At 66.8% G+C, this 56,951-nt stretch carries 54 protein-coding genes and 1 tRNA gene (2 of these 55 cut by a window edge); 41 read left to right on the top strand and 14 right to left on the bottom strand.

The annotated features are described in order from the left end of the window. The 6 genes from DC347_RS17605 to DC347_RS17580 all read left to right on the top strand — a co-directional run. Positions 1–118 carry the final stretch of an NlpC/P60 family protein gene (locus tag DC347_RS17605; RefSeq protein ID WP_109863859.1) on the top strand. Its footprint begins 650 nt before the window's first position, so the window shows 118 of its 768 coding nt (coding positions 651–768); the start codon falls outside the window, past its left edge; it ends in the stop codon at positions 116–118. Positions 119–385: 267 nt separating this feature from the next. Then, positions 386–886, top strand: a complete 501-nt coding sequence (locus DC347_RS17600; protein ID WP_018762155.1) for an HNH endonuclease — start codon at positions 386–388, stop codon at positions 884–886. Positions 887–928: 42 nt separating this feature from the next. Then, complete coding sequence (locus DC347_RS17595) at positions 929–1,933, top strand: NTP transferase domain-containing protein (RefSeq protein ID WP_240617839.1); 1,005 nt, start codon at positions 929–931, stop codon at positions 1,931–1,933. Continuing rightward, positions 1,930–3,381: a molybdopterin molybdotransferase MoeA gene (locus DC347_RS17590; protein ID WP_109863857.1), complete on the top strand. Its 1,452-nt coding sequence runs from the start codon at positions 1,930–1,932 to the stop codon at positions 3,379–3,381. The genes DC347_RS17595 and DC347_RS17590 overlap by 4 nt, the downstream gene beginning before the upstream one ends. Before the next feature lie 50 nt (positions 3,382–3,431). Next, on the top strand, positions 3,432–4,316 hold the full coding sequence (fdhD, locus tag DC347_RS17585) for a formate dehydrogenase accessory sulfurtransferase FdhD (protein WP_026264696.1): 885 nt from the start codon (positions 3,432–3,434) through the stop codon (positions 4,314–4,316). A 98-nt stretch (positions 4,317–4,414) separates the two neighbouring features. Further along, positions 4,415–7,447: a glycoside hydrolase family 38 C-terminal domain-containing protein gene (locus DC347_RS17580; RefSeq protein WP_109863856.1), complete on the top strand. Its 3,033-nt coding sequence runs from the start codon at positions 4,415–4,417 to the stop codon at positions 7,445–7,447. Between the two features lie 210 nt (positions 7,448–7,657). On the opposite strand, the gene DC347_RS17575 is transcribed toward DC347_RS17580, so the two are convergent. Together DC347_RS17575 and DC347_RS17570 are read right to left on the bottom strand one after the other, a co-directional pair. Continuing rightward, complete coding sequence (locus tag DC347_RS17575) at positions 7,658–8,392, bottom strand: hypothetical protein (protein WP_109863855.1); 735 nt, start codon at positions 8,390–8,392, stop codon at positions 7,658–7,660. Beyond that, on the bottom strand, positions 8,389–9,120 hold the full coding sequence (locus DC347_RS17570) for a hypothetical protein (RefSeq protein ID WP_109863854.1): 732 nt from the start codon (positions 9,118–9,120) through the stop codon (positions 8,389–8,391). Before DC347_RS17570 ends, DC347_RS17575 begins: the two co-directional genes overlap by 4 nt. A 252-nt stretch (positions 9,121–9,372) precedes the next feature. On the opposite strand from DC347_RS17570, the gene DC347_RS17565 reads away from it, so the two are divergent. Continuing rightward, on the top strand, positions 9,373–11,034 hold the full coding sequence (locus DC347_RS17565; RefSeq protein WP_018762162.1) for an ABC-F family ATP-binding cassette domain-containing protein: 1,662 nt from the start codon (positions 9,373–9,375) through the stop codon (positions 11,032–11,034). Positions 11,035–11,036: 2 nt separating this feature from the next. After that, positions 11,037–12,950, top strand: a complete 1,914-nt coding sequence (locus tag DC347_RS17560) for an ABC transporter ATP-binding protein (RefSeq protein ID WP_018762163.1) — start codon at positions 11,037–11,039, stop codon at positions 12,948–12,950. Here the strand turns inward: DC347_RS17560 and DC347_RS17555 are convergent. The 3 genes from DC347_RS17555 to DC347_RS17545 all read right to left on the bottom strand — a co-directional run bounded on the left by DC347_RS17555 (position 12,947) and on the right by DC347_RS17545 (position 13,925). Further along, positions 12,947–13,369, bottom strand: coding sequence for an NUDIX domain-containing protein (locus DC347_RS17555; RefSeq protein WP_109863853.1), 423 nt, complete (start codon positions 13,367–13,369; stop codon positions 12,947–12,949). The genes DC347_RS17560 and DC347_RS17555 overlap by 4 nt on opposite strands. Next, a complete protein-coding gene (locus DC347_RS17550; protein WP_206073958.1) occupies positions 13,366–13,851 on the bottom strand; it encodes a DUF6314 family protein in 486 nt (161 codons plus the stop codon). The genes DC347_RS17555 and DC347_RS17550 overlap by 4 nt, the downstream gene beginning before the upstream one ends. A 1-nt stretch (position 13,852) precedes the next feature. Further along, positions 13,853–13,925 (bottom strand) — tRNA-Arg (locus DC347_RS17545). Between the two features lie 82 nt (positions 13,926–14,007). Here DC347_RS17545 and DC347_RS17540 point away from each other — a divergent pair. Continuing rightward, the gene (locus DC347_RS17540) at positions 14,008–14,778 is read left to right on the top strand and encodes a DUF998 domain-containing protein (protein ID WP_109863852.1); all 771 of its coding nucleotides are present in this window, start codon (positions 14,008–14,010) and stop codon (positions 14,776–14,778) included. Here the strand turns inward: DC347_RS17540 and DC347_RS17535 are convergent. Continuing rightward, complete coding sequence (locus tag DC347_RS17535) at positions 14,775–15,401, bottom strand: hypothetical protein (protein WP_109863851.1); 627 nt, start codon at positions 15,399–15,401, stop codon at positions 14,775–14,777. The two genes, DC347_RS17540 and DC347_RS17535, sit on opposite strands and share 4 nt — an antisense overlap. A 32-nt stretch (positions 15,402–15,433) precedes the next feature. Between DC347_RS17535 and DC347_RS17530 the strand changes: the two genes are divergently transcribed. Beyond that, positions 15,434–16,264 carry an inositol monophosphatase family protein gene (locus DC347_RS17530; RefSeq protein ID WP_109863850.1) on the top strand — a complete coding sequence of 277 codons (831 nt, stop codon included), beginning with the start codon at positions 15,434–15,436 and terminating at the stop codon, positions 16,262–16,264. Between the two features lie 77 nt (positions 16,265–16,341). Beyond that, positions 16,342–18,834 carry a DNA helicase PcrA gene (gene pcrA / locus DC347_RS17525; RefSeq protein ID WP_109863849.1) on the top strand — a complete coding sequence of 831 codons (2,493 nt, stop codon included), beginning with the start codon at positions 16,342–16,344 and terminating at the stop codon, positions 18,832–18,834. Between the two features lie 57 nt (positions 18,835–18,891). Here pcrA and DC347_RS17520 read toward each other — a convergent pair whose 3' ends face one another. Further along, positions 18,892–19,473, bottom strand: a complete 582-nt coding sequence (locus tag DC347_RS17520) for a TetR/AcrR family transcriptional regulator (RefSeq protein ID WP_240617838.1) — start codon at positions 19,471–19,473, stop codon at positions 18,892–18,894. Positions 19,474–19,594: 121 nt separating this feature from the next. Here DC347_RS17520 and DC347_RS17515 point away from each other — a divergent pair, with 121 nt between their 5' ends. The 17 genes from DC347_RS17515 (at position 19,595) to DC347_RS17435 (ending at position 36,442) form a co-directional block, all read left to right on the top strand. Beyond that, the gene (locus DC347_RS17515) at positions 19,595–20,272 is read left to right on the top strand and encodes an NADPH-dependent F420 reductase (protein WP_109863847.1); all 678 of its coding nucleotides are present in this window, start codon (positions 19,595–19,597) and stop codon (positions 20,270–20,272) included. Beyond that, positions 20,244–21,287, top strand: a complete 1,044-nt coding sequence (locus DC347_RS17510; RefSeq protein ID WP_206073959.1) for an alcohol dehydrogenase catalytic domain-containing protein — start codon at positions 20,244–20,246, stop codon at positions 21,285–21,287. The genes DC347_RS17515 and DC347_RS17510 overlap by 29 nt, the downstream gene beginning before the upstream one ends. 51 nt (positions 21,288–21,338) lie before the next feature. Next, the gene (locus DC347_RS17505) at positions 21,339–21,887 is read left to right on the top strand and encodes an NAD(P)H-dependent oxidoreductase (RefSeq protein ID WP_018762173.1); all 549 of its coding nucleotides are present in this window, start codon (positions 21,339–21,341) and stop codon (positions 21,885–21,887) included. Between the two features lie 30 nt (positions 21,888–21,917). Further along, positions 21,918–22,625 (top strand): hypothetical protein, encoded by a 708-nt coding sequence (locus tag DC347_RS17500; RefSeq protein ID WP_231369879.1) that lies wholly within the window; start codon positions 21,918–21,920, stop codon positions 22,623–22,625. 224 nt (positions 22,626–22,849) lie between these two features. Continuing rightward, on the top strand, positions 22,850–24,019 hold the full coding sequence (gene sucC, locus DC347_RS17495; RefSeq protein WP_018762175.1) for an ADP-forming succinate--CoA ligase subunit beta: 1,170 nt from the start codon (positions 22,850–22,852) through the stop codon (positions 24,017–24,019). 10 nt (positions 24,020–24,029) lie between these two features. Next, entirely contained in the window at positions 24,030–24,932 is a 903-nt protein-coding gene (gene sucD, locus DC347_RS17490) for a succinate--CoA ligase subunit alpha (protein WP_018762176.1), read from the top strand. Positions 24,933–25,105: 173 nt separating this feature from the next. Beyond that, a complete protein-coding gene (locus DC347_RS17485) occupies positions 25,106–25,837 on the top strand; it encodes a FadR/GntR family transcriptional regulator (RefSeq protein ID WP_109863845.1) in 732 nt (243 codons plus the stop codon). 215 nt (positions 25,838–26,052) lie between these two features. Beyond that, positions 26,053–27,402 carry an MFS transporter gene (locus DC347_RS17480; RefSeq protein ID WP_109863844.1) on the top strand — a complete coding sequence of 450 codons (1,350 nt, stop codon included), beginning with the start codon at positions 26,053–26,055 and terminating at the stop codon, positions 27,400–27,402. A gap of 9 nt (positions 27,403–27,411) precedes the next feature. Beyond that, entirely contained in the window at positions 27,412–28,188 is a 777-nt protein-coding gene (locus tag DC347_RS17475) for an SDR family NAD(P)-dependent oxidoreductase (RefSeq protein WP_109863843.1), read from the top strand. A 118-nt stretch (positions 28,189–28,306) separates the two neighbouring features. Further along, positions 28,307–28,996, top strand: a complete 690-nt coding sequence (locus DC347_RS17470; protein WP_109863842.1) for a GntR family transcriptional regulator — start codon at positions 28,307–28,309, stop codon at positions 28,994–28,996. Positions 28,997–29,137: 141 nt separating this feature from the next. Continuing rightward, positions 29,138–30,136, top strand: a complete 999-nt coding sequence (locus DC347_RS17465) for a sugar phosphate isomerase/epimerase (RefSeq protein ID WP_109863841.1) — start codon at positions 29,138–29,140, stop codon at positions 30,134–30,136. Between the two features lie 42 nt (positions 30,137–30,178). Beyond that, complete coding sequence (locus DC347_RS17460) at positions 30,179–31,900, top strand: dihydroxyacetone kinase family protein (protein ID WP_109863840.1); 1,722 nt, start codon at positions 30,179–30,181, stop codon at positions 31,898–31,900. Positions 31,901–31,912: 12 nt separating this feature from the next. Continuing rightward, positions 31,913–32,407 (top strand): ribose-5-phosphate isomerase, encoded by a 495-nt coding sequence (locus tag DC347_RS17455; RefSeq protein WP_018762183.1) that lies wholly within the window; start codon positions 31,913–31,915, stop codon positions 32,405–32,407. Further along, on the top strand, positions 32,404–33,357 hold the full coding sequence (locus DC347_RS17450) for a 3-hydroxyacyl-CoA dehydrogenase family protein (protein WP_109863839.1): 954 nt from the start codon (positions 32,404–32,406) through the stop codon (positions 33,355–33,357). Before DC347_RS17455 ends, DC347_RS17450 begins: the two co-directional genes overlap by 4 nt. Positions 33,358–33,385: 28 nt before the next feature. Then, entirely contained in the window at positions 33,386–34,153 is a 768-nt protein-coding gene (locus tag DC347_RS17445; RefSeq protein WP_109863838.1) for an SDR family NAD(P)-dependent oxidoreductase, read from the top strand. A 97-nt stretch (positions 34,154–34,250) separates the two neighbouring features. Next, positions 34,251–35,597: an MFS transporter gene (locus DC347_RS17440; RefSeq protein WP_109863837.1), complete on the top strand. Its 1,347-nt coding sequence runs from the start codon at positions 34,251–34,253 to the stop codon at positions 35,595–35,597. 29 nt (positions 35,598–35,626) lie between these two features. After that, the gene (locus DC347_RS17435) at positions 35,627–36,442 is read left to right on the top strand and encodes a triose-phosphate isomerase family protein (protein ID WP_109863836.1); all 816 of its coding nucleotides are present in this window, start codon (positions 35,627–35,629) and stop codon (positions 36,440–36,442) included. Here the strand turns inward: DC347_RS17435 and DC347_RS17430 are convergent. Then, complete coding sequence (locus tag DC347_RS17430; RefSeq protein WP_018762188.1) at positions 36,394–36,882, bottom strand: SRPBCC family protein; 489 nt, start codon at positions 36,880–36,882, stop codon at positions 36,394–36,396. The two genes, DC347_RS17435 and DC347_RS17430, sit on opposite strands and share 49 nt — an antisense overlap. After that, positions 36,879–37,259 (bottom strand): helix-turn-helix transcriptional regulator, encoded by a 381-nt coding sequence (locus DC347_RS17425; protein ID WP_240617841.1) that lies wholly within the window; start codon positions 37,257–37,259, stop codon positions 36,879–36,881. Before DC347_RS17425 ends, DC347_RS17430 begins: the two co-directional genes overlap by 4 nt. A 142-nt stretch (positions 37,260–37,401) precedes the next feature. Between DC347_RS17425 and DC347_RS17420 the strand changes: the two genes are divergently transcribed. From DC347_RS17420 to DC347_RS17385, 8 genes are all read left to right on the top strand, one after another. Beyond that, the gene (locus DC347_RS17420; protein ID WP_109863835.1) at positions 37,402–37,806 is read left to right on the top strand and encodes a tautomerase family protein; all 405 of its coding nucleotides are present in this window, start codon (positions 37,402–37,404) and stop codon (positions 37,804–37,806) included. A gap of 186 nt (positions 37,807–37,992) precedes the next feature. After that, positions 37,993–39,012: a 5-dehydro-2-deoxygluconokinase gene (gene iolC / locus DC347_RS17415; RefSeq protein WP_109863834.1), complete on the top strand. Its 1,020-nt coding sequence runs from the start codon at positions 37,993–37,995 to the stop codon at positions 39,010–39,012. An 11-nt stretch (positions 39,013–39,023) separates the two neighbouring features. Next, complete coding sequence (locus DC347_RS17410; RefSeq protein ID WP_165838064.1) at positions 39,024–39,944, top strand: deoxyribose-phosphate aldolase; 921 nt, start codon at positions 39,024–39,026, stop codon at positions 39,942–39,944. 5 nt (positions 39,945–39,949) lie between these two features. Then, positions 39,950–41,923 (top strand): 3D-(3,5/4)-trihydroxycyclohexane-1,2-dione acylhydrolase (decyclizing), encoded by a 1,974-nt coding sequence (iolD, locus tag DC347_RS17405; protein WP_206073957.1) that lies wholly within the window; start codon positions 39,950–39,952, stop codon positions 41,921–41,923. 30 nt (positions 41,924–41,953) lie between these two features. Continuing rightward, positions 41,954–43,468: a CoA-acylating methylmalonate-semialdehyde dehydrogenase gene (locus DC347_RS17400; protein WP_109863831.1), complete on the top strand. Its 1,515-nt coding sequence runs from the start codon at positions 41,954–41,956 to the stop codon at positions 43,466–43,468. 71 nt (positions 43,469–43,539) lie between these two features. After that, on the top strand, positions 43,540–44,451 hold the full coding sequence (locus DC347_RS17395) for a sugar phosphate isomerase/epimerase (RefSeq protein WP_018762195.1): 912 nt from the start codon (positions 43,540–43,542) through the stop codon (positions 44,449–44,451). Between the two features lie 57 nt (positions 44,452–44,508). Then, on the top strand, positions 44,509–45,522 hold the full coding sequence (locus DC347_RS17390) for a Gfo/Idh/MocA family protein (RefSeq protein ID WP_109863830.1): 1,014 nt from the start codon (positions 44,509–44,511) through the stop codon (positions 45,520–45,522). A gap of 76 nt (positions 45,523–45,598) precedes the next feature. Continuing rightward, positions 45,599–47,056, top strand: coding sequence for a sugar porter family MFS transporter (locus DC347_RS17385; protein WP_109863829.1), 1,458 nt, complete (start codon positions 45,599–45,601; stop codon positions 47,054–47,056). A gap of 63 nt (positions 47,057–47,119) precedes the next feature. On the opposite strand, the gene DC347_RS17380 is transcribed toward DC347_RS17385, so the two are convergent. Beyond that, a complete protein-coding gene (locus DC347_RS17380) occupies positions 47,120–47,569 on the bottom strand; it encodes a MarR family winged helix-turn-helix transcriptional regulator (RefSeq protein WP_018762198.1) in 450 nt (149 codons plus the stop codon). A 172-nt stretch (positions 47,570–47,741) separates the two neighbouring features. On the opposite strand from DC347_RS17380, the gene DC347_RS17375 reads away from it, so the two are divergent. Continuing rightward, positions 47,742–48,944, top strand: coding sequence for an MFS transporter (locus DC347_RS17375; protein WP_018762199.1), 1,203 nt, complete (start codon positions 47,742–47,744; stop codon positions 48,942–48,944). A 36-nt stretch (positions 48,945–48,980) separates the two neighbouring features. On the opposite strand, the gene iolB is transcribed toward DC347_RS17375, so the two are convergent. Together iolB and DC347_RS17365 are read right to left on the bottom strand one after the other, a co-directional pair. Next, positions 48,981–49,874 (bottom strand): 5-deoxy-glucuronate isomerase, encoded by an 894-nt coding sequence (gene iolB, locus DC347_RS17370; protein WP_109863828.1) that lies wholly within the window; start codon positions 49,872–49,874, stop codon positions 48,981–48,983. A gap of 17 nt (positions 49,875–49,891) precedes the next feature. Then, positions 49,892–50,632 carry a GntR family transcriptional regulator gene (locus tag DC347_RS17365; RefSeq protein WP_018762201.1) on the bottom strand — a complete coding sequence of 247 codons (741 nt, stop codon included), beginning with the start codon at positions 50,630–50,632 and terminating at the stop codon, positions 49,892–49,894. A 257-nt stretch (positions 50,633–50,889) separates the two neighbouring features. Between DC347_RS17365 and DC347_RS17360 the strand changes: the two genes are divergently transcribed. Beyond that, complete coding sequence (locus tag DC347_RS17360; protein ID WP_109863827.1) at positions 50,890–52,026, top strand: LOG family protein; 1,137 nt, start codon at positions 50,890–50,892, stop codon at positions 52,024–52,026. A gap of 41 nt (positions 52,027–52,067) precedes the next feature. Here the strand turns inward: DC347_RS17360 and DC347_RS17355 are convergent, their stop codons facing one another. After that, the gene (locus DC347_RS17355; RefSeq protein ID WP_109863826.1) at positions 52,068–53,210 is read right to left on the bottom strand and encodes a VIT1/CCC1 transporter family protein; all 1,143 of its coding nucleotides are present in this window, start codon (positions 53,208–53,210) and stop codon (positions 52,068–52,070) included. Positions 53,211–53,475: 265 nt separating this feature from the next. On the opposite strand from DC347_RS17355, the gene DC347_RS17350 reads away from it, so the two are divergent. Then, positions 53,476–53,703, top strand: a complete 228-nt coding sequence (locus DC347_RS17350; RefSeq protein WP_018762204.1) for a hypothetical protein — start codon at positions 53,476–53,478, stop codon at positions 53,701–53,703. Between the two features lie 77 nt (positions 53,704–53,780). Here the strand turns inward: DC347_RS17350 and DC347_RS17345 are convergent, their stop codons facing one another. Beyond that, positions 53,781–55,301, bottom strand: a complete 1,521-nt coding sequence (locus DC347_RS17345; protein WP_018762205.1) for a sodium:solute symporter — start codon at positions 55,299–55,301, stop codon at positions 53,781–53,783. Between the two features lie 275 nt (positions 55,302–55,576). Here DC347_RS17345 and DC347_RS17340 point away from each other — a divergent pair, with 275 nt between their 5' ends. Both DC347_RS17340 and speB read left to right on the top strand, forming a co-directional pair. Beyond that, positions 55,577–56,152: a cupin domain-containing protein gene (locus DC347_RS17340; protein ID WP_109863825.1), complete on the top strand. Its 576-nt coding sequence runs from the start codon at positions 55,577–55,579 to the stop codon at positions 56,150–56,152. Positions 56,153–56,265: 113 nt separating this feature from the next. After that, positions 56,266–56,951: the 5' portion of an agmatinase gene (speB, locus tag DC347_RS17335; protein ID WP_109863824.1), read on the top strand. The gene runs 379 nt beyond the window's last position; only the first 686 of its 1,065 coding nucleotides appear in the window; its start codon is at positions 56,266–56,268; its stop codon lies off the right edge, out of view.

Below are 56,951 nucleotides of genomic sequence, written 5' to 3'. Positions count from 1 at the left end.
CCACATCGCCGTCTACGCCGGAAACGGGATGGCCGTCCACGGCGGCTTCAACGGCAACGACACCGTTGTGTTCAGCGCCAACGTTGGCTCCGGACCGGTCTTCATCCACGTTCGGTAACCACTGCCGCCCGCCGCACGCGGCGCCGCATAAGATGTGCCCGGAAGGACCCCTGCCCTTGAGGCGGGGGTCTTTTCCCGTTTAACTCCCGCCATTCTGCGTGCATCCCGGCTCCCGCCACCGGGGTGGGGATCCGGCCTCCGCGTATCCGATTACCTGATATTGCAATTCTCTGTTTACTCTTGTGATGTCGATCCATAGCCCGGACATGCCGAGGGCAGCCGGCCCTCGTGCCCCTGACGGGTGCGGCCGTGAAGAGGTACGTGCATGCGCACTCTCGTTCTGAATGCTGGATATGAACCGCTGGCGGTTATCACCTTCCGCCGGGCGCTGGTGCTTGTGCTCACAGGCAAGGCGAGCGTGGTGGCCGAGGGGGATGATCCCGTGGTGGGCCCCACTGACGTCCTGGGCCGCCCGTCCGTGATCCTCCTCAACCGCTACATCCGCCCGCGGTACAACCACTCAACGGCCGTCAGCCGCCGTGGTGTGCTTCGACGTGACGGGCACAAGTGTGCATATTGCGGAAAGGCAGCGCACACAATCGACCATGTCCACCCAAAATCGCGGGGCGGAGCCGATTCCTGGGAGAATCTCGTGGCTGCCTGCCTGCGGTGCAACAACGTCAAGGGTGACCATACCCCCGGCGAGATGGGATGGACCCTGCGCTTCGTGCCGGAGCCGCCGCACGGAACCATCTGGCAGATCAAGGAACTGGAGAAGCCAACCCCCGCCTGGGATCCATTCCTGCTTCCCGAGCGCGCCGCCTGACAAGCGGCTTCCAGGCCGGTTGCTGTTCGCTAGGCTGGGTGGGTGCAAACGGACCCGTTGATCTTTGACGCCCTGATCCTGGCGGGCGGCCGGTCATCACGGCTGGGTGGAGTACCCAAGCAATCGTTGGTCCTCCGGGGAAGAACCCTCCTGGCATGGACCCTTGACGCCGCTGCCGGTGCCCGCCGTACGGTTGTTGTGGGCGACGTTTCCGCCGGCGGCCCTCCGTCCCGCGGGGCTGCCGATGAGGCCGGGCCCGCCCAGGCCCTGCCGCCAGGCGTCCTGTCCTGCCGGGAGGAGCCGAAGTTTGCCGGTCCTGCCGCCGGGATCTCAGCCGGCCTAGATGCCCTTGCCACCTCTGGGGGAGGGGCGCCCTTCACTCTGGTTCTCGCCTGCGACATGCCGCTGGCAGCCCGGGCGGTGGCGATGCTCCGGGACGCGGTGGCAGCTGCGGGCGATGGCCGGGGCGCCGTGGCCCGCTCTGCCGACGGCAGGGAACAGCCGCTGGCAGCCATATATAACACTGATGAGTTAAAAAGATCGTGCGGTGAGTTGTCCCGCCGGGACGCCCTGGTCAACGGCTCCGTGAGGTCGCTCCTTGCTAATCTGGACGTGCAGCTTGTCACAGTCCCGGCCGGGTCCACTGCCGACGTGGATACGTGGGGTGATGCTGCCACGCTGGGGATCGCCGCCGGGAGCCAGCGTGAAGACTTTGACCAAAACGTGCGGAGCCAACGTGGGAGGCAAGTCGTGAAAAGCCAGGACGAGACGCTGGAGGAATGGTGCAGGGCCCTGCTCCAGGCATACAAGCTGGAGGACGTCCAGGTGGACGTGAACGCAGTGCTGTCCCTTGCCGGCGTCGCAGCCCACGCCGTGGTCCGGCCGGCTGCTCCACTCACCACGTTCATCGCAGGATTCGCCGCGGGGCTGGCTGCCGCACCGGGCAGGGAAATGGACACGGCGTCCATGGAAGCGGCGATGGCCGTGGCTCGGTCCCTGGCTGCCGACTACGAGAATGAAGCTGCCGCCGGGACCCCCGGCGAATGACGGCAGAACCCCGCGACTGGCCGGAGGTCCCACCTGCCGACGAGCCCGAAGCACCACAGGGGACCGCCGGGCACGAAACACCTGGACCGGAAACCACGGAACCGGAGGCTGAAACCAGCGGGCACCACCTGGCGCACACCTGGGAAGAAGCCCGGCAGGCTGCGTTCGATGCGGCCACCCCGATCCCGGCAGGGCCGGTGCCGCTGCGCATGGCCCTCGGCCGCAGGCTCGACCAGGACATTCTGGCACTCCAGGACATGCCGCACTATGCGTCCTCAGCCATGGACGGCTGGGCGGTCAACGGCAGCGGCCCCTGGATTCCGGTGGACCCCGGGAACCGCCTTGCCCCGCACCAAGCAAGCATCATCGTTACGGGAGGCCTGATCCCGGCCGGAGGCAAAGCGGTCCTGAGGACCGAGAATGCGGTCCTGGCCACGGACGACGAGGGACTCCCGCTGCTGATGGCCGGAGGAAAGGCGCGCCCGGGGGAACCTCGCGCCGGTGAGCACATCAGGAAAGCGGGCGAAGAGGCCCTGGAAGGGGACGTCCTGGTCAAAGCCGGCGTGGACCTCAACCCCGCACACCTGGCACTGGCCGCACTGGCCGGACACGATGAACTCCAGGTTCAGGGAAAGCCCGTGGTGCGCCTCGTCCTGACAGGCTCCGAGGTGGTGGACTCAGGAACCCCCGATCCGGGCAAGGTGCGGGATACCTTTGGGCCCCAGCTGCAGGACGTCGTAGCGATGCTGGGTGGCATACCGGGCGGCCAGCAGCGAATCGGCGACTCCTACGAGGAATGGCTTGCGGCGCTCGAAGACGTTGTGCCGGAGGTGCCGGACGCGCCGGACCTGCCGGCCGACGTCGTCATTACCACCGGAGGAACCGGGCGCTCCGGGACCGACCACTTCCGCCGGGCCGTGGCTGAACTTGGCGGCCGGCTGGTCATCGACGGCGTGGCCATGCGTCCGGGGCACCCCGCCGTCCTTGCCGAACTTCCGGACGGCCGCTTTGTCCTGGGCCTCCCGGGCAACCCGCTCGCGGCCATGATGGCATTGTCCACTGTGGGCGCACCACTCCTCGCAGCGCTGGGCCACGCCGCCATGCCCGCCGTCCAGGAGGTGCCGTGCGGCACCATGATCGAACCGGACCCGGGGCGCACCCGGCTGATGCCGTTCCGGCTGCTGTACGGCATGGCGTCGCCGGCCCAGCACACAGGACCGGGAATGATGCGGGGACTGGCTGCCGCCGACGGCGTCCTGGTGGTACCGCCGCACGGCGTGCAACTGGGGGAGCCGGTGCCGGCCTTCGCACTGCCCTGGGGGCCGCCCCTCCCGCCGCCCGCGGACGCGGCGGCCAAGGCCAAGCCCCGAACCGCCGGACGGACCGGGCAGCCCAAGGGCAAGCCCGCACCCAGCGGCCCCGTGGACTGGAGCGCGCTGCTGGACTGAGCCGGGCGCCGAAAGTGCCATGATGGAGTCATGACGAGGCAGGCTGGAACATGGGACGCGTAACCCAGCGCCGAAAGGTGCACAAATTCGTACTGGATGGATCGCCGGGCGCCCTGGAGTACCCGGTCCGCCACCGCGAAGACGTCCTCGCGGTGGAGGAGCCGCTGGAAATCCGGCTCGGCAGGCTTTCCTACTCGGTGACCATGCGGACTCCCGGGGACGACTTTGACCTCGTGGCCGGATTCCTGGTGTCCGAGGGCGTCATCTGGGCTCCGGAGCAACTGGTATCGCTGCGATTCTGTGCCGGCGAGGACGAGGACGGCGTCCAGACGTTCAACGTGGTGGAGGCCCAGCTGCGGCCCGACGTCGAGGTTCCGGATACCGGGCGTAAGGTCTACACCTCAAGCTCCTGCGGCATCTGCGGAACCGACTCCATCGATGCGGTCCAAAAGTCCTCGCACTTCAGCCCGCAGTCGGATCCGCTGAGAGTCGATGCGGAGGTCCTGGCGTCGCTGCCCGGGCTGCTGCGGAAATCCCAGCGCCTCTTTGACGATACCGGCGGAGTGCATGCCGCGGGCCTCTTCAGGATTGGGGACGACGGCGAGCCGCGCCTCCTGTGCCTGCGCGAGGACGTGGGGCGGCACAACGCCGTGGACAAGGTGGTGGGGTGGGCGTTGCGCGAAGGCCTCCTGCCGCTGACCGGCACCGTCCTGCAGGTGTCCGGACGGGCGTCCTTCGAACTGGTGCAGAAGGCATCCCTCGCCGGGATACCTGTCCTGGCCGCCGTCAGCGCACCGTCGAGCCTTGCCGTGGAGCTCGCAGAGGCCAATGGGCTGACCGTGGCGGGCTTCAGCCGGGGCTCGAGCTTCAACGTCTACTCCGGTGAAACCCGGATCCTGCGACCGGAAGCCGCCGTCCCGCAGGCTCAGGGGTGAACTCCCGGCTCGAGGGGTTGGATGCCGTGAAGCCAACGGGTAGATTTGTCCATCGAATGGATACCATGATCCAGTTCCAAGCTTAAAGAGGACCCATATTGCATGACGACCGCAGGATCACGGAAGTCCGCCTGGCAAGGTTTGTGCGCGAGCGCATCACCCCGGCCGTCTACAGCAGGACGGTTCCGCTTGCCCTGAGCAGCTGGGAAGTTCCCGGCGAGCCGGTCCCCGCGCTGGAAGCGATGCGGCAGCAGTTCCAGCCGCAGGAACACGGCGCGCCCTGGGGCAGGCCGTGGGGCACCACCTGGCTGCGGCTTCAGGGCGAGGTGCCGGAATCGTGGGGCGGCGGCCCGGACACCACCGTGGAGGTGGTGGTTGACCTCGGGTTCACCACGGAGGCGCCCGGATTCCAGTGCGAGGGGATTGCCTGGCGTCCAGACGGGTCCATCATCAAGGCGATCTCGCCCCGCAACCAGTACATCCCGCTGAAGCTCCTGGGCAGCGGCATGGCCGTGGACTTCTACGTGGAGGCCGCCGCGAACCCGGACATGGCGCAGGGCTGGACCTTCGCGGCCACTCCGCTGGGCGACAAGGCAACGGCCGGAAGAGCGCCGCAGTACCGGCTCGGGACCATCGCCATCGCCGAGCTGAACCAGTGCGTGTGGGAACTCCAGCAGGACATCTGGACCCTGTCCGGCCTGATGGAACAGCTGCCTTTGGAGCTGCCGCGCCGCCACGAGATCCTCAGGGCGCTGGAACGCATGATGGACGTGATGGACCCGGACAACGTCGCCGGGACTGCGGCGGCAGGGCGTGAGGCCCTCGCCGAGGTCATGCGCCGGCCGGCGTATGCCTCCGCCCACCATTTGGTGGCCACCGGGCACGCGCACATTGACTCGGCGTGGCTCTGGCCCGTCCGCGAAACCATCCGCAAGTGCGCCAGGACGTTCTCCAACGTCGTGGCCCTGATGGACGAAAACCCGGACTTTGTCTTCTCCTGTTCCTCGGCGCAGCAGCTGGCCTGGATCAAGGAGTACTACCCGGAATTGTTCGGGCGGATCCGCGAGAAGGTGCGCGCCGGCCAGTTCGTCCCGGTCGGCGGCATGTGGGTGGAATCGGATACCAACATGCCCGGCGGTGAGGCGATGGCCCGGCAGTTCGTGGAGGGCAAGGGCTTCTTCCTTTCCGAGTTCGGCATCGAGTGCAGGGAAGCCTGGCTGCCGGACTCGTTCGGGTACAGCGCGGCGCTTCCCCAGATCGTCAAAGCGGCCGGCAGCCGCTGGTTCCTCACGCAGAAGATCTCCTGGAACCAGACCAACAGGATGCCCCACCACACCTTCAACTGGGAGGGGATCGACGGCACCCGGCTCTTCACTCATTTCCCGCCGGTGGACACCTATAACTCGGACCTCAGCGGCCGCGACCTGGCCCACGCAGAACGCAACTACCGGGACCACGGACGCGGCACCGTGTCCCTGGTGCCGTTTGGCTACGGCGACGGCGGCGGCGGCCCCACGCGGGAGATGCTGGCTGCCGCGGCCCGCACCCGGGACCTTGAAGGGTCGCCCACGGTGCGGATCGGGTCGGCGGAGAGCTTCTTCCGGCAGGCCGAGGAGGACTACCAGGGGCTGCCCGTCTGGGTGGGCGAGATGTACCTGGAACTGCACCGCGGCACCTACACCAGCCAGGCGCGCACCAAGAAAGGCAACCGGCGCAGTGAGCACCTGCTGCGCGAGGCGGAGCTGTGGTGCGCCACGGCTTCGGTCCGTACCGGCGGCGACTACGAGTACCCCGCAGCTGAACTCCGGCGGCTTTGGCACTTGGTGCTCCTGCAGCAGTTCCACGACATCCTGCCGGGCAGCTCCATTGCCTGGGTGCACCAGGATGCCGAGCGGAACTACCGGGCCATCGACACCGCCCTCGAAGCAATCATTGGCCAGGCGGCATCAGCCATGCTGGGTGCGGGCGAACAGGAGTTCCTGCTCAATGCGGCTCCGCACGCGCGGCAGGGTGTTCCGGCGCTCGCCGCGGCCACGCCCGTGGCCGCGACGGACGCCGTACAGGCCACCCGGGACGGCGACTGCTGCATCCTGGACAACGGCATCATCCGCGCAGTGGTGGACGCCGACGGGCTGCTGGTCTCCCTCCGCGACCATGCCACCGGCCGGGAGGCCATCGCCCCCGGCCAGCGCGGCAACCTGCTGGAGCTGCACCGGGACACGCCCAACGAATGGGATGCCTGGGACATCGACGAGTTCTACCGCCGGAACGTCACACCGTTGCGGCACGCGGAATCGGTCCGGCTGTCCACCGACGGGGCGGCCGCCGTCGTCGTGGTGGACCGGCTGGCAGGCACGTCGCCGCTCACGCAGCGCATCACCCTGGCGCCCGGCAGCCCTTCACTGGAAATCACCACCACCGTCGACTGGCAGGAGCGGGAGAAGCTGCTCAAGCTGGGCTTCGCCCTGGATGTGAGGGCCGATCGGTCCGCAGCGGAAACCCAGTTCGGCCATGTCTTCCGGCCCACCCACACCAACACTTCCTGGGAGGCCGCCAAGTTCGAAATCTGCGCCCACCGGTGGATCCACGTGGGCGAGCCCGGCTATGGGGTGGCAGTTTCGAACTCTTCCACGTACGGCCATGATGTGGGCAGGAGCGTCAGGGACACCGACGGGGGAACCACCACGACGGTGCGTTTGTCCCTGTTGCGGGCACCCAAGTTCCCCGACCCCGACGCCGACCGCGGCCGCCACGAATTGACCGTGTCCATCCGCCCGGGCGCCGGCATTGCGGACGCCATCGAGGAGGGATACCGGACCAACCTGGCGCCCCGGCTGGTTCGCGGTGCGGCGCCGGTGGAGCCTTTGTTCACGGTCAGCAATCCTGCGTTGGTGGTCGAAGCGGTCAAGTGTGCGCAGGACGGCTCCGGCGATGTGGTGGTGCGGCTCTATGAGTCCCTGGGCCAGCGCTCAGCCGGGCGTATCACCGCCAATTTCCCGGTTAGTGGAGTGGTGGCCACGGACCTGCTGGAGCGGGCAGGTGACGCGCCGGGAGTTGATCCGGACGGAAGCGGGGCCGTACTCAGCCTGCGGCCGTTCCAGCTGGTCACCCTGCGCTTCACCCGGCAATAGCACCTGCACGGCCGGGTACAGAGCCCTTAAACAGGCTGAGTGGGGGCGGTCCCCAACGATCCGCCACCACTCATCCCCCCAATGTGTGCGAAGGCATCTTGGACGTCCCGGCGATTCAGAATTTATCCCCGTTCAAAAGCGCCTGGTCCGCCCGCCTTCACACATTCATGATTGTGTCACACGCTAATGATTTTGTGAAAGCGGAAAAGGTCACATTTCGGTAGATGTCTTTCGGGACCCCGAATGCCGGTTGACGATCCGGGCTGTCCAGATCAGGGCCAGGCCGACGACGTAGCAGAGGACTGCCGAGTAATTGATGATGAATTCCGCCGCGCTCATCGACGGCGGGATCAAGGGAAAGAGCAGGGTCAGCGCAACGGCTGCCCCGCCCAGTGCCAGCAATCCGGCGGCAATCCGCACCAGGAGGGGCAGGCGTTCCCGCACTGCGCGCACCATCGGCGGAACCAGGGCGAGTGCAACGAACGCGGGGTACGCCCGGCCGGCGGCGCCGTAATACTCGACGAGGGTGGAGTTGCGTCCGCCCTTGGCGGAAATGGCCATCAAGCCGGCGGAGGAGCCCGACGTGTCCATCAGCAGGAACAGGGCAACCATTACGGCGGAGATGGTGAGCAGGACCATGAGCCCGGTCTTTCCCGTGATCAGCCGGTAGGCGCCGTCCGCCCCGAAGCCCCTGGAGACGCGGATGCCCAGGAAGAAGATGGCGCCGAAGACGACGAAGCGCAGCAGCAGGTTGGCCAGGTTGATTCCGCCCATCGCCTGGTCGATGACGAGGTAAGGGCCTTGGATGCTCAAGAGGATGGCAAGCGTCATCAGAGCGAAGATGCCGAACAGGGAACGGTTTTCGCCGCGGAGGGCACTGGGAATGCGTGCTGCGGCGACGAGGCCGCAAATGGCCAGCGTGCTCCACTGGAGAGTCTCGATCATCCCAGGTTCTCCCATATTTTTTCCGTTTGCGCCTGGTCATGTTCATGCCGGCGCAGCACTTTGCCCAGGGCCTGCAGCCGGTCTCCCGCGAGCACGGTGAGTTCACCGTCGGAGAGGCTGTCCAGTGCGGCCTGCCGGGCCCCCGCGGGCCAGCCGGCTTCCTCCTCGGTGACAAGTCCCGTCGCCACCAGGCCGCCCACGGGGCCCACCCCCGCCGCCACGGCGGTGGCCATGGCGAGTTCGGGGGAGAGCCGGTTGGCCGTCAGCTGGGCTGAATAGTTTTGCGGAGCCACCCCGGTGCTGGCCGACACTCGCTGCCGGACCTCGCCGTCGTCGATCGCATCAACCCAGTTCTTCACCGAAGTGGCGTGCGGGGCCGGGCCCAGGGCGGGTGCGGCACCTCCCGGGGCAGGGTCCATGGCGGACCGGGACAGGAGGGCCCGCAGGAGATCGGGCGTGGAAATCTGGCTTACCAGCTCACACTTCGTCGGCGGGTGGGGTGGGCCGGCCAGGACGCGGTAATCGTCGAAGACGGCCAGCGAAGCGACCGGATTCGCGTGATAGGCGCGGCTGATGCTGACCACGGTGTGGACGGCCACCTTTCCCCGGACCAGCTGCTGGGCGAGGGTGGTGCGCTTGATCCCGGAAACCCGGCAGACGTCCGCAGTGCTGGCATCGGGGGCGATGCTTTGCAGCCAGCGTTGAAACGCCTTGGCGGGAATGGTCATGGAAAGCCCTCTGCAGAACGTTGGTGGTGTGGATAACTTTACCGTGCCGGCCGGCCCGGACCCGTGCCGCGGATTTTGCCCGCGCCCCACATTCGTCTATAGTTGATGGTCGAGCCCGTTGGTCCGTACACCCCCCAAGTCCGGACCAGCGGGTTCTTCTATGTCCTGCAGCCCCAGCGGCGCCGCGGCCCCGTAACCGCTGCTGCGCCGGCCGCATATTGGCTGCCCGGGCAGTGGCGAAAGGACGAATCAATGACTGCAACCCTCGTTGCCAAGGATGTTTCCGGCGGCCACGGCCACCGTGTGCTCTTCTCCGGGCTTTCGCTGACGGTCGCCCCGGGCGACGTCGTCGGGGTGGTGGGAGCAAACGGCGCCGGGAAGTCCACCCTGTTGCGCCTCCTCGCCGGCGTGGACCAGCCGCAGGACGGTTCGATCAGCCTGGCCCCCGCCGACGCCTTCGTTGGCTGGCTGCCGCAGGAGCACGAACGCCTCTCCGGTGAGACCGTGGCCGGCTACATTGCCCGCCGGACCGGCTGCGCGGAAGCGACCCTGCAGATGGAAACCACCGCGGAGGGCCTGGGTTCCGGCGAACCCGGGGCCGACGATGCCTACTCACGGGCGTTCGACCGCTGGATGGCCTCCGGCGCTGCGGACCTCGATGACCGCATTCCGGCTGCGCTCGCCGACCTCGGGCTGGACGCCGGCCCGGATGCGCTGATGACCGGACTGTCGGGCGGCCAGGCCGCCCGGGTCGCCCTTGCCGCGCTGCTGCTGAGCCGGTTCGACGTGGTGCTGCTCGATGAGCCGACGAACGATCTGGACCTCGCCGGTTTGGCCACCCTGGAAAACTTCGTCCAGGGGCTTCGCGGCGGCGTGGTGCTGGTCAGCCACGACCGTGAGTTCCTGGCCCGCTGTGTGACGCGCGTGGTCGAGCTGGACCTTGCCCAGAACAGCGTGGCCGTTTACGACGGCGGCTACGACGCCTTCCTCGAGGAACGCGCGGTGGCCCGACGGCACGCCCGCGAGAAGTACGAGGACTTTGCCGCCACCAAGGCAGACCTGGTGTCCCGTGCACGGACCCAGCGCGAGTGGAGCTCCCAAGGCGTCCGGAACGCCATGAAGAAGAGCCCGGACAACGACAAGATCCGCCGGGCCGCCAGCACGGAGTCCTCGGAGAAGCAGGCCCAAAAGGTCCGGCAAATGGAGTCCCGCATTGCCCGGCTGGACGTGGTGGAGGAGCCCCGCAAGGAGTGGCAGCTCCAGTTCAGCATCGGCCAGGCACCCCGCTCCAGCGCCGTCGTCGCCACGTTGCGCGGGGTGGTGGCCCGCCAGGGGGACTTCACGCTGGGCCCGGTGAACCTCCAGCTCAACGGCGGGGAACGCATCGGGATTACCGGGCCCAACGGCGCCGGGAAGTCGACCTTGTTGCGGCTGCTGCTGGGCACCCAGGAACCGGACGACGGCGAAGCCTCCATGGGTGCCTCCGTCGCCGTCGGCGAAATCGACCAGGCCCGCGGGCTGCTTGACGGTGCCCGGCCCCTGGGCGACGCCGTGGAGGCCGTCCTGGCCGATTGGAACAGCGCCGACGTCCGCACCCTCCTGGCCAAGTTCGGCCTCAAGGCGGACCACACGTCCCGGAGCGTGGATTCCCTGTCGCCCGGAGAACGGACCCGGGCAGCTTTGGCGCTGCTCCAGGCCCGCGGGGTGAACCTGCTGGTCCTGGACGAACCCACCAACCACCTGGACCTGCCCGCCATTGAGCAACTGGAAGAGGCCCTGGAAAGCTACGACGGCGCCCTGTTGCTGGTCACCCACGACCGCAGGCTGCTCGAAAATGTTCGGCTCGACTCACGGTGGCACCTGGAAGACGGCAAGGTCCAGGAGCTCCACCACACTGCAAGCCAGGAGAAATAACCATGAGCATGGACCGCGTGGCCTGGAGCTCGCTCTATAACATCAGCACCGCCAAGAGCGGCTCGCAGCCGTTCTCCAAGGAAACCCTGAAACGGGTGCTGGCCTTCGCCGCCCCGCACAAGGGCAAGCTCATCGCCTTTGTGCTGTCCTCCATCGTCGCGGCGATCCTTGCCGTCGCAACCCCGGTACTCGCCGGCCAGGTGGTTGACGCCATCATCGCCAAGGCCGCCGCCGGCACGGTGATCTGGCTGGCGGTCCTGATTGCCATCGTCGCCGTCGCGGAGGCCGGAGTGGGCCTGTTGACCCGCTGGCTGTCCTCGACCATCGGCGAAGGCGTCATCGTTGACCTGCGCACCCGGGTCTTCGACCACGTGCAGCGGATGCCCATTGCCTTCTTCACCCGCACCCGGACGGGAGCCCTGGTCAGCCGCCTCAACAATGACGTCATCGGGGCACAGTCCGCTTTCGCCGGAACCCTCTCCGGCGTCGTGAGCAACTCGGTGGCGCTGATCCTGACGCTGGCCGTAATGCTCAACCGGTCCTGGCTGGTGACCGTCCTCGCCATGGTGCTGCTGCCGATCTTCCTGATCCCGGCCCGGCGCATGGGCTCCAAACTGGCAGACCTGCGCCGCGAAGCCGCAGCTCACAACGCCGCCATGGGCACTCAGATGACGGAGCGGTTCTCCGCACCGGGTGCCACCTTGGTCAAGCTGTTCGGCCGCCCGGACGAAGAGTCCCGGGAGTTTGCCGCCCGGGCCGGCCGCGTACGCGACATCGGCGTCCGGATGGCCATGCTGCAGTTCACGTTCGTCACGGCCCTGACCCTGGTGTCCGCACTGGCGCTGGCCCTGGTGTACGGCCTGGGCGGCTGGCTTGCCCTTGGCGGACAACTGGCGCCCGGTGACGTGGTGGTCCTGGCGCTGCTCCTGACCAGGCTCTACGCCCCGCTTACCGCGCTGTCCAACGCCCGCGTGGAGGTCATGAGTGCGCTGGTGAGCTTTGAACGCGTGTTTGAAATCCTTGACCTGAAGCCGCTCATCCAGCAGAAACCGGACGCCGTGCCCGTGCCTGCCGGTCCTGTGTCGGTCGAATTCGACAACGTCCGCTTCGCATACCCGTCGGCGGACAAGGTCTCCCTTGCATCGCTCGAAGAAGTCTCAACGCTGGACACCCGCGGCGGCGAGGAAGTGCTGCACGGCATCAGCTTCCGGGTGGAGCCTGGCCAGACGGTGGCACTGGTGGGCTCCTCCGGGGCGGGCAAGTCCACGATCGCCCAGCTGCTGTCACGGCTGTACGACGTCGATTCGGGCGCGGTGCGGCTGGGCGGTACCAGGCCGGGGTCTGGCCTGGACGTGCGGGACACCACCTTCGATTCCCTGCGCGACACCTTGGGCATGGTGACCCAGGACGGGCACCTGTTCCACGAGTCCATCGCCTCCAACCTGCGCCTGGCCCGGCCGGACGCCACCGAGAAGGACATGTGGGACGTGCTCCGGCAGGCGCGGCTCGAAGGCATGATCCGGTCCCTGCCGGACGGACTGGACACCGTGGTGGGGGAGCGGGGCTACCGGCTCTCAGGTGGTGAACGCCAGCGGTTGACCATCGCGCGCCTGCTGATCGCCCAGCCGCGGGTGGTCATCCTGGACGAGGCCACCGCAGCACTGGACTCGACGAACGAAGCCGCTGTCCAGGCGGCCCTGGGCGCCGCGCTCGAGGGTCGGACCGCCGTCGTGATCGCCCACCGGCTCTCCACCGTGCGTGCCGCCGACGCCATCCTGGTGGTGGAAGACGGCCGGATTGTCGAACGCGGAACCCATACCGAGCTCCTGGCCGCGGGCGGCCGCTACTCGGAGCTCTACCGGACCCAGTTCGCCGAAGCCACCGCCGTCGCGGAGGAAGCCGTCCCTGAGTTCTAGCGGCGGAGCGGCCGCGCGGCCAGCACGGGCAGGATGTGGTCCGTGAGCAACGGTGCGAGGTCCGCCGGGAGGCATGCGCCGTCCCTCCCGGCGTAGTCCAGCCAACGGATCTCGGCGATCTCCGCGGCCGGGTTGGCCTGCCAGGTACCCGGGGCGAGGAAAACGGTTGCCTCGATGTCGGTGGCGGCCTCGTTGGCGGCATCGGCCACCCAGACCCCCATTAGTTCCAGCTCCTGCGGCGGGACCACGATCCCCACCTCCTCGGCCAGCTCGCGGGCTGCGGCTTGAACGGCGGTTTCACCCGGCTCCGGTTTGCCGCCGGGGTGCATGAACATGGCCGTGCCGCGTTTCCGGACGGTCAGGAGCCGCCCGGCGTCATCGAACACACAGACGGCCGAGACCACAATGCGATCCTTCACGGCTCCTCCCGGACCAGGCGTGAGACCAGCAGCAGGTCCTTGCGGGGGCCCGTCACGTCCCAGCGGTAGGTGAAGGAACCAGGGCCAAGGCAGGTGTAGGTCACGCGGTAGGTATCGGGGTCGCACCAGTGCGCGTCCTGGCTGGCGTCAGGGGTAAAGCTCATCCGGTGGAACGGGCGGCCATCCGGGAAGAACACGTCCAGGGCGTCCGGCCGCGGGGACGCCTTCAGCACGTACTCCCGCGAGGCGGGGCCGGTGAAAGCAGGCCAGCGCATGGTGCCTTCCTCGCGAAGGGCCAGGCCGTCGTCGTCCGTTGGGGTGTAGAGCACGACGCCGGTAAAGGTTCCGCGGGTGCCGTCCGACCTGTCCAGCAGGTCACGCTCCACCCGCCAGCGGCCCGGCCGCTCCGGTGCGGCGGGACCGTCCGCCGGGCTGCCCAGGAGGTAGGCGCGAAGGACGGACTGCGGGGAACTGGAGTTCAAGTGCCCTCGATTGGAATCGAACCAACGACACCGGCTTTAGGAGAGCCGTGCTCTATCCACTGAGCTACGAGGGCGGGCATTCGGCAACCGGCGGGGCCGGCTGGTCCGAACACGGTTACAAGCATACAAGGTGCCGGGCCGTACTACGCTCAAACCATGAGTCCAGCCCCGACTGCCACTCCCGCTGCCGCCTACCTGCCGGACACCGCGTCCACCCGGCACTACATCGGCGCCTGGTCCGTGCTGAGCGTGCTGCAGTACTTCCTCGCCGAGGCGGTGGTGGCCATCGCCTGGGCCGGCCCGCGTCCGTATGACCTCCGGACCGGCTACATCAGCGACCTTGGTGCGCTGCACTGCGGCGTCCATGCCGGGCGGCAGGTGTGCTCGCCGCTGAACTGGCTGATGAACGGCTCGTTCGTCCTCCAGGGCCTTGGACTGCTGCTGGGTGCGGCGCTGCTGAGCTCGGGGTTGCTGTGCGTCGCGGCACGGCATGGTGCCCGGGTTGACCATGCACACAGGAGGCCGCTGCTGGCCGCCGTGTGGGTGCGGGTGCTGACCGGGGCCGCGGGGGCAGGGACCGTGGTGGTGGGCCTGGTCCCGGAAGACGCCGGCTCACCCTTGCATTACGTGGGGGCCATAACCTACTTCCTGGCCGGCGGGTGTGCCCTGCTGGTCCTGGGCATCCTGTGGCGGCGGCAGACCGGCATGGCGTGGTTCCTGCTGGTCTGCGGAGGCGTGTCGCTGGCGGCCGTGGCGACCGGCGGCCTTACCCGCATGGAGGTGCCCGAGCCCGGCACGCTGGAACGGCTGATGGGCTATCCGGTCACGGTGGGGATGGCCGCCGCCGGGTTGGTCATTGCGCAGCGCGTGCGGCGGCACCGGAAGGAACGGCGGGCAGCGGCGCGCGCCAGGGCAACAGCTGCCTAACGCCCTTTCCGTTCCCGCCTGTTGAGGAACACGGCCGCGGCCCCGGCCAGGAGGCTCAGCACCAAAAGTACCCAGCCGGCAACGGTGAGGCCGGACGCCAGGCCAACCTGGCCGGCGTCGGGTCCGCTGGAAGCCATCATGGCGTCAATGGCCACGTTGCCGCCCAACCGGACCACCACGAACAGCATGGGCAAAGCCCACAATGCCCAGCGGAGCGCCTTCCGCGCCACGTTGGTGCCGATGAGGAGAAGCCAGGTAAAGCCAAAAATCAGCGGGAAGAGCGTCCCCGCGGTCTTGTGGACGTAGCTCAGCTGGCCCAGGGCGTCGCTGTCCATGACCTCCTGCAGACGGCTGATGTAGCCCGCATCGAAGCCGCCCACCAGAGAATCCGGCATGGCCATCTCCTGGGAGAGCTGCGTCATCTGGGTCAGGGTCAGCAGGTGCAGGTACCAGAACAGGAACAGGCTGGCCACCACGCCGGCAATGACAATGAGGTTGCTGTTGCCTTGCGCCTTCTCCGGCGTGCGCGCGGTGGAGGGGTTGACCACCGGTGGCAGGTGATGCTGCGGCACAACCGCGTTGGCGCCGTGCTTCTTGATCCGCTGGGCAGGGGTTTTGGCCATGGCACCATTATCCCGCCCCATAAACTGAACCCATGACCACTGGCCGACACAGCGCAGCTGTTCTTGACCCCGCATTGGACGACTACGCGCTGGCGGCGGCGCTGGTCCGTGAAGCAGGACAGCTGGCGCTCCTCATGCGCATGGCCGGCCTGGAATCGGAACAGAAGACCTCCGTCTCGGACGTGGTGACTGCGGCCGACCACGCCGCGGAGGCCTACGTGCTGGAGCAATTGCGGCGCTGCCGGCCGGACGACGGCATCCTGGGCGAGGAGGGCGCGTCCGTCCAGGGAACGAGCGGCCGGACCTGGGTGATCGACCCCGTGGACGGCACCTACAACTTCCTGCATGGCTCCACTTACTGGTGTTCAGCCATAGCGCTCAAGGATTCCGCCGACGTGTTGCTCGGCGCCGTCTTCCAGCCGGAGGAGGACAAACTCTGGGTCGGCGGCCGGGACCGGCCTGCCACCCGTAACGGCGAAGCGCTCACCGTCTTCGCCGACGACAGCGGCAAGCGGAACACCACTCCCGTGGCCGAACTCGGCGCCGCCACCTACATCCACCCCACGTGGCTGATGGATCCCCTGTGCGCCATGCCGTGGCACGCCGCGGCAACGTCCGCAGCGTCCCTCCGCATGCTGGGCTCGGGTTCCTGCGACCTTGGCCGGGTGGCGGACGGCCAGTTGGGATGCTGGTTCCAGCACAGCTGCCCGGAGTGGGACTGGTTGCCGGGCAAGGCAATTGTCCGGGCAGCCGGTGGCGCCGTGGACACCGTCCGGGTCAATGGCCTGGAGTGGTTCCTGGCCGGAGGAACGACGGCGGTCCGCGAGCTTCGTGCGGCCCTCGAGTCCGGCTCGGTGGCGTAGCGCCACCGCGGCAACACAGCCCGTAATCCACAGCCTGGAAGGCGGTGTCAGTCCCACCGCCTAGACTTGTAGGCACCATGGATATGTTGTTTGACCCATACTCTGACGGGCCGTTCAAGGCCGCTCCCGCCACCACCGCCCGCACCAAGTCGCCCTCCGAAGGCGCCGTTGCGGTCCCCGGGGGCGGGGGAGGCGTGCGCGCAGGACAGGCACCGGAAGGGCATTCCCGGGGCCACCGCCCGGATGCCGCAGCTTTGCTGGAAGGGTTGAACCCGCAGCAGGAAGAGGCGGTCAAGCACGCAGGCCCGGCGCTGCTGATCGTCGCCGGTGCAGGATCAGGCAAGACCCGCGTGCTCAGTAACCGGATCGCCTACCTGATCGCCACCGGCCGAGCCCACCACGGCGAAATCCTGGCCATTACCTTCACCAACAAAGCGGCCGCCGAAATGCGGGAGCGCATCGAAGCGCTGGTGGGCGGACGCGCCAAGATCATGTGGATCTCCACGTTCCACTCGTCCTGCGTGCGCATCCTGCGGCAGGAGGCGGCCAACGTCGGGCTGAAATCGAACTTCTCCATTTACGACTCCGCCGACTCCCTGCGGCTGGTCACCCAGGTCTCCAAGGCCCTGGATCTTGACCCGAAGAAGTTCGCGCCCAAAGCCATCCAGCACAAGATCTCCGCGCTGAAGAACGAGCTCATCGACGCCGACTCCTTTGCCTCCGAGGCCAACTACAACGATCCGTTCGAGCACGCCGTTGCGGACGTCTACAAGGGTTACACCCAGCGCCTCCGGCAGGCCAACGCGATGGACTTTGACGACCTCATCGCCGAGACCGTTTACATGTTCCGGGCCTTCCCCGCGCTGGCCGAGTCCTACCGCCGCCGGTTCCGCCACGTCCTGGTGGACGAATACCAGGACACCAACCACGCCCAGTACGCGCTGGTACGCGAAATTGTGGGCGAAGGGCCGGGCGCCTCGGAACTGACCGTGGTGGGCGATTCCGACCAGTCCATCTACGCCTTCCGCGGCGCTGACATCCGCAACATCGTGGAATTCGAAAAGGACTACCCCGAAGCCCGGACCATCAAGCTGGAGCAAAACTACCGCTCCACCCAGAACATCCTGAGCGCCGCCAACTCGGTCATCTCGCGCAACCCCAACCGGCCCGAAAAGCGGCTCTGGACGGCCGAGGGCGAAGGCCACAAAATCATCGGATACGTGGGCGAGAACGAGCACGACGAAGCGCAGTTCATCGCCAAGGAGATCGACCGGCTCCAGGACGAAGACAACCTGCGGCCCGGTGATGTTGCCATCTTCTACCGGACCAATGCCCAGTCCCGCTCCATTGAGGATGTGCTGGTGCGCGTGGGCTTGCCCTACAAGGTGGTGGGCGGCACGCGCTTCTACGAACGCAAGGAAATCAAGGACGCCCTGGCGTACCTTCGGGTCCTGGTCAACCCGGACGACGACGTCAATCTTCGCCGGGTGCTGAACGAGCCAAAACGCGGCATCGGCGACCGCGCCGAAGGTGCGGTGGCAGCGCTGGCCGAGCGTGAGCGGACCTCCTTCATGGCAGCCGCCCGCCGCGCCGACCAGGCACCCGGGATGGCCACCCGGTCCGTCAATGCCGTCCTGGGCTTCGTGAAGATGCTGGACGACCTCGCCGAAGTTGCTGTGGGGTCCGGCGCCGCCGCCGCACTCGAAGCTGTCCTGGAGCAGACCGGATACCTGGCCGCGCTGCGCTCCAGCACCGATCCCCAGGACGAATCCCGCGTGGAAAACCTGGCGGAACTGGTTGCCGTGGTCCGCGAATATGAACAGGAGAACCCGGAAGGCAGCCTGGCCGCGTTCCTCGAGCAAGTCTCGCTGGTGGCCGACGCGGATCAAATCCCGGACGCCCCCGGCGCGGACATCGATGCCGCCGTGGCCGAGGCGAAGCGTCTCGGCGTGGTCACGCTGATGACCCTGCACACGGCCAAGGGCCTGGAATTCCCGGTGGTGTTCCTCACTGGCATGGAACATGGATTGTTCCCGCACCAGCGATCCGCCACCGATCCCAAGGAACTGGCAGAGGAACGCCGGCTTGCCTACGTGGGACTCACCCGTGCCCGCAAGCGGCTGTACGTGACCCGCTCAGAGGTCCGCAGCATGTGGGGCCAGAGCCAGTACAACCCAGCCAGCCAGTTCCTCGAGGAGATTCCCGCAGAGCTCCTTGAGTGGAAACGTGAGGGCACCAGCCGGCAGTCGTGGGCGGGCGGCGGTTCCATCGGGTCCGGCCGTTACAGCGGGTCCTTCTGGGGCGCCGGCACCTCCCGCGGAGCGGCGGCGGATTCTTCCGCCGGATTCAATGCCGACGTTCCGGCGTTCCTTGCCAAGACCCGGGTGCAACCGCAGAAGGAAATCATTGCCGTCAGCGTGGGGGACAAGGTCAACCACACCAGCTTCGGAAACGGTACGGTGCTGGCGCTCGAAGGGGCGGGGGACAAGACGGTCGCCAAGGTCAAGTTCGACGTCGGCGAGAAGCGCCTGCTGCTGCGCTACGCGCCGTTGACCAAGCTCGACGCCTAGGGGCGGACGAGCGGGCGGACGCGCGGGCTGCCGCCAAGAGCATCCACCGTTGCGGCGTTAACTGCGGGCCGGGCAGGACTCGGCCACCAGGCGGCGGGCCATTTCCACCGCACGCGACCCATACACCGCGCCGTCCAGGACCGCGGCCGTGGCGTAGGCGCCGTTGAGGACAATGAGGAGTTCTTCGGCGAGCCGGTCAGGTTCCTCGGCCCCCGCCTCGGCCGCCAGGGTGTGGAACCAGTCGCGGACCTGCTGCTTGTGGGCGACCGCGGCGAGGTGGGCCGGGTGCACGCCGTCGGGGAACTCCGTGTTGGTGTTCAGCATGGGGCACCCCCGGTAGCTGCTTCCGGCGCAGTCGGAGGCCAGTATGTCGAACACGGCAATCAGTTTGTCCTGCGGAGATCCTTGCCCGCCGGCGGCCTCACGCATGCGCTCGAACCAGGCGTCTGCCCGGCCCTGGACATAAGCCGTGGCCAGGGCGTCCTTGGTGGGGAACTGGCGGTAGACGGTCGCGTTGCCCACCCCGCACTCCTTGACCACGGTGTCCATGCCCACGGCCCGTATGCCGTGGGCGTAGAACAGCCGCGTGGCCACTCCAAGTACATTGCGCCGGTTTTCCTCAGCCGTCCTGCGCGCCACAATTCTCCTCCAGTGTGCTCCGATACCGACTGACCCAGTTTGACAGACGGAACGATCCGTCACAAACTTGGGAACGATCCGTCACATTGAATGGCGGCCCCGCCATCACCAGGAGAACACCATGAAGACAGCAGTACTTGGAACCGGAATGGTTGGCCGGACCATTGCCGCACGCCTCGCGGAGCTCGGCCATTCCGTCACCATCGGCACCCGCGACCCCGCGGCCGCCATGTCCCGGACCGCAGCTGACGCCATGGGCAACCCGGCTTTTGGGACCTGGGCCGCTGAGAACCCGGCCATCAAGGTGGCACGGTTCTCGGATGCGGCGGAAGGCGCGGGGCTGATCATCAACGCAACCAACGGCGGTGCATCGCTCGACGTGCTGGAGCAGGTCGGCCCGGAAAACCTCGACGGCGCGGTGGTCCTGGACATCGCCAACCCGCTCGACTTCAGCAACGGCATGCCTCCCACCCTCTTCGTCAAGGACACCGATTCCCTGGCCGAGCAAATCCAGCGGGCCTTCCCCGCGGCCCGCGTCGTCAAGGCCCTCAACACCATGAACGCGGACCTGATGGCCTATCCCGGACAGTTGTCCGACCCCGGCTCCGTCTTCGTCTCCGGCAACGACGCCGAAGCCAAGGCCGTGGTCACCGGACTCTTGAAGGACTTCGGCCACCAGGACATCATCGACCTCGGCGACATCACCACGGCGCGCGGAACCGAAATGCTGCTGCCCGTCTGGCTCCGCCTGTGGGGCGCACTCGGAACGCCTGCCTTCAACTTCAAGATCGTCCGCTGACAGGACAACCACCACGAAAGCCGTCCACATCACCGCTCCGGGCGCGAGCCTGCAGCTCGCTGAAACCGATCGCCCGGAAGTTCCCCACGGACATGTACTCATCAAGGTCGCAGCCAGCGGCATCTGCCACAGTGATGCCATGTCCGGAGCAGGTATGGCGTCTTCCTACCCGCGCATCCCCGGCCATGAGGTCCCCGGAACCGTCGAGCTGGTGGGCGACGGTGTGACCCGGTGGGCGCCCGGCCAGCGCGTGGGCGTCGGATGGTTCGGCGGGGCGTGCTTCCAGTGCGACCCATGCCGGCGTGGGGATTTCATCTCCTGCGAGGCCGGAAAAATCACCGGGCTGACTGCCGATGGTGGCTATGCGGAGTACGTCCTTGCCCCGGCTGATGCCCTCGCTGGCGTCCCCGACGCACTCACGCTTGCCGAAGCTGCTCCGTTGATGTGCGCAGGCGTCACCACCTTCAACGGATTGCGCCACAGCGGTGCCCGGCCGGGAGACCTCGTTGCCGTCCTTGGATTGGGTGGCCTGGGACACCTCGGTGTCCAGTTCGCGGCCAGGATGGGATTCGAAACCGTGGCCATTGCGCGCGGCGCCGAAAAGGAACCCTTTGCCCGTGACCTCGGCGCCCACCACTACATTGACAGCCTCAGTTCCGACGTCGCCGCGGAACTGAGGGGCCTCGGCGGTGCCGCCGTCGTCCTCGCCACCGTCACCGACGCCCATGCGATGTCTGCCGCCGTTCCGGGGCTCGCGGCCCGTGGCCGGCTCGTGGTCCTTGGCGTCCCGCACGAACCAGTCCCGGTTGACGCCGGCCTCCTCGTGGGCGGAAGCCGCTCGATCGCCGGGCATGCCTCCGGGACGGCGAAAGACTCCGAGGACGCGCTTCGCTTCGCGGCGATGACCGGGGTGCGCCCCATGATCGAAACCTACCCGCTCGTGCAGGCAGCCGAGGGCTTCAACCGGATGATGTCCGGCCGGGCGCGCTTCCGCGTCGTCCTGACCAATGACTAGGCCCCTGGCGCCGGAACCCGAAGCTGCACCGGAAGGACATACGGACTCTCCATGACCAACCAACGCACCCTTGTCATCGTTGCCCACCCCGATTTGGCAGGATCCCGGGTCACCGCCCATCTCGCCGCCTCCATCGGGGACCTTGATGGTGTCACAGTCCGGGACCTGGCGTCCCTCTACCCTGACCGTCGCGTGGACGCCGAGCTGGAACAGCGGTACCTGCGGGAAAACGACACCATCGTGCTGCAGTTTCCCTGGCACTGGTATTCCGTTCCCGGACTGCTGAAGGAATGGATGGACCAGGTGCTCACCCGCGGTTTTGCCTACGGCGCCGGTGGGGACGCGCTGCACGGGAAGCGCCTGCAGCTTGTCACCTCAACCGGGGGACCGGAATCCTCGTACTCGCCAGCAGGCCACAACCGTTTCACCATGGCCGAGCTGCTGCGGCCCCTGGAGGCCACCGCACACCTCTGCGGGCTGGACATGGCCGAGCCCGTGGTCCTGCACGGGGCGCATGGGGCGACGCCGGAACAACTGGCGGCGCATTCCCGGCGATACCGGGACCTGCTCTCCGCGGTGCCTGCAACAGCAGGCAGCTGAGCGCGCCCCGTCTGCCGGCGGCGGGGCATAATGGAGGCCATGCGACGGACTGCGTGGGGGATGCTCGCTGCCCTATTCCTGATGGCCGGCACCGGATGCTCGGTGACAACCAGCGACCCTTCCTATGTCCCGCCGCCTCCGCGGCCGCCGATGGAGCAGCTGGCGAACGCGCCGCTGGCCGACGCGAAGCAGTTCTCCAGCGGCGGCGATGTCCTCTCCTTCATTACCGCCGACCGGACCATCGCCTGCTCGCTGACCTCCGCCCGTGGAGAGCACCTGAACCTGCCGTACGAGCAGAACAGCTACAGCAACGCGGCCAACAACAAGCTGCCCATCGTCCCCGTGGCCCACTGTGAATTGGCCGCCTATCCGGCGCCAAAAGCCGCCGATATCAAGGACGATTGCGCAGGAACCCACCTGGGCTACCTCGGCGGCACAGCCCTGCTGGCGCCGGACAGTGCACGCTACGGCGAGTGCCGTTCCGGCGTGACGACCATGGAGGCAACCTACGGACCCAAGGGAAACAAGGCAGGACCGCTGACGCAGCTGCCCGTGCTTGCCGACGGGCAGAACCTGGAGCGCAACGGACTGCGCTGTTCGGCCTACAACGGCGGTGTGGCGTGCGGAAACGTCTCCGCCGGCGTCGGATTCTTCGTTTCAACTGAACGTTACGAGCTGATTCCCGGACCGGACAAAAGCACCGCCCCGCCGCAGGCAGGGGCCTCAAAAACCCCGTAAATCCGCGGTTTTTCTACGCCCCATAGAATAGTGTGCTTACTCACATAAGAGGTAGTCTGGGACGGCCCGGCCGCTCCAAAGGACTAGAGTTCCCCATGGAGCATTACGCCGCGTGGCTCGTTTCCAGACAGGCCGCCGGTGCGTGCAATCCGCAGCCCGGTCATCGTCCTTCCGATGGTGTCCGACTGTACAGAAACTACTTCGACGTAGAAGGACACTAAACCGTGGACCTGTTTGAATACCAGGCGCGCGATATGTTCGAGGCGCACGGTGTACCCGTGCTTGCCGGCATCGTGGCGTACACCCCAGAAGAAGCAAAGGCAGCTGCCGAGAAGATCGGCGGCGTGACTGTTGTCAAGGCACAGGTCAAGGTTGGCGGTCGCGGCAAGGCCGGCGGCGTCAAGGTCGCAAAGTCTGCCGACGAGGCGCTTGAGCACGCCACCAACATCCTGGGCATGGACATCAAGGGCCACACCGTTAACAAGGTGATGATCGCCCAGGGTGCAGACATCGCCGAGGAATACTACTTCTCCGTCCTGCTGGACCGGGCCAACCGCAACTACCTGGCCATGTGCTCGGTTGAGGGCGGCATGGAAATCGAGCAGCTCGCCGTCGAACGCCCCGAAGCGCTGGCCAAGATCGCCATCGACCCCGCCGTGGGCATCGACCAGGCCAAGGCCGACGAAATCGTCGCAGCCGCAGGCTTCGCCGAGGAACTGCGCGGCAAGGTCGCCGCCGTGATCCTCAAGCTCTGGGATGTCTTCAAGAAGGAAGACGCCACCCTGGTGGAGGTCAACCCCCTCGTCAAGACCGGCGCCGGCGACATCGTCGCCCTGGACGGCAAGGTCTCCCTCGACGAGAACGCCGGCTTCCGGCACGCCAAGCACGCGCAGCTCGAGGACAAGGATGCTGCAGACCCCCTTGAGGCCAAGGCAAAGGCGCAGGACCTCAACTACGTCAAGCTCGACGGCGAAGTAGGCATCATCGGCAACGGTGCAGGCCTGGTCATGTCCACCCTCGACGTCGTGGCCTATGCCGGTGAAAACCACGGCAACGTCAAGCCCGCCAACTTCCTGGACATCGGCGGCGGAGCCTCCGCCGAGGTCATGGCCGCCGGCCTGGACGTCATCCTGGGCGACGAGCAGGTCAAGTCCGTGTTCGTCAACGTCTTCGGCGGCATCACCGCCTGCGACGCCGTCGCCAAGGGCATCGTTGGCGCGCTGGCCGAGCTGGGCCACTCCGCGAACAAGCCGCTGGTAGTCCGCCTTGACGGCAACAACGTCGAGGAAGGCCGCCGCATCCTCACCGAGGCCAACCACCCGCTGGTAACCCTGGCCGCCACCATGGACGAGGGCGCCGACAAGGCCGCCGAGCTCGCCAACGCAGCTAAGTAAGGGACGCACCATGTCTATCTACCTCAACAAGGATTCCAAGGTCATCGTCCAGGGCATCACCGGCGGCGAAGGCACCAAGCACACCGCCCTGATGCTCAAGGCCGGCACCAACATTGTTGGCGGCGTCAACGCCCGCAAGGCCGGCACCACGGTCCTGCACGGCGACAAGGAAATCAACGTCTACGGCACCGTCAAGGAAGCCATGGCTGAAACCGGCGCCGACGTCTCCATCGTCTTCGTGCCGCCGGCCTTCACCAAGAACGCGGTCGTCGAAGCCATCGAGGCCGGCATCGGCCTGGTCGTGGTCATCACCGAAGGCGTTCCCGTCCAGGACTCCGCCGAATTCTGGGCACTGGCCCAGTCCAAGGTGGACGCCGACGGCAACCAGGTCACCCGCATCATCGGCCCGAACTGCCCCGGCATCATCACCCCCGGCGAAGCGCTGGTGGGCATCACCCCCGCCAACATCACCGGCAAGGGCCCGATCGGCCTGGTCTCCAAGTCCGGCACCCTGACCTACCAGATGATGTACGAACTGCGCGACCTGGGCTTCTCCACCGCCATCGGCATCGGCGGCGACCCCATCATCGGCACCACCCACATTGACGCCCTGGCCGCCTTCGAAGCTGACCCCGAGACCAAGGCCATCGTGATGATCGGTGAAATCGGCGGCGACGCCGAAGAGCGTGCTGCCGACTTCATCAAGGCCAACGTCACCAAGCCGGTTGTTGGCTACGTGGCCGGATTCACGGCTCCCGAAGGCAAGACCATGGGCCACGCAGGCGCCATCGTCTCCGGTTCCGCCGGTACCGCCCAGGCCAAGAAGGAAGCCCTCGAGGCCGCCGGCGTCAAAGTCGGCAAGACGCCGTCCGAGACCGCCAAGCTGCTGCGCGAGGTTTTCGCAGCCCTCTAGGGGACTTGCACTCAGCGCGGGGCCACTCCCGCCCGCCCCATCAGATGGGGCGGGCCGGGCAGCGGCCCCGCGTTCGGCGTTTAAGCGGGTCTCGTAACCGACGTCGCCGCACTCCCTGCGTCGAGTAGGGTTGAAGGGCAAGAGGGGCCACGGTGCCCAGGCAGGGGAGCAGGATGGCAGAGGCGCGGCGCACGCTGGTTGACGTCGTCGTGGACAAGGTCCTTGAGCACATTCTCAGCGGGGAGATCAAGGCCGACGACGCCCTGCCGCCGGAGGCGGACATCGCCAAGGAATCCGGGGTCAGCAGGCTGACGGCCCGGGAGGCCATGAAAGTGCTGAAGGCCCAGAACGTGGTGTACGTCAAACGCGGCCTCGGCACATTCGTCAACCCGCCCGAACGCTGGACCGGCATGGACGCCATCATGCAGGCGGCCTCCAGGGGAGTAGCCTCCGACCAGGTGGCCCTTCGCCTGCTCGAGGTCCGCCGGATGGTGGAGACCGGTGCGGCGGAACTCGCCGCCTCCCGCCATCGCCCGGCTGACCTTGCAGCCTTGCGGGAGAGCGTGGAGCAGATGGAAGCGGCGCACAATGCCGGAGACGTCGATGCCCTGACCGTGGCCGACATCGCGTTCCATGACACCGTGCTGCGCGCGTCCGGCAACCCGTTTGTCCCCGCCCTCCTGGGCCAGCTTTCCACCCTGCTGTATGCCATGCGCCGCGAGACCTCAGCCTTCCCCGACGTGCAGCGCCACGCCATCCACCACCACAAAATGGTCCTTGCCGCCATCGCCGAGGGCGATCCTGCCACGGCGCGCTCCACAATGGACGCCCACATCACCCAGACCTTCGAGGACTACGAGAACTACCTCGCCGTCTCGAGCCGAAACAGCGCCACGGCCAGCTAGGCACTGCCGGGTGAAACCCGGGTTGCTCGCCGTTTACCTGCCGCCCGCGGGCAGCCTCCCGCATGTGTTGACGCCCACATCTCCCTGTGGCTAGAATCGCAGTCAGACATCAGACATCTGATATCAAAATCCCCCGAAATGCCGCCAGCCAAAGGAGTCGTTATGTGCGCGCATTCCCCTCATAAAGGTCCCCACGCCACCGCGGGAGGCCAGCGATGAGCTCCCGTACCGCCGCCCCCGCACTCAGCGAACTGGGCGAGACCACCCTCCGCAAGGTCCGTCGGCGGCTGATGCCCCTGATCGTCCTTCTGTACTTCATCGCCTACCTCGACCGGAACAACGTCGGCTTCGCCAAGCTTGGCATGCAGGGCGACATCGGCCTCACCGAGGCTGCCTATGGCCTGGGTGCCGGCATCTTCTTCCTGGGCTACGCCCTGCTGGAAATCCCCAGCAACGGCGGCATGTACCGCTACGGTGCCCGCAAGTGGATTGCCCGCATCCTGATCAGCTGGGGCATCTTCGCCACGGCCATGTTCCTGGTCAACGGCGAAGCCACCTTCTACGTGATCCGCTTCCTGCTTGGAGCGGCCGAAGCCGGCTTCTTCCCGGCCATCCTCTTCTACCTGACCCTGTGGTTCCCCGCGGCGCAGCGCGTGACTGTGCTTGGCATCTTCATCCTGGCCCAGCCCATCTCCAACGCCCTCGGTGCTCCCGTCTCCGGCATGCTCCTGAACCTGGAAGGCGTCGCGGGCCTGCACGGCTGGCAGTGGCTCTACATCCTTGAAGGCATCCCCGCCATCATCCTGGGCATCATCACGCCCTTCGTCATGACGGACCGCCCGGAACACGCCAAGTGGCTCAAGCCGGAGGAGCGCGAATGGCTCTCTACGACCATGGCCGCGGAACTGGCGGACAAGCAGAAGTCCGGCAACCACAACTTCCTGGCCGGCCTGAAGGACCCGCGCACCATCGCCTACTCGGCGCTGTACTTTGGCCTGGTCTGCGGCATCTATGGCCTGGGGCTCTGGCTGCCCACCATCGTCAAGGCGCTTGGTACGTTCGACTCCACCCAGGTGGGATTCATCGTCTTCATCCCCTACGCCATCGCAGCCGTGTTCGTCTACTTCTGGAGCAAGCGCTCGGACCGCACCGGCAACCGTGTGTGGCACGCCAGCATGAGCATGGTGCTCGCCGCCGTCGGCCTCCTGGGCGCCGGGTACCTGCTCCCGGTCAATGCCGTGCTGGCCATGGTCTTCCTGACGCTCGCGGCCATGGGGATCTACTCGGCGATCGCACCCTTCCTGGCCATGCCGTCGGCCGCCCTCACCGGCGCTGCGGCCGCAGCGGGCCTTGCCATGGTCAACTCCCTTGGCAACCTGGGCGGCTTCGTGGCCCCCTACATCGTGGGCATCCTCAAGGACGCCACGGGGAACAGCCAGACCGGCCTGGTGTTCCTGGCCGCCTGCCTGGCCGTGACCGCCGCCGCCACCTACCTCTACGCACGCAAGCGGCCCGAAGGTGCCTCCGCCCCCGGAGCCACCGTCCCTGCCCCCGAAACCCACTAGGAGACCCCCATGACCACACAGCACATCTTCCCCGCGGAACGCACCGCCGTCCTGACCGGTGCGGCGTCGGCGCGCGGCATCGGCCGAGCCACGGCTGACCGGCTGGCCAGCGAGGGCTGGTCCATCGCGATCCTGGATATCAATGCCGAGGACGCCCAGGCGGCAGCCGCCGAAATCGGTTCCAGCCGGGCGGTCAAAGCGATCGGCGTGGGAGCCGACGTGTCGGACGAAGCATCCGTGGACCGGGCCATCACGGAGATCGAGCAGGCCCTTCCGCCCATCGTGGGACTGGTCAACCTGGCCGGAATCAGTTCGCCCACCCCCTTCATGGAGACCACCGTGGCGGAATGGGACAAGGTCTTCGCCATCAACATGCGCGGCACGTTCATCGTGTCCCAGCGCATCCTCAAAGGCATGATCGAACGCGGACTGGGCAGGATCGTCAGCATCTCCTCCATCTCCGCCCAGCGCGGCGGCGGCACCTACTCCAAAGTGGCATACAGTGCCTCCAAAGCAGGAATCCTGGGCTTCACCCGTGCCCTGGCCCGGGAAGTGGGCGAGCACAACATCACCGTGAACGCGATCGCGCCGGGCCCGATCGACACGGACATCATGGGCGGCACGCTGACCGACGAGCGGAAAGCCCAAATGTCGGAGGGCATCATGATGGGCCGGGTGGGAACCAGGGAAGAAGTGGGTGCCCTGATCGCCTTCCTCCTGGGCGAGGACGCCGGTTACATCACTGCGGCCACCTACGACATCAACGGCGGCCTGCAGGTCTCCTGACCGCGCAGCCGGGACTGGTGCCGTGCGGCGTGGCGGCCGCACGGCACCGGCGTGGGTGTGCCCGGGGACACCCGGCTCCGCAGCGTTCCCGCCAGTTCACCGGCTATAGGATTTCTACATGGCAACCAAAAACCAGGCCTCGGGCGGCGTCAGCAGGCAGGTCCTCGCCGACCACGTTTACGAGGCGCTCCTGGGTGCCTTGATGGACGGCCGGCTGGAAGCCGGTACCCCCGTCAGCATTGATGGCATGGCCCGGGAACTGGACGTTTCCCCGACCCCGGTCCGTGAGGCGCTCGCGCGGCTGGAAGCCACCGGTATGGTCCGGCGGATGGCCCTGCGCGGATACCGGGTGGCGCCCCTGTTCTCTCCGGAAGAGCTTGCAGACCTGATGGACGCGCGGCTGGTGATCGAACCGGCCAATGCCTTCATGGCCTGCAAACACGCGGACCAGGAACTCACCGGGCGGCTCCAGCAGGCCATCGAGGACCTCAAAGCGGCGCCCCGCGGCCCATCGTTCGCCGAGTTCCGCGCTTATTGGGAAGCGGACGAACGCTTCCACCGCATGATCGCCGAATCGGCGAACAACCAGTTCCTGCTGTCCGCGTACAACGCCCTTGGTGGCCAGGTGCAGCGTTTCCGTTTCTTCGGAGGCCTGGGCGTCACGGACGCCGACTACGCCATTGCCGAGCACACGGAGATCCTGAAAGCCTTTGAAGCCGGCGACGCCGAGCTTGCCCGGCAGAAGATGATCGACCACATCGAAGGCGTCAAGCAGCGCTCGCAACACGACAGCGAAGTGCGGAACTAGCAGCACCGCACGGCGCTGTCCTGGCGGCCGCGCGGCCCCCGGTCGCCACCTCATGGCCCATTGGCCTCCACAAGACCCCTTGACAATGCCGTCGAACAGCATAGATCCTATAGGAAATGCGATTCATGATCTGGAGTGACAATGCCGTACACCGCTGAAAACTGGCCCATCGCCGCTGCCCTGCTGCAGTTCCCCGGAACCCGGCCGGACGGAACCGCCGTCCAGGACGCCCCTGCCGGAGACTGGCAGCAGGTCTTCCAAGAAGTCGCCGACGCCGGTTTCACCAATGCCGACCTCACCGACAGCTGGGTCCGCCCCGGCGACCTTTCCAGCGCCCGGCTGGACGAGCTGAAAGCCGCTGCCACGGCCGCCGGCCTCGGACTTCCCTCCATCTCGGCCATCCGCCGCAGCGTGATCGAGGAAGGCAACTGGGAAGAAAACCTTGCCTACACCCACCGCACGCTCGACGCCGCAGCACAGCTTGGCTGCGAGGTTGTCTCGATCGGGCTGCACCAGGCCATTACCCCCGAGCAGCGGAAGCAGCTGTGGTTCTGGACCGTCGAGGGCCACAAAGATCCGGTGGGGGACAAGGAAAGCTGGAACAACGCCGTCACCCGTATCCGCGAAGTGGGCAAGCACGCCGCCGAACTTGGCCTCCTGGTGTCGCTGGAGATGTACGAGGACACGTACCTGGGCACCGGCGATTCCTCCGTGCAGCTGGTCCAGGACATCGACCTGCCCAACGTAGGGCTGAACCCGGACCTGGGTAACCTGATCCGCCTGCACCGCCCCATCGAAGACTGGCGGGAGCTGGTGCACAAGACCCTGCCGTACGCCAACTACTGGCACGTCAAGAACTACATCCGCGATGAAAACCAGGCCCGCAACCAGTACGTCGCCATGCCGGCTCCCATGGAATCAGGCCTCATCAGCTACCGCGAGGCGTTCCAGTTCGCCATCTCCGTCGGCTTCCAGGGCATCATCTGCACGGAGCACTACGGCGGCGACGGCCTGAGCGTCACCGCCGCCAACCAGGAGTACCTCCGGCGCCAGGTCCTGCCCAAGCGCGACGGCTATGCCCTGGGCACCAGCCTGGTGGCGCAGGGCCGGCAAACCCCCGCGGCAGTCCCTGCACGCTAGCCGGCCGGCTCCCAACCGATCCAACGGGTTCAACGAGGAATCATGACAAAGATATTTGACGATCCAGCGCAGTTCGCAGACGACGCCCTCGACGGTTTCGTGGCCGCCAACCGCCAGTATGTGGCGCGTGTCGACGGCGGTGTTGTCCGTTCCACCGAAACTCCCGAGAACCAGGTGGCAGTGGTCATCGGTGGCGGCTCCGGCCACTACCCCGCCTTCGCCGGCCTGGTGGGGGCCGGGCTCGCCGCCGGAAGCGCCTGCGGCAACATGTTTGCCTCCCCCTCCGCGGGGCAGGTCTACCGCGTTGCCAAGGCAGCCCAGACCGGCGGCGGCGTCCTCCTCAGCTACGGAAACTATGCCGGCGACGTCCTCCACTTCGGCCAGGCCCAGGACAAGCTGAACGCCGAAGGCATCCAGACCCGGACCGTGCTGGTCACCGACGACATCGCCAGCGCACCGGTCGAAGAAATCGGCAAGCGCCGCGGTATCGCCGGCGACCTCACGGTCTTCAAAATTGCCGGCGCGGCGGCAGAAGCCGGACTGGACCTGGACGAGGTGGAGCGGCTTGCCACCAAGGCGAACCACCACACCCGCTCCTTGGGCGTGGCGTTCGCGGGGTGCACCCTTCCCGGAGCAGCAGAGCCCCTCTTCACCGTTCCCGAAGGCATGATGTCGGTGGGGCTGGGTATCCACGGCGAACCGGGCATCTCCGAGCAGCCGCTTCCCACCGCCAGTGAACTGGCCAAGCTGCTGGTGGACGGCCTGCTGAAGGACAAGCCCGAAACCGCAAGCCAGCGGGTAGTACCCATCCTCAACGGCCTGGGGACCGTCAAGTACGACGAACTCTTCCTGCTGTTCGGCAGGATCGAAGCCCTGCTCACCGAGGCCGGACTGGAGATCGTCGAGCCCGAGTGCGGTGAGCTGGTCACCAGCCTGGACATGTCCGGCCTGTCCCTCACGCTGTTCTGGCTGGACGCCGAGCTGGAGAAGTTCTGGGCCGCCCCCGCTGACACGCCGGCCTTCCGGAAGGGCAACCTGGCACCCCGCCGGGCCCGGGCCGTCGAATCCCTGGCCGAGGCGGCAGCCATCACTTCGCTGGCCGCCACCCCGGCCTCAACCGCCCTGGCAGCCACCGCGGTTGACGCGCTGAAGGAGGCCCGCGCCGTCGTCGTCGAACACGAAGACGCCCTGGGAAAGCTGGACGCCATCGCCGGGGACGGCGACCACGGCATCGGCATGCGGCGCGGCGTGGACGCTGCCGTAGCCGCCGCGGAGCAATCCCACGCCGGCGGCGCCGGCCTGGAGGAAGTCCTTGCGGCGGCAGGGGAGCAGTGGGCCGAGCGGGCCGGCGGTACCTCCGGGGCCCTCTGGGGCGCGGCCGTCACCGCCGTCGGCAGGACGCTGGGCAGCAAGGACGCCTACACGGCCGCCGACGCGACCGCGGCCGTCAACGCCCTCCGCGACGCCATTGTCACCCTGGGCAAGGCGGAAGCCGGGGACAAGACCATGGTGGATGCGCTGCTTCCGTTCGCCGAAACCTTCGCCAAGGCAATAGACGACGGCGGCAGCCTGGCTGCAAGCCTCAGTGCGGCAGCGGAGGCGGCAGCAAAAGCCGCTGATGAGACAGCCGGCCTCAGCCCGAAGAAGGGCAGGGCCCGTCCGCTGGCCGAAAAGAGCCTGGGCCACCCGGACCCCGGTGCTGTGTCCTTTGGCCTCATCGCCCGCAGGGTGGCCGATTACGCCGCCACCATCGAAAGCCACTGAAGGAGAACCGTTATGACTGAGCAATCCCCAACCGGCTGGCGCATCGTCGTCGGCAATGACGAAGCAGGCGTGGAATACAAGAACGCCCTGCGGGAACTTCTGGAGGCTGACCCCCGGGTTGCTTCCGTGGAGGATGTGGGAGTCGGCGCCGACGACACCACCGCCTACCCCCACCTGGCAGTCGCCGCCGCCCGCAAGGTGGCGGCCGGCGAAGCGGACCGTGCCCTCCTGATCTGCGGAACCGGCCTGGGCGTCGCCATCTCAGCCAACAAGGTACCGGGCATCCGGGCCGTGACGGCCCACGACAGCTACTCCGTGGAGCGGTCTGTGCTCTCCAACAACGCGCAGGTGCTGACCCTGGGCCAGCGCGTCATCGGCCTGGAACTGGCCAAGAAGCTGGTGGGCGAGTGGCTCAACTACCGCTTCGATGAAAACTCCGCATCCGCGGCCAAAGTAGACGCCATCTGCTCCTATGAGGGCGCGTCGGAAGGACTTGAAACCACATGAGCATCCGTAATATCGCAGTCGTCGGTTCCGGCTACATGGGCGGCGGAATCGCCCAGGTCCTGGCCCTTGCCGGGGCCCGCGTGGCGCTCGCCGACATCTCCGCCGAGATCGCCCAGGGCAACTACGAGCGCCTGCTGAAGGAATCCGACGAATTCGTGGCTGCCGGTCTTTTCCCAGCCAACGCCACGGACCTGCTGAAGGAAAACCTCTGGGCAGCCAAGGACATCGAGGAAGCGGTGGCGGATGCCGAATACATCGAGGAGGCCGTGCCGGAAGTCCTCGAGATCAAGCACGCCACCCTGGGCCGGATCAGCGCCGCCGCGCGCCCGGACGCCATCATTGGCTCCAACACCTCCACTATTTCCATTGCCAAGCTGGCCGAAGTGGTGGAGAACCCGGAGCGCTTCCTGGGCGTCCACTTCTCCAACCCGGCACCGTTCATCCCCGGCGTGGAAGTCATTCCGCACGAGGGGACCTCCGAGGCGACCGTGCAGGCCGCCCGCACCATCGTGGGGGAGACCGGCAAGGAAACGGCTACCGTCAAGGATGTCACCGGCTTCGTGCTGAACCGGCTCCAGTACGCCCTCTTCCACGAAGCCGCCCAGGTGGTGGAGGAAGGCATCGCCACGGCCGAGGACGTGGACACGCTGGTCCGTACCACCTTCGGCTTCCGGCTGCCGTTCTTCGGTCCCTTCGCCATCGCAGACATGGCCGGCCTGGACGTCTACGCGTTCTGCTACAAGTCGCTGCAGACCGGCTTCCCGGAGCGGTTCGCCACCCCGCAGATCCTGCGGGAAAAGGTCGACGCCGGCCAGCTGGGCACCAAGACCGGCTCCGGCTTCCTCGACGTCCCGGCTGAGCGCACCGCAGCTTTGGTTGCCTATCGGAACAAGGCCTACGTCGCCATGCAGAAGCTCATCGAGGACCTGGGCCCGGCCCCGCTGTCCTAGCCCCTCCCTGAACCAGAAGGAACATTCCATGACAGTTTTCCCCGCAGACCGCACCGTGATTGTTACCGGCGCCGTCTCTGAACGCGGCATCGGCCGCGCCACGGCCGTCTACCTCGCCGAACGCGGCTGGAACATCGGCGTGATCGACCTTGACGACGCCGCCAGCAAGAGCCTGGCCAAGGAACTGGCCGAAAAGCACGGTGTCAGGGCCCACGGCGCCGGCGCCAACATCGGCGACGAAGCCTCGGTCCGCGCCGCCATCGACGAGATCGAGGCCGAGCTTCCGCAGCTGGTTGCGCTGGCGAACATCGCGGGCGTCAGCTCCCCGGTTCCCTACCTCGAGCTCGACGCCGGCGAATGGGATCGGGTGCTCAACATCAACATGAACGGCGTGCACTACGCGACCCGCCGGGCCGCCGAATCGATGGTGAAGAACCGGCTGGGCCGGATCGTGAACATCTCCTCGGTCTCCGCCCAGCGCGGCGGCGGCACGTTCAGCAAGACCCCGTACTCCGTAGCGAAGGCCGGCGTGATCGGACTGACCCGCGCCACCGCCCGCGAACTGGGTGAGTACGACATCACGGTCAACGCGATTTCGCCCGGTCCGATCGACACCGACATCATGGGCGGCACCCTCAGCGAGGAACGCAAGGATGAACTGGTCAGGGACCTCGTGGTGAACCGGGTAGGCACCACTCGGGATGTTGCGGCAGCCATCTCCTTCCTGATCGGTGAGGACGCCGGGTACATCTCCGGCCAGACGCTGAACGTCGACGGCGGCCTGTACATGCACTGACCGCGCCCCCGGCATCACCGACCGGGCGCCACCATAAGCCCCGCAGGCCGCCGGCCTGCCAGGGAATCCCCAACGTCACCACTCGAAGGAGAGTGCTGTGTCTGAAACCACCGCAACATCAAAGGAACTCCTGGCCCGGCCGGTCCTGAAATCGGCAATCTTGAAGGCGGCCCGCCGGCTCATGCCGATGCTGGTCATCCTCTACGTCGTCTCATTCCTTGACCGCACCAACGTCGGCTTTGCTGAGGCGGCCCTGGGAGCAGACAAAGGGGTGTCCGCCGCGGCCTTCGCCCTCGGTGCCGGCATCTTCTTCATTGGCTACGCCATCTTCGAAATCCCCAGCAACCTGCTGCTCAAGAAGGTTGGCGCCAAGATCTGGCTGGCACGCATCGCCATCACCTGGGGCATCGTCTCCGCGTGTTTCGCGTTCGTCCAGGGCGAGACCTCGTTCGTTATCCTGCGTTTCCTCCTGGGCGTCACCGAGGCCGGGCTGTTCCCCGGCGTCATCATGTACCTCGCCGAGTGGTTCCCCAACAAGGTACGGGTCCAGATGTTCGCCATCTTCTACCTGGCCCAGCCCTTCTCCCAGATGATCGGCAACCCGCTTTCGGGCTGGCTGATCAACATTGGCGACCAGGTGCCGGGCCTGCGAGGCTGGCAGGTCATGTTCTTCGTGGAAGGCCTGCTGGCCGTCCTGGCCGGCATTGCGGCCTTCTTCTTCCTGATCAACGGCCCGGAAAAGGCCAAATTCCTCAGCCGCGAGGAAAAGTATGCGCTGAAGGAGGTCATGGCACTTGAAGACACCATCAAGGACGAGACCGGGCCCCGCGGCATCCTCGCCGCCATGCGCAACGGCCGCGTCTGGTACTTCACCGTCATCTACTTCTGCCTGCAGGTCGCGGTCTATGGTGTGACCTTCTTCCTTCCCCAGCAGGTGTCCTCCCTCACCGGGCAGAAGGTGGGACTCGCCGTCGGCCTGCTGATCGCCGTTCCATGGTTCTTCGGCATCTTCTCCTGCTACTTCATCGGCAAGGCGGCAGATACCGTGGCCAAGCGCCGGAAGTTCGGCACCATCCTGTTCATCTCCACCGGCCTGTGCATCTTTGGCTCGGCGTGGGCGGGGACCAACCACCAGCCGGTGCTGGGCATGATCTTCATTACCCTGGCAGTCTGCAGCTTCCTGGCCGTTGGCCCCGTGGTGTGGTCGTACCCCACCGCGTTCCTCGCCGGGTCTGCTGCCGCGGCAGGCATCGGGTTGATCAACTCCCTCGGCAACCTGGGCGGCTTCGTGGCACCCATCCTGCGGACCGCAGTCAATGAGGCCACCCAGTCGCCAACGGGCTCCATGGGCGTCTATGCCCTGGGCGTCCTGCCGTTTGTGGCGGCCGCAATGATGTTCGCCACGAGGCGGTTCAAGAACAAGGCCGACGACCTGCTCGACTGAGCGCACCACACCATCCACGCAAGGAAACCATGAGCACCTCCGGCAGCAGCACAGGCAACGGCCCCCTCTACATCGGTGTCAGCACCAAGATGTACCTGGGTTACCAGGAAAGCCTGCGCTGGCTGTCGGAGGTGCGTTCCATCGTGGATGACAGGCCCGGGCTCGCCGCCCAGGACTCCCCGGTGCGGGTCTTCGTCATCCCTTCCTTTCCGGTACTGGAACAGGCCGCGCGGATCCTGGCCGGCTCGCCGGTGTTGCTCGGGGCCCAAAACTGCGCATGGGGGGACGGGCCGCTCACCGGGGAAGTGAGCCCCGGCATGCTGGCCGAACTTGGCGTCCGCCTGGTGGAAGTTGGACATGCCGAGCGCCGCCGGCTGTTCGCCGAGGACGACGCCGTGGTGGCCCGCAAGGTGCGTGCCGTCGTCGGCCATTCCCTCACCCCGCTGCTCTGTATCGGCGAACCTGACAGGCTCGACGCCGGTGCTGCCGCGGACTTCTGCGTGCGGCAGGTCCGGGCCGCGACGGGCGGCGACACGGACCTGCTGCCCCGCCTTGTCCTGGCCTACGAACCTGTTTGGGCCATCGGCGCCGACGAGCCCGCCGCCCCGCACCACGTCAACGCCGTCCTCGGGCTGATCCGGGAAGCCCTGGGCCCTGGCTGCCCCGTGATGTACGGCGGCAGTGCCGGCCCTGGACTGTTGCCGCAGCTGGGAGCCGCGGACGGACTCTTCCTGGGCCGGTTCGCCCACGACCCCGCGAACCTGGGCCGCGTCCTGGATGAGGCGGTGCTTTTGCGTCAGGCGGGAGCCGTTGCCCCGGCCAGCAATTCTTCCAGCCGCTCGTAACCCTCGGACAGGCCGCCCTCCATGCCGGACTGGGCCATGCCGTCGCGCGCTTCCTGGCTGGGGTAGACGGAATGTCCCCGCAGTCGGGTCCTTCCGTTGCCGAGGTCCTCGAACGTCATGAACTCCAGGCTGACCACATCCGGATATCCGCCGAACTCGAAGGTCTGGATGGCGAATTCGTTCTCGCGGACCGTGTGGAAAATGCCCTTGAACTCGTAGGCGACACCGTCGCGTCCGGTGTGCAGGTAGCTGTAGCTGCCGCCGGTGCGGAAGTCGTAGTGGTCAATGTCCATCTTCATGCCCCGCGGGCCCAGCCACTGGACAATGAGGTCCGGTTCTTTGTGGGCGCGGAACACGTCCGCGACCGGGAAATCGAACTCACGCTCGTAATCGATGAAGGGGACGCCCTCGGGAACGCTGAGTTTCAGGGAATTGCTCATCTTGACTCCTGGGTGGATTGGTCGCCACTGTGGTGGCCGCCGCTGTGGGCAGTGCTTGATCGAAGAACGGCGTCGAGGCTGCGGAACTGGCCTTCGCGGATCAACCGGTATTGGTCAATCCATGCGGTCAGCGCCTCAAGCCGGGCCGGGTTCAGGTGCACGGGCCGGCGCTGTGCGTCCCTGGTCCGGGTCACCAGTTCCGCCTGCTCGAGTACCTGGATGTGTTTCGAGACCGCCTGCTTGGAGATCTCGAACGGTTCCGCCAATTCGTTCACTGTTGCCGGGCCCCTGCTGAGCCGGGCGATGAGGCGCCTCCGCACGGGATCTGCCAGGGCCATGAAGGCCACGTCCAGGGCCGCGTCATCGGAGATCAACATCATTTCCTTTAATCAACTTTTTTGTTTATCAACCTTGCGGTTGATTAATTGTAGGCACCATCGCGGGTTCCCTGCAAGGGTTTGTTCCCTTGTTGCATCACTTGTTAGTATGTCAGGACAAAGCAAGCAAAGGAGAATGAGCATGCCGCTGGTCCGCATTGACGTCAACGAAGGCCGCACCGCCGAAGAATTGCAGGCGCTGAGCCGAGGGATCCATGAAGCAATCCTGGCCGAGTATGGCATTCCGGAGCGGGACTACTTCCACATCCTGACGGAACACCCCCAAGGCCGGATCATTGCCCAGGATGCGGGCCTCGGATTCGAGCGCAGCGGGGGCGTGGTGATGATCCAGATCTTCACCCAGGCGGGCCGGTCGCAGGAGGCCAAGCAGGGGCTTTTCGCGGCCGTGGCGGAAAAGCTCGCCGGACTGGGGGTCGCCGGCGAGGATGTCTTCATCGGCTATGTGGAAAATGGCGCCGGTGACTGGTCATTCGGTTTCGGCCGCGCGCAGTACGTTACCGGCGAGCTGGCGGTCCCCAAGCACTGACTGCCGGCCTCTACCGGTCGTGGGTGCCGGTTCTGCTGGTGGTTGTAAGTATGTCAGAACAAACTTTTGACAGGACATTCGATCTACGGCAAAGTAGTGCCTGTGGCCCACGCCACGGCCTGCCAGTCCCGGAACTCCTGCCCCTCAAAGGGCCCGGGTTCCACACCAGAAAGGTCCGCGATCACCGTGACCCACGAGCTTCTTACGATCGGGCGCATCAGCGTTGATATCTACCCGAACGACATCGGGGTTGGCTTGGAGGACGTTAATTCCTTCGGCAAGTACTTGGGTGGTTCACCGTCCAACGTTGCTGTTGCCGCCGCCCGCCATGGCCGCCGCACTGCCGTCATTACCCGTACCGGCGATGACCCGTTCGGTGTTTACCTGCACCGCGAGCTGCGCAAGTTCAACGTCGATGACACCTTCGTGACCCCGGTGAAGGACTTGCCCACGGCGGTAACCTTCTGCGCGATCAAGCCGGCAGCCGATGAGTTCCCGCTGTATTTCTACGGCCGGTTCCCCACTGCGCCGGACCTGCAGATCAAGGCTGAAGAGCTGGACCTGGACGCCATCCGCCAGGCAGGGATCTTCTGGTCCACCGTGACGGGCCTGTGCCAGGAGCCCTCCCGGTCAGCGCACATCGCAGCCCACGAAGCGCGCCCGCGCACCCGCTTGGCTGAAGGTCAGTTCACCATCCTTGACCTGGATTACCGGCCCATGTTCTGGCCATCCGAGGAAAAGGCACGGGCCGAGGTCGCCAAAGTCCTGCCGTATGTCACGGTCGCTATCGGCAACGACAAGGAGTGCGCCGTCGCCGTGGGGGAGGGGACTCCTGATGAGCAGGCGGACCGCCTGCTGGCTGCGGGCGTGGAGATCGCCGTCGTCAAGCTCGGCGCCGAAGGCGTGATGGCGAAGACCCGCACCGAGCGGGTGGTGTCCGCTCCCGTTCCGGTGGAGACGCTGAACGGCCTGGGTGCCGGCGACTCGTTTGGCGGCGCGTTCTGCCATGGGCTCCTCTCCGGCTGGCCGTTGGCCCAGGTCCTGGACTACGCCAACGCCGCAGGTGCGATCGTCGCCTCCCGGCTCTCCTGCGCAGATGCCATGCCGACGCAGGAGGAGGTCACCTCGCTGCTTGCCGAACGCGGCCGGCCGGTCCCCGGCGACGGTGCCGCCGCGCAGCTTGCCACCGAAGGAGCAGCACTGTGACCCTCACCCCGATGGCTTCCAACCGCACCGTGGATGATGATCCGCGCCGCTATGAGCACCTGAGCACCATCCGCCTTGAGGACCCGGAGGCTGTGGCCCGCGCCGCGAAGTCCCGCCGCCGCCACCCGGGCCTGAAGTCCGGACGCCAGAACTTCATCGTCGCGGCCGACCACCCGGCCCGCGGCGCCCTTGCGGTCGGTGCGGACCCGGTGGCCATGGCAGACCGCCGCCAACTCCTGGACCGGCTCCAGATCGCGTTGGCCAACCCTGCCGTCGACGGTGTCCTGGCCTCCCCGGACATCATGGACGACCTCCTGCTGCTGGGTGCCCTGGACGGGAAGCTCGTGTTCGGTTCGATGAACCGTGGCGGCCTGGCCGGGCTGGTCAACGAGATCGATGACCGGTTCACCGGCCACACCGCCGCGGCGCTGGCGGCCCTTGGTGCCGACGGCGGGAAGATGCTGACCCGGATCTGCCTGGGCGACCCGGATACGGTCGCCACCCTGGAGGCGACCGCCCACGCGATCGATTCGCTGGCCGAACGGAAACTGATCGCCATGGTGGAGCCCTTCCTCTCGGTCCGCGAAAACGGCCGCGTCCGCAACGACCTGTCCACCAATGCGGTGATCAAGTCCATTGCGATCGCCGAAGGCCTGGGTTCCACCAGCGCCTACACCTGGATGAAGCTGCCGGTGGTGGCGGAGATGGAACGCGTCATGGCGGCCACCACCATGCCCACGGTACTCCTGGGCGGTGACCCGGACGGCACCCAGGATGAGGTCTTCGCCACCTGGGAAGCAGCGCTGGCGCTTCCCGGCGTCCAAGGCCTCACGGTGGGCCGCACCCTTCTCTATCCCGCAGACGGGGACGTCGCCGGCGCCGTCGCCACCGCCGCCTCGCTGCTGCACCACACCACGGAAGCATCGGAGTAGTCCCCATGGGCACCACAGGAACACGCAGGATGACGGTGGCCCAGGCCGTCGTCGAATACCTGTCCAAGCAGTACACCGTCGACAACGTTGGCGGCGTGGACTACCGGGAGCGGCTCATTCCGGGCACCTTCGGTATCTTCGGCCACGGCAACGTTGCCGGCGTTGGCCAGGCGCTGAAGCAATACCAGCAGCAGGACCCGTCCCTGATGCCTTACTACCAGGGCCGGAACGAGCAGGCCCAGGTCCACCAGGCCGTCGGCTACGCCCGGCACACCCGCCGCCGCCAGACGTTCGCCATCAGCACCTCGATTGGCCCGGGGTCCTCGAACCTGCTGACCGGCGCCGCCTTGGCCACCACCAACCGTTTGCCGGTCCTGCTGCTGCCGTCTGACACGTTCGCCACCAGGGTCGCGGATCCGGTGCTGCAGCAGCTCGAACAGCCGTACGCCTATGACCTCTCGGTCAACGACGCGTTCCGGCCGCTGTCCAAGTTCTTCGACCGGGTCTCCCGGCCGGAGCAGCTGTTCTCCGCGTTCCACCACGGGCTGCGGGTCCTGACCGACCCGGCCGAAACCGGGGCGGTGACTATTTCGCTGCCGCAGGATGTCCAGGCCGAGGCGCTCGACGTCCCGGAGGAATTCCTGGCCGAGCGGGAATGGCGGATCCGCCGCCCCGAGGCCGAGGACGACGACATCGCCCGCGCCGCGGCGGCGATCCGCGCCGCCAAGCGCCCGCTGGTCATCGCCGGCGGCGGCGTCCTCTACGCCTACGCCAACGACGAACTGGCAAAGTTCGCCGAGCTGACGGGCATCCCGGTGGGCAACACGCAGGCCGGCGTCGGCGTCCTGCCGTGGGACCACAAGCACTCCCTCGGAGCGATCGGCTCCACCGGCACCACCGCGGCGAACGCCATTGCCGCAGAGGCAGACCTGATCATTGGCATCGGCACGCGCTACGAGGACTTCACCACCGCGTCACGCACAGCGTTCCAGAACCCCGACGTGAAGTTCATCAACATCAACGTCGCCCCGCTCGATGCCTACAAGCACGGCACCAGCCTTCCGATCGTCGCGGACGCCCGCAAGGCGCTGGTGAAGCTGAACGCGGCCCTGGGCGGCTACCGTACCGGCGCAGACCTGGCGGAAAAGGTCGCGGCGGAGAAGAAGCGTTGGGACGCCACCGTGGATCAGGCGTTCGACACCCGGTACACCCCGCTGCCGGCGCAGAACGAAATCATCGGCGCCACCAACCGGGCCATGGAGGCGGCGGATGTGGTGATCTGCGCTGCAGGGTCGCTGCCCGGCGATCTGCACAAGATGTGGCGCGTCCGTGACCCGTTCGGCTACCACGTCGAATACGCCTACTCCTGCATGGGCTACGAAATCCCCGGCGGCCTCGGGGTCAAGCGGGCAGTGCTCGCCGAAGCGGCGCGTGCGACGGCGGCAGGCGGGGACCGCGCGGACGTGCGAGACGTCGTCGTCATGGTGGGCGATGGCTCCTACCTGATGATGCACACCGAACTGGTCACCGCGGTCGCCGAACGCATCAAACTGATCGTGGTCCTGATCCAGAACCATGGATACGCCTCCATCGGCTCCCTGTCCGAATCCCTGGGCTCGCAGCGCTTCGGCACCCGCTACCGGGCCCTGGACGAGGAGCAGCACAGCTTCGACACCGGCGAGACCCTGCCGGTGGACCTTGCACTGAACGCCGAATCCCTGGGCGTGAAGGTCATCCGGATCGAACCCGGGGAGAAGGTGATCGCCGAACTTGAGCAGGCCATCCGCGATGCCAAAGCCGCCCCCGAGGGCAGCGGGCCCATCCTGATCCATGTCGAGTCCGATCCTCTCCTGGACGCACCATCCTCCGAGTCCTGGTGGGACGTTCCGGTCGCGCAGGTTTCCGAACTGGACTCCACCACGCAGGCCTACGGGGCCTACGCCGACCACAAGTCACGCCAGCGCAAACTGCTCGGCTGACCCACTTTCCCCTACTCAAGGAAGAGTTCCATGACTGCCACCACCACTGAAGCTACCGTGATCAACCACTTCATCAACGGCGCCGAAACCCCGGGCGAGGGCGACCGCACCACGAACGTCTACAACCCGGCCACCGGCCAGGTCACCGGCGAGCTGCGCCTGGCCAACCGGGCCGACTTGGACACCGCCGTCGCCGCTGCCCGCAAGGCCGCCGATTCCTGGGGCGAGACCTCCCTGGCCAGGCGTACCGCAGTGCTGTTCACGTTCCGCGAGCTCGTCGCCGCCCATGTGGATGAGCTCGCGGCCCTGGTCACCGCCGAGCACGGCAAGGTCCTTTCCGACGCCAAGGGCGAGATCGGCCGTGGCCTGGAAGTGGTGGAGTACGCTTGCGGGATCCCCACCCTGCTCAAGGGCGACTACTCGGACCAGGTCTCCACCGGCATCGACGTCTTCTCCTTCCGTGAACCGCTCGGCGTGGTTGCGGGCATCACCCCGTTCAACTTCCCCGTCATGGTGCCGCTGTGGATGGCCCCGATGGCGATTGCCACGGGCAACGCCTTCATCCTCAAACCTTCCGAACGCGACCCCTCCGCCTCCCTGCTGCTGGCCAAGCTGTGGAAGGAAGCCGGGCTGCCGGACGGCGTGTTCCAGGTCCTGCACGGCGACAAGGAAACCGTGGACGGGCTCCTCACCCACCCGGACGTGGACGGCATCTCCTTTGTCGGCTCCACCCCGATCGCCCAGTACGTCCACGAGACCGCCACCCGGCACGGCAAGCGCGTCCAGGCGCTGGGCGGGGCGAAGAACCACGCCATCGTCCTGCCCGACGCCGACCTGGACAATGCGGCGGACCACCTCGCGGCCGCCGCGTTCGGCTCCGCCGGCGAACGCTGCATGGCCATCTCCGTCGCGGTCGCCGTCGGAGACGCCGCCGATGCATTGGTGGCAAAGGTCCAGGAACGCGCCGAAGCCGTGAAGGTCAACAACGGCACCGCGCCCGGCGCCGAAATGGGCCCTGTCATCACCCCGGCCTCCAAGGAACGCATTGTCCGGATCGTCACCGACGCCGAAACCGCCGGCGCCGCCATGGTGGTGGACGGCCGCGACCTGGTGGTCCCCGGCCACGAAAACGGCTTCTGGGTAGGCCCCACCGTCCTCGACCATGTCAAGACCGAAATGACCGCCTACACGGAGGAAATCTTCGGTCCCGTCCTGGTGGTGGTCCGCGTCGACACCCTCGAGGACGGCATCAAGCTGATCAACGCCAATCCCTACGGCAACGGCACCGCCATCTTCACCTCCTCCGGCGCGGCCGCCCGCACGTTCCAGCGCTCGGTAACCGTCGGCATGATCGGCATCAACGTGCCCCTTCCGGTCCCGGTGGCCTACCACTCCTTCGGCGGCTGGAAAGCCTCGCTCTTCGGCGACAAGCACATGTACGGTCCCGAAGGCGTCTCCTTCTACACCCGCGGCAAAGTGGTCACCTCCCGCTGGCCCGAAACCCACCACGCCTCCGGCGCCTCCTACAACTTCCCCTCCAACTAGTCCCCATCCGGTTTCGGCAGGCTCAACCATCGGTGGTTGAACCTGCCGAAACCCTCCAAAGGAACAGGCACATGACTGAGAACAAGCTGATCATCGGCACGGCACCGGACTCCTGGGGCGTCTGGTTCGCGGACGATCCCCAGCAGACCCCGTGGGAACGCTTCCTCGACGAGGTGGCCGAATCAGGCTACAAATGGATCGAGCTGGGCCCCTATGGCTACTTGCCCAACGATCCCATCCGGCTTGCCGAAGAACTGAAGCAGCGTGACCTCAAGGTCACCGCCGGCACCGTATTCACCGCGTTCCACCGCGGCCTGGACCAGTGGGAAACCGCCTGGGAACCCGCCCGGAAAGTCGCTGAACTGACCGCCGCCATGGGCGGAGAGCATATGGTGGTCATCCCGGCCATGTGGCGCGACGACGTCACCGGCGAAGCCGTGGAGAGCGGGACACTGAGCGAGAAGGGTTGGCGCGACCTGTTCGCCGGCCACGACCGCCTGGGCAAGACCCTCCTGGAGGACTTTGGCCTGCAGCAGCAGTTCCACTCCCACGCAGACTCGCACGTGGGAGCCCAGGAGGACATTGAAACCCTTCTGAACGCCACGGACCCGAAATACCTGAACTTGTGCCTGGACACCGGCCATGCCGAATACTGCGGCGCCTCAAGCCTGGAACTGATCAAGAACTACCCGGACCGGATCGGCTACCTGCACTTGAAGCAGGTCAACCCGGAGATCCTGAAGAAGGTCAACGACGAGAACATGACCTGGGCCGCGGCGAACCTCGCAGGAGTCATGACCGAACCGCCGAACGGGCTGCCCGACCTGCGTGCGGTCATCGACGCAGTGGAAGCCTTGAACCGGCCCATCTTCGGCATCGTGGAGCAGGACATGTACCCCGTGGCCTTCGACGTTCCGATGCCGATCGCCAAGCGCACCCGAAACTACCTGCTGTCCTGCGGCTCCCGCACGACCGTCAGCTGACGGACCAGCACAGGCGGACTGCACCTCCCTTCCCTCCAGAACCAGAAGGACTGAACAATGACTGAATCCCTCCGCGTCGCCGTTATCGGGGCAGGCCGCATGGGCGCAGACCACATCCAGCGCCTCAGCAAGCGCATCCACGGAGCAGAAGTTGCCGCCGTCGTCGACGTCGATCTTGCCCGCGCGCAGGCCGCCATCGAAGGCATCCCCGGTGCCGTTGCCCTCACCGACGCCGAGGAAGCCCTGATTCACGGTGGCGTCAACGCGGTGCTGATCGCCACCCCGGGGTTCCTCCATCAGGACATCCTGCTCAAAGCGCTCGCCAAGGACATCCCGATCCTCTGCGAAAAGCCGCTCACCCCGGACGCCGAATCGTCCAGGAAAATCGTCGAGGCCGAGGTTGCCCTGGGCCACCAGCGCATCCAGGTGGGCTTCATGCGCCGCTTCGACGCCGAATACGCGGCCCTTGGCTCGATCATCCGGAACCAGGAATTGGGTGAGCTGCTGATGCTGCACCATCAGCACCGCAACCCCACCACCCCCGAAGGCTTCACCAACGAGATGCTCATCAACGACTCCGTCGTCCACGAATTCGACGCCATCCGCTACTTCACCGGCGAGGAAATCACCAGCGTCCAGGTCCGCCTGGGCAAGGCAACCAGGACCGCGCCCAACGGCCAGCACGATCCCCAGCACGTCCTCATTGAAACCGAGTCAGGGGTCCTGGCCGACGTCGAAATCTACGTCAATGCCAAGTTCGGCTACGAAGTGGCTACCCAGGCCACCTTCGAGGACGGCATCGTCAGCATCGGCGGGGACACCGGCCCTTACACGCGCAGCGCCGGCCGTTGGGGCGGCAACGTCACGCCAGGGTTCGAGGAGCGTTTCGGAGCCGCGTACGACGTCGAAATCCAGTCGTGGGTGGACGCGGCACTTAAGGGCGGGATCGGCGGCCCCTCCGCCTGGGACGGGTACGCCACCGCCGCGTGCTGCGAAGCGGGCGTCGAGGCGCAGAAGAACGGTGAAAAGGTGGCCGTGAAGTTGGCCGCAAAGCCGGACCTGTACAAGTAGGACAGGAGGGGGACGGGCCGGCCATCCGTCCCTCTTTTGTGTCCGCATCCCTGCTGGTCCACAATGGAGTGTTTATGTGAAATCCACTCCTGACCAGCATGCGTCGCACGGGCTGCAGCACGCCACCATCCCGCCGGGCAACCACAGGCGGGCACTGCGGACTGCCACCATCATCGCCACCTTGGGCGGCCTGCTCTTCGGCTATGACACCGGTGTAATCAACGGGGCACTGCCGTACATGCAGGAGGACCTGGGCCTGACACCACTGACCGAGGGCCTGGTCACGTCGTCCCTGCTGTTCGGTGCGGCCTTCGGTGCATTGTTCGGCGGACGCTTGGCGGATCGCCACGGCCGGCGGCTGATGCTCATGGGGCTGGCCGTGATCTTCCTGGCGGGCACCCTTGCCTGTACCTTCTCGCCGAACACCGGGGTGATGGTCGCCGCCCGGTTCGTCCTGGGGCTCGCCGTGGGCGGGGCGTCCGTTACGGTCCCTGTGTATCTGGCCGAGGTGGCGCCGGGAAACCGGCGCGGCCGCATTGTCACGCGAAACGAACTCATGATCGTCACCGGGCAGCTGCTGGCGTTCACCTTCAACGCCTGCCTGGGCAACTCCTTCGGCGGGTCGCACGGCATTTGGCGCTGGATGCTGGTGATCGCCACGCTGCCGGCCATCGCCTTGTGGATCGGGATGAACTTCATGCCGGAGAGCCCCCGGTGGCTGGCGTCCACTGGCAGCTTCGGCGAGATGCTCAGGGTGCTGCAGCGGATCCGATCGCAGGAGGAAGCAGCCAGGGAGTTCGAAGAAGTCAAAGCCATGGCCCTGGAAGACGGCAAGTCCACGATGGGCTCGTGGAAGGACCTCGGCATCCCATGGCTCCGGCGCATCTTCTTCGTGGGACTGGGCCTTGCCGTGATCCAGCAGATTACGGGCGTGAACTCGATCATGTACTACGGAACCCAGATCCTCTCCACGTCAGGCTTTGGCCGCGAGGCCGCCTTGACGGCCAATATCGCCAACGGCGCCATCTCGGTGCTTGCCACGTTCGTGGGCATCTGGCTGCTGGGCAAGGTGGGCCGGCGCAGGATGCTGATCACGGGACAAATTGGCACCACGACGACGCTGCTGCTGATCGGCCTCTTCTCGCTGATCCTCCCCGAAGGCCCGGACAGGGGCTTCGCCATCCTAGCCCTGACCGTGACGTTCCTGGCCTTCCAGCAAGGCGCGATTTCACCGGTGACGTGGCTGATGCTCTCGGAAATCTTTCCGTTGAAGATCCGGGGGCTGGGGATGGGTGCTTCGGCGTTCCTGCTGTGGACCGTCAACTTCCTGGTCGGTTTCGGATTCCCGCAGCTGCTGGCCGTCATCGGGATCTCCAACACCTTCTTCGTGTTTGCCGGCTTTGGCATCGGTGCCATCGGCTTCGCCGCCAAGTACGTGCCGGAGACCAAGGACAAGAGCCTGGAGGATCTGGAGCACTACTTCAAGAACGTCTCCGCCGGCCACCCCACGGACGCCGCGGCCAAGGTTCCCTGACCCTCCCCGTCCGTTACCACGCAGGAAGCAGCGTCCCGCGTGCTGATCCTTCCGGGGGCTGCTTTATGCCGGCGCGTGCAACCGGGGCAGGGCGTCCACCAACGGCGCCAGCTCCGGGACCGCCTGGGCCTGGTCCAGCGCACGCTCCAGGGTGGCATCGTGGACCGGCCGGGCCTCAGAAAGCAGGTTGATGCCGCTGCCGGTCAGCTCGGTGTAGATGCCGCGGCGGTCGTCGTCGCACAGGATCCGGGTCAGGAGGCCGCGGTCCTCCAGCCGGTTCACCAGCCGGGTGGTGGCGCTGGGGCTGAGTGCCGTGGCGCGGGCAAGTTGCTGCATCCGCATATGCCACCCGTCCTGCCGGCTGAGGGCATCCAGCACGGTGTACTCCACCACAGAAAGCCCCGACTCGGCCTGCAGGGAACGTTCCAGCTCACCTTCAATCAAGCCATGCAGGGCCGCCAAGGTGCGCCACCCCTGGGCGCGTACCTCAACGGCGTCGTCCTTGATGCCCATGGTTGCTCCTTCACCACAATGGCGCCAAACGGGCGGCCATCGATCATTGAACGCAGATAGTTGCTTGCGCGGTATATTTGCATGTGCAACAATAAATACCGCGCCTGCAACTATCTTAGGCGCCTTCCCTTCCACGGGACAACCAACCCCTGCAACTCAAAGGAGCATTTCCATGCCTGTTGGCCTGATAGCCCTCGCCCTCGGCGGCTTCGGAATTGGACTCACCGAATTTGTCATCGCCGGACTGCTTCCGCAGGTGGCCGCGGATTTCGGCGTCAGCGAGGCCTCCGCCGGATGGTTCATCTCCGGCTACGCGCTCGCCGTCGTGGTGGGCGCGCTGGGCCTCACCGCAGCCGTGACGAGGTTTGAACGCAAGCCGGTGCTGGCTGCCCTGCTGGTCCTGTTCATCGCAGGAAACCTGCTCTCCGCCACCGCTGGCGGATATTGGCCCATGATGCTGGGCCGGATCATCGCCGCCCTGTCGCACGGTGCCTTTTTCGGAATTGGCGCCGTGGTGGCCGCGGGCATGGTTCCGCCCAGCAAGAAGGCCGGTGCCATTGCGCTGATGTTCACCGGACTCACCGCCGCCAATGTCCTGGGCGTTCCGTTCGGCACGCTGTTGGGCCAGGCCGCCGGATGGCGGGCTACGTTCTGGGCCATCACGGTTATCGGGGTGGCCGCCCTCGCCGGAATCCTTGCCCTGGTGCCCCGGCAGGCCGGTGAAGCCGACAAGGCGGGCAGCCTCCGCTCCGAGCTGCGGGCCTTCCGCTCCGGGCAGGTTTGGCTGTCCATCGTGGTGACCATCCTCGGCTTCGGCGGAATGTTCGGCGCGTTCACCTACATCGCCTACACGCTGACCGAGGTGTCCGGCTTCGCCGCCTCCACCGTGCCATGGCTGCTGATTGTCTTCGGCGTGGGACTCTTCGCCGGCAACACGCTGGGCGGAAAAGCGGCAGACCGCAACGTCGACCGGACGCTGTTGGCGGTGCTCGCCATCCTCTCCGTGGTCCTGGTGGCCTTTGCCGTCACCGCCGCCAATCCGGTGCTCACCGTCATCTCACTGGTCCTGATGGGCGGCTTCGGCTTCGCCACAGTTCCCGGGTTGCAGATGCGGGTCATGAAGTATGCCCCCGGCGCTCCCACGCTTGCCTCCGGGGCGAATATCGGTGCGTTCAACGTGGGCAATGCCCTGGGCGCCTGGCTGGGTGGGGTCACCATTACTGCGGGATTCGGCTATACGTCGCCCATCTGGGCCGGGGCTGTCATCACCCTTGCGGGAGTGGTGGTCATGGCGTTCGCAGCGGCGGCCGCCAAGCGCGGCGAACAGCGGCCGGCCGGCGAGGTGCAGGCGGCGGAACCGTTGGCGGTCCGCTAGGCCGCCGGGCCGGGAAAAGAAGCGCCCGGTCTTTGGTTAGGCCCCGAAGGGCAGCCGGGGATCGATGTCCTGGCCCTCCCAGGCCTGCCGTACCCAGCCATGGTGCGGGTCGTCGCTGATCAGCCATTCGCGCACCGGCCCCGGGCCCGCCATGACGTTCAGGTAGTAGAGGTCGTATCCCGGGGCAGCCATGGCGGGGCCGTGCCAGCCGTAGGGCACCAGCACAACGTCGCCCGTGCGGACTTCTGCCGAGACATCGATGGGCCGCTCGTCCGAAGCGTAGACGCGCTGGTATCCAATGGCATCCGCATCGGCAGGTGCCGCGCCGCCGGCCGCTGCCTGGGTTTCGAAGTAGTAGATCTCCTCCAGGGAGGTCTCGCCGTCCGTCTCCTCGTCATGTTTGTGCGGAGGGTAGGAGGACCAGTTGCCGGCCGGGGTGAGGACTTCGCAAACGATGAAGCGGTCCGCCTCGAGTGCTGCCGGTGTGCCGAAGTTGTGGACCTGGCGGGAGCAGTTGCCCGCACCACGCAGTTCCACCGGGATGTCGGCGGCGGGCACCATCCGGGTGGGGTACGAGGCCCGGGCCGGGGCGGTGGCAACGGCCACCCGCCCGCCGTCGGCTGACGTGATGCGGACGGTGCGTCCGGTGCCGGAATAGAGTACGTCGGTGGGGCCGGCGAAAACGGCCGGGCGGCCGGCCAACGGGTATTCCGTGCCGTCCACTGTCACCGTGAACGACCCGCTGAGGGGCACCACGATCCGTTCCTCGCCTGCGGCGGGAAGGTCGACGGCGGCGCCCGCCGGCAAGGTGGCCACCTTGAGTCCCGTGTGTGCCCAGCCCTCCACGGAGAGGGAGGAGTCGGACGTGCCGATCGAAACGTCCCATTTTCCGTCCGCGGCTGTGCCCAGGGGATAGACCCAGTTGGTCATGGCGGTGTTCCTTTGCGCTAGCGCTGTACGAGGGTCATTTCAAAGCTGTATGAATCGGCCCGGTAGACGTGGTGCCCGGTCTCGACGCGGCGGCCGGTGTCATCCACGGCCGTGCGTTCCATGGTGACCAGGGCGGAACCGGCGGCTGTGTCCAGCATGGATGCCTGGTAGTCGTTGGCATTCACGGCGCCGATGCGCTGGTTGGCCAGCCGGAAGTTCACGCCGCCACGGCGCAGGATCGAGTACAGGCCCTCGGCCCCCAGCATGGCCTCGTCCATGTCGGCGATATCGTCGCGCACCCAGTTCTCCATCAGGGCCAGCGGCTTGCCGGCCACCTTCCGAAGCCGGGTGAAATGGTAGACCTTGGAGCCGGCCGGAAGCTGGAGCGTGGTGAGGGTGGCGTCGTCCGCCTCCACATGGGAAAAACTCAGGACCTCGGTGGTGGGCTTTTTGCCGTTGTTGGTGAGGTCGTCGTAGAGGCTCGAGAGCTCCAGCGGGCGGCGCACCTGACTGGACACCACCTGGGTTCCCACACCGCGCTTGCGCACCAGGAGGCCTGAACGCACCAGTTCGTCCATCGCCTTACGCATGGTTGGCCGGGAGAGGTTGAGCTGGGCGGCCAGGTCGATTTCGTTGTCCAGCCGGCTGCCGGGTTCGAGCACCCCGCTGTAGATTGCGGCTTCGATCCCTTGGACCACTTGGTGGTACAGGGGTACGGGGGAGGAACGGTCGATGTTCAGTCCCAGGTTGTTCGCCACGGTGCGGTCCCTCGTCTTTGGTGTCTGCGCGGCAGTCGGTCCGGGCGGCGTGCCGACGTACCGAGCGCCTATATGTTCTCTTGATAGGACATACTATCCTGCTCGATCGTAGCAGGCGGGTTCCGGGCGTCAAGGGAAGTCGCGGCTGGTGGCCGGACGGGACAGGCCCGGCGCCCATCGCGGCATGCGGCAGAGCCCCGCCGTGCATCTGCGGTGCCCTAGGCTGGCTCCATGACCAGGACCGGAGGGCAGCAACCGTGAACTTCGCCGGCAGCCTTGGCCCCCGTCCCCGCAACCTCGAAGTCCAGGACCTGGCCAGCTTCGACCGGTTGGTTGCCGGCGGCGCCGTCAACCTGCATGGCTGGCACGCCCAGTCGCTGGACCTCCGGGGGCGGGCCGCGGACCTAAAGAGGGTGGATGTTGAGGGGGCCATGTTCCTTGGCTGCCTCTTCGACGACGGCATGGAGGCCAACCTCCGCAGCCGTGGCGCGCTGATCTTTCCCCGGCTCGAAGGCGTCCCGTTCGACCCCTACCGCGCGACCCTGTATTCCCCGGCCGAGCTCTACGACGGGCTGGCTTCCTCTCCCTACGAGGAACTTCCCGATGCCCGCATCTACCACTGGAGCATCCAGTCCGGCCAGCGCCATCGCGTGGACGCGACCCTGGCCTCTGCCTTGCACGACCACGCCATCGGCGATGCGCTCGACGAACTCACCCGCTCCGCGCCCTGGAACCGCCGGTCCATCGTCGGCGTGATGGGCGGCCATGCGGCCCCCCGCGGCAGTTCGGGGTTCGCCCAGGCGGCGCGGCTGGGCAGGCTGCTTGCCCGCGACGGACATGTGGTGGCCACCGGCGGCGGACCCGGCGCCATGGAGGCGGCGAACCTGGGTGCGTACCTGAGCGGGGCGTCCGACGACGACCTGCAGCGGGAGCTCACGGCGCTCGCCGCCGTCCCCGGGTTCCGGCCCTCGGTCTCGGCCTGGGCACGCGCGGCCGCCGCCGTCGTCGACCGCCACCCGGGCGGGACTCCGTCCCTGGGGATCCCCACTTGGTTCTACGGGCATGAGCCGCCCAACTACTTCGCCACGCACATCGCAAAATACTTCGCCAACGCCATCCGCGAAGCCATCCTCCTGCAACTGTGCCACGGCGGCATCGTGTTCCTCCCCGGAGCCGCGGGCACGGTCCAGGAGATCTTCCAGGACGCCTGCGAAAACTACTACGGTGCCCGGGAAAAGGTGGCTCCCATGGTGCTGGTGGGGCGCCGGCACTGGGAACAGGAATACCCGGCCTGGCCCATGCTGGCCAGCCTGGCCGCCGGGCGCACCATGGCCGACTACATCTTCCTGGTGGACACAGTGGACGAAGCAGTGGAGGTCCTCCGGCGCCGATGAGGGGCGCCCGAAGACCTCCACGGAGTGTGGGCAGGTGGCGGCTAGCCCACCGCCGTGCCGAACAGCAGTCCCAGCAGGTAGGTGATGACGGCGGCGCCCAAGCCGATGGCCAGCTGGCGCAGGCCGCGGGTCAGCGGGGACGTGCCGGACAGCAGGCCAACAGCGGCGCCTGTGGCCAGGAGGGAGATGCCCACCAGGGACCCCGCCACCACGAGGGCGGCAACGCCGGTGAGGCCGAACAGGAACGGCAGGATGGGGATGATGGCGCCGGATGCGAAGAAGCAGAAGCTGGAGAGCGCGGCACCCCATGCGGTGCCTACTGCCTCATGCTGGTCCTCTTCCTCCGGCAGCTCCGGCTGCAGCGAAAGGCTCGGGTCGCAGTCGCAGGACAGCAGGCCCGTGCGCTCGGCCACCCGGTGTTCGGCTGCCTCCCGGGACATCCCACGGGCCAGGTACACCAGCAGGAGTTCGTTGTGTTCGAGGTCAAGCTTGGGCGCAGCCGCCAGGGTGACCTGGGTGGGGCGCGTGGCTGCCAGCAGTTCCCGCTGGGAACGGACGGAAATGAACTCGCCGGCCCCCATGGACATGGCGCCGGCCAGGAGCCCGGCGATGCCGCTGAGCAGCACCACGCTGCTGGCCACTCCGGACGCCGCCATGCCCATCACCAGGGAGAGGTTGCTGACCAGGCCGTCGTTGGCACCGAAGACGGCGGCGCGGAACGTACCGGCCAACCGGTTGCGGCCGCGGGTTGCCAGTCCCCGGACCACCTCCTCATGGATCTGTTCGTCGGCCGCCATGGCCTCGGTGGCATTAGGGTCCTTGGCGTAGGGGGAGCGGCCCTCCGCCCGCTGGGCCAGGGCCAGCACGAAGACGGAGCCGAAGTGCCGGGCCAGGAACCCCAGGAACCGGCTTCGGGCGGATGCCCGTTTCGGCTTGCCCGCGTGCTCGCCCAGCAGGGCCAGCCAGTGCGCCTCGTGCCGGCCTTCGGCTTCAGCCAGGGCCAGCAGGATGGACCGCTCTTCCCCTTCGCGGTTCTGCGCCAGGTCGCGGTAGACGGCGGCTTCGGCGCGCTCGTCGGCGAGGTACTGGCGCCACCGTTTGATGTTCGACGGCGAGGGCTGGCTCCGGGGGGTCGTGGCGACCTCCGGGACGGCATGGGATTCGGACTGGGCGTGCTGCGACACTGGTACTCCTGGGTTTGGAAAGGGCATGGTTGCGGCGCCTTTGCCCTGCCAGCGTACTGCGATTTTCCGCGGTTTTTTGGCTGGCAAACCTCGCTGGGGAGTTTCGGTTTACCGTAAAAAACACCCCGTATTTCCTCGATTCCGCGGCCTTTGATGGTGCCGCCGCGGCCCTTGACCCCCAGCCCGGCCGGTGCTGTGATGAAGGGGTGGCGCGGCCGTCGCCCGTCCCGAAAGAGCACGCCAGGCGAAACACGGAGGTTGGATCATGGGCACCACCGGACAGCACCCCGACATGCCGCACCTGGACGCCGTAGAAGCGGACCCCGCCTACGATTACGCCGAGGATGCCCCGGTGGACGATGCCGGCTGGGACGCGGAGGATGAATTCCTGGACCAGGAAGAGCCCGTGGTCAAGGCCCCTCCGGTCGTCATCGACGCCGAGGACCGCGAGGTCCCGCTGGATGATGACGAGCTCCGCGGCGAAGGGGAGTAGGACCAACGACGACGGCGCCTCCTTCCGCTTTGAAGCGAAAGGAGGCGCCGTCGTCGTGCGTTGAAGCCTGTGTCCGGTCAGTGGCCGGCGAGGATTTCCTCGGAAGCTTCCTCCGGCTCCTGCCCGGCCACGCGGCGCTGCCAGGCCTGCATGACCAGGGGGTCGGTGGGGCGGGTGAGCAGCGAGGCGGCGACGTAGACAATGGCGGAGGCGATCAGGCCGTAGTAGATGGGCTCGTTCGCGTAGATGCCGTCCAGTGGCGCCTTGGCATTGACCTCCAGGATGATCATGGTGCCCAGGGTCACCACGGAGCCGACTGCCATGGATGCCGCTGCTGCCAGTCCGGTGCCGCGCTTCCAGACGAGGCCGCCCAGGATGGCTACCAGGAGGCCGCCCACCAGGATGTCGTAGGCAATGGTCAGGGCCGCAACTACGTCCTTGGTGATGATGGCGATGACAATGGCCACAATGCCCAGCGCGAGGACCCACACCCGGTTGGCCTTGACGTCGTGCTCCGGGTTCTCGGAATCGCCGGTGGAAACCTCCTTGCCGAACCAGCCGGCGACGAACGGCAGGACATCCGCCCTTGCCACGGTGGCGGCGGCGATCAGTGCGCCGGACGCGGTGGACATCATGGCAGCTACGGCGGCGGCCAGGACCAGGCCGCCGATGCCGACGGGCAGGAGGTTTTGCGCCACTTCGGCGTAGACGTCGTCCTTGGCCGCGATCTTGACGTTGGACAACGCCACGTTGGCGGCCATGCCGATCAGCGCACCGGCCACACCGTACAGGATGCAGTAGACGCCGGCCGTGGCTCCGCCCCAGCGGGCCACCTTGGGCGTCTTGGCGGTGAAGACCCGCTGCCAGATGTCCTGGCCGATCAGCAGGCCCAGCGTGTAGACGACGAAGTAGGTGATGATCGTCTGGACGCCGATCCCGTCAATCTGGAAGAAGCTGGCATCAACGCGGCTGCGGATGCCGTCAAGGCCGCCGGCGGCGTTAAGGGTGAAGGGGAGCATCAGGAAGAAGATGCCCACGGTCTTGATCACGAACTGGACCTGGTCCGCCAGGGTGATGGACCACATGCCGCCAATGGTGGAGTACACCAGCACAATGGCTCCGCCGATCGCGATGGCGAGGGCCCGGTCAAGCCCGAACAGGACCACGAAGATGGTGGCGTACGCACCGGTGGAGGTGGCGCAGAGCATCAGGGTGTAGGCGAGCATGACGATGCCCGAGGCCTCCGTTGCCCGGCTCCCGTACCGGAGGGTGAGCATCTGGGACACGGTGTAGATTTTCAGCTTTTGGATGGTGCCGGCGAAGAGCAGGCTCAGCAGCAGGACCCCGGCGCCAATGGCCACCACGAGCCACATCCCGGAGATGCCGAACTTGTAGCCAAGTCCCACGCCGCCCACGGTTGACGCACCGCCCAGGACCACCGCGGCCATGGTGCCGGTGTACAGGAAGGGGCCCAGCCGGCGGCCGGCAACCAGGAAGTCACTGTTGTTCTTGGTGCGGGACTTGCCCCACCAGCCGAAGGCCAGCATTGCGAGCAGATACACCACCACGATGGCGATGTTGATGGCACTTGCATCCATGTGAAGGGCTCCTTGGAGCTGTTGGGCGCCGGGTATGGGACCGGGGGCGAGGGCCCGCGGAACCGCCGCGGACGAACGGAGGGGATTCCAGTATTGGGGATTCCAGTATTGCCTTATAGGCAACAGGAGTTTTCAAAGCCTAGGATGTGACGGCCGCAACAGTCAAGAACAATCGCGCCGCGCGGCCCGGGTGTGGCATGCGCGCGTCACAAAAGCGCCGCGGATTAGGATGGCTCGAGAGTGGAGCCGGGCTGCCGGCCATGAAAGGTTCGTAGATGAAGGCACTGCCAGTTGAGCCCAGCAACGTCCCGGTCGCCATCGGTTCCAGGATCCGGGCCGCCCGGCAGTCCCAGCGGCTCACCATCGAGCAAGTTGCGGACGCCACCGGGCTGACCAAGGGGTTCCTCAGCCGGGTGGAGCGCGACCTGACCTCACCGTCCGTGGCTTCACTGGTGACACTTTGCCAGGTGCTTTCGATTTCGATGGGCGACCTCTTCGCTGCGCCGGAAACCCACCTCACCAAGCGCAATGACGGCCCGCGCATCTCGCTCGGCGGCCAGGGCATCGTAGAGCGGCTGCTGACCGCCCGTTCGGAACGCCGGGTCCAGATCATCCAGGCCGTCATTGAGCCGCACGGCCGCGGCGAGTCCGAACTCTACGCCGTGGACTGCGACGTGGACGTGCTGCATGTGATCAAGGGGTCCATCAAGCTGATCCTCACCAACGAGGAATACGACCTCAGTACCGGCGATACGGTGACGTTCCCGGGGCGGGAGCCGCACACGTGGATCAATCCCTCGGATAAGCCGGTCGAGGTGCTCTGGGTCCTGGTGCCCGCCGCCAGCCGCTGACTGCTCCTCAGGGTCCCGGGGTCGGTTTGGTAAACACCTGATGCTCCAAAGGAAACAGGAGTGTATGATGGCAGTCACACAATCCCCTCAACTCCTCGAAGGAGAGGCCTCCATTGGAAGAACTGCGCATCGAAGCCAACGGCAACCTTGGCCCCATCGATTCATCCCGGATTCCGCGCTACGCAGGTGCCGCCACCTATGCCCGGCTGCCCCGCCTGGACCAGGTGGCCAAGGCTGACGTCACGGTGGTGGGTGTCCCCTTCGATTCCGGAGTTTCCTACCGGCCCGGCGCCCGCTTCGGCGCCAACCACGTCCGCGAGGCCAGCAGGTTGCTGCGCCCCTACAACCCGGCCTGGGACGTCAGCCCGTTCGAGAACATCCAGGTGGCCGACGCCGGGGATATGGCGGTCAACCCGTTCAACATCAACGAGGCCATCGAGACCATCCAGCAGAACGCACTGGACCTGACCGCGGCCGGCAGCAAGCTGCTGACCCTGGGCGGGGACCACACCATCGCGTTGCCATTGCTTCGGGCGGCTGCCGAGCGTGCCGGCGGCCCCATCGCCATGCTGCACTTCGACGCCCACCTGGACACCTGGGACACCTACTTCGGCGCCGAATACACCCACGGCACCCCGTTCCGCCGCGCCGTTGAGGAGGGCATCCTGGATACCGAGGCGATCAGCCACATCGGCACCCGCGGCCCGCTTTACGGCAAGAAGGACCTCGACGACGACCACCGCTTCGGGTTCGGCATCGTCACCTCCGCCGACGTCTACTACCAGGGCGTCCTGGAGAC

It is taken from the genome of Pseudarthrobacter sp. AG30 (assembly GCF_003116525.1).
GTDB lineage: Bacteria > Actinomycetota > Actinomycetes > Actinomycetales > Micrococcaceae > Arthrobacter.
Note: the sequence above shows the minus strand (reverse complement) of the source record. Positions and strands in the feature narration are given on the sequence as shown.

Bases quoted from the DNA above. Each gene is read 5' to 3' on its own strand.
- DC347_RS17600 (WP_018762155.1), top strand. From the start codon at position 386: ATGCGCACTCTCGTTCTGAATGCTGGATATGAACCGCTGGCGGTTATC.
- DC347_RS17590 (WP_109863857.1), top strand. From the start codon at position 1,930: ATGACGGCAGAACCCCGCGACTGGCCGGAGGTCCCACCTGCCGACGAG.
- fdhD (WP_026264696.1), top strand. From the start codon at position 3,432: ATGGGACGCGTAACCCAGCGCCGAAAGGTGCACAAATTCGTACTGGAT.
- DC347_RS17575 (WP_109863855.1), bottom strand. From the start codon at position 8,392: ATGATCGAGACTCTCCAGTGGAGCACGCTGGCCATTTGCGGCCTCGTC.
- DC347_RS17570 (WP_109863854.1), bottom strand. From the start codon at position 9,120: ATGACCATTCCCGCCAAGGCGTTTCAACGCTGGCTGCAAAGCATCGCC.
- DC347_RS17565 (WP_018762162.1), top strand. From the start codon at position 9,373: ATGACTGCAACCCTCGTTGCCAAGGATGTTTCCGGCGGCCACGGCCAC.
- DC347_RS17560 (WP_018762163.1), top strand. From the start codon at position 11,037: ATGAGCATGGACCGCGTGGCCTGGAGCTCGCTCTATAACATCAGCACC.
- DC347_RS17540 (WP_109863852.1), top strand. From the start codon at position 14,008: ATGAGTCCAGCCCCGACTGCCACTCCCGCTGCCGCCTACCTGCCGGAC.
- DC347_RS17535 (WP_109863851.1), bottom strand. From the start codon at position 15,401: ATGGCCAAAACCCCTGCCCAGCGGATCAAGAAGCACGGCGCCAACGCG.
- DC347_RS17530 (WP_109863850.1), top strand. From the start codon at position 15,434: ATGACCACTGGCCGACACAGCGCAGCTGTTCTTGACCCCGCATTGGAC.
- pcrA (WP_109863849.1), top strand. From the start codon at position 16,342: ATGGATATGTTGTTTGACCCATACTCTGACGGGCCGTTCAAGGCCGCT.
- DC347_RS17515 (WP_109863847.1), top strand. From the start codon at position 19,595: ATGAAGACAGCAGTACTTGGAACCGGAATGGTTGGCCGGACCATTGCC.
- DC347_RS17505 (WP_018762173.1), top strand. From the start codon at position 21,339: ATGACCAACCAACGCACCCTTGTCATCGTTGCCCACCCCGATTTGGCA.
- DC347_RS17500 (WP_231369879.1), top strand. From the start codon at position 21,918: ATGGAGGCCATGCGACGGACTGCGTGGGGGATGCTCGCTGCCCTATTC.
- sucD (WP_018762176.1), top strand. From the start codon at position 24,030: ATGTCTATCTACCTCAACAAGGATTCCAAGGTCATCGTCCAGGGCATC.
- DC347_RS17485 (WP_109863845.1), top strand. From the start codon at position 25,106: ATGGCAGAGGCGCGGCGCACGCTGGTTGACGTCGTCGTGGACAAGGTC.
- DC347_RS17480 (WP_109863844.1), top strand. From the start codon at position 26,053: ATGAGCTCCCGTACCGCCGCCCCCGCACTCAGCGAACTGGGCGAGACC.
- DC347_RS17475 (WP_109863843.1), top strand. From the start codon at position 27,412: ATGACCACACAGCACATCTTCCCCGCGGAACGCACCGCCGTCCTGACC.
- DC347_RS17470 (WP_109863842.1), top strand. From the start codon at position 28,307: ATGGCAACCAAAAACCAGGCCTCGGGCGGCGTCAGCAGGCAGGTCCTC.
- DC347_RS17465 (WP_109863841.1), top strand. From the start codon at position 29,138: ATGCCGTACACCGCTGAAAACTGGCCCATCGCCGCTGCCCTGCTGCAG.
- DC347_RS17460 (WP_109863840.1), top strand. From the start codon at position 30,179: ATGACAAAGATATTTGACGATCCAGCGCAGTTCGCAGACGACGCCCTC.
- DC347_RS17455 (WP_018762183.1), top strand. From the start codon at position 31,913: ATGACTGAGCAATCCCCAACCGGCTGGCGCATCGTCGTCGGCAATGAC.
- DC347_RS17450 (WP_109863839.1), top strand. From the start codon at position 32,404: ATGAGCATCCGTAATATCGCAGTCGTCGGTTCCGGCTACATGGGCGGC.
- DC347_RS17445 (WP_109863838.1), top strand. From the start codon at position 33,386: ATGACAGTTTTCCCCGCAGACCGCACCGTGATTGTTACCGGCGCCGTC.
- DC347_RS17435 (WP_109863836.1), top strand. From the start codon at position 35,627: ATGAGCACCTCCGGCAGCAGCACAGGCAACGGCCCCCTCTACATCGGT.
- DC347_RS17430 (WP_018762188.1), bottom strand. From the start codon at position 36,882: ATGAGCAATTCCCTGAAACTCAGCGTTCCCGAGGGCGTCCCCTTCATC.
- DC347_RS17425 (WP_240617841.1), bottom strand. From the start codon at position 37,259: ATGTTGATCTCCGATGACGCGGCCCTGGACGTGGCCTTCATGGCCCTG.
- DC347_RS17420 (WP_109863835.1), top strand. From the start codon at position 37,402: ATGCCGCTGGTCCGCATTGACGTCAACGAAGGCCGCACCGCCGAAGAA.
- DC347_RS17410 (WP_165838064.1), top strand. From the start codon at position 39,024: ATGGCTTCCAACCGCACCGTGGATGATGATCCGCGCCGCTATGAGCAC.
- iolD (WP_206073957.1), top strand. From the start codon at position 39,950: ATGGGCACCACAGGAACACGCAGGATGACGGTGGCCCAGGCCGTCGTC.
- DC347_RS17400 (WP_109863831.1), top strand. From the start codon at position 41,954: ATGACTGCCACCACCACTGAAGCTACCGTGATCAACCACTTCATCAAC.
- DC347_RS17395 (WP_018762195.1), top strand. From the start codon at position 43,540: ATGACTGAGAACAAGCTGATCATCGGCACGGCACCGGACTCCTGGGGC.
- DC347_RS17390 (WP_109863830.1), top strand. From the start codon at position 44,509: ATGACTGAATCCCTCCGCGTCGCCGTTATCGGGGCAGGCCGCATGGGC.
- DC347_RS17380 (WP_018762198.1), bottom strand. From the start codon at position 47,569: ATGGGCATCAAGGACGACGCCGTTGAGGTACGCGCCCAGGGGTGGCGC.
- DC347_RS17375 (WP_018762199.1), top strand. From the start codon at position 47,742: ATGCCTGTTGGCCTGATAGCCCTCGCCCTCGGCGGCTTCGGAATTGGA.
- iolB (WP_109863828.1), bottom strand. From the start codon at position 49,874: ATGACCAACTGGGTCTATCCCCTGGGCACAGCCGCGGACGGAAAATGG.
- DC347_RS17350 (WP_018762204.1), top strand. From the start codon at position 53,476: ATGGGCACCACCGGACAGCACCCCGACATGCCGCACCTGGACGCCGTA.
- DC347_RS17345 (WP_018762205.1), bottom strand. From the start codon at position 55,301: ATGGATGCAAGTGCCATCAACATCGCCATCGTGGTGGTGTATCTGCTC.
- DC347_RS17340 (WP_109863825.1), top strand. From the start codon at position 55,577: ATGAAGGCACTGCCAGTTGAGCCCAGCAACGTCCCGGTCGCCATCGGT.